Origin of the sequence: Mycolicibacterium sp. 624 (genome assembly GCF_040548615.1) — a bacterium.
Lineage (GTDB): Bacteria > Actinomycetota > Actinomycetes > Mycobacteriales > Mycobacteriaceae > Mycobacterium.
In genome coordinates this window covers 571,106-628,776 of the sequence record NZ_JBEPRZ010000003.1, presented here as the reverse complement: position 1 = coordinate 628,776, position 57,671 = coordinate 571,106, and the positions used below count along the sequence as shown (strand labels likewise).

Sequence of the window (57,671 nt, the reverse complement as noted above, 5' to 3'; positions counted from 1 at the left end):
CGCGCAACCACGCCGTGTCGAATTCCCGTTCGTCAGGGTTCAGTCCAGCGGCGTCGGTCCGCAGCTGTTCGTACTTCTCCACGGGATAACTCGCGGCGGCATACGACGTCAGTAGCTCGATGTAGAGCGTGGCGGCTTCGACCAGGTCAGGTAGCAGCGGACTGTGCCGTTGGACCGTCGCGCCGCCGTCGACAAGCGCGTCGGCGACCCGATCCACGGCGGCTCGCACAGCGGACCCGGTCGCAATGAGCGGATGCTCGTCGAGGACCAGGACACGGAAGTCGCACAGCCGTGCGTGGCGCGCTGGCGGCAGAGCCAAGTCGAACGCAACACCCAGTGTCAGCGGGTCCGGTCCAGCCATCACGTCCAACAGCAGCGCGACGTCGCGGGCAGTGCGTGCCATCGGACCGACGACCGCTAGGTCGCCGACGGCAGGCAATGCAGGTGCGGGCGGCGGGACCATACCGCGGTCGGCCACCAGCCCGAGTGTGGGCTTGTGTGCGTAGATGCCGCAGAAATGCGCGGGGGTGCGCAGTGAGCCGGCCATGTCCGAGCCGATGGACAACGCGCCGAATCCGGACGCCAGGGCAGCCGCTGATCCACCGGAGGATCCGCCCGCCGTGCGATCGTGATCCCACGGGTTGTTGGTGGTGCCGTAGATCGCATTGAAGCTCTGCAGATCTTGCAGCATGAACGGCACATTGGTCTTACCGAGCACCACCGCGCCAGCGGCCTTGAGCCGCGCCACTTGGACTGCGTCCTCGGCCGGCATGTAGTTCCTGTGCAGGGGCATGCCCCAGGTCGTGGGCAGCCCGGCGATGTTGTAGGACTCCTTGACCGTCACGGGGATACCGAGCAGCAGCCGATCCTCGCCGCGAGCGCGCGCCTGGTCGGCACCGCGTGCGGCGACCCGCGCACGATCAAAGTCCGGCACACAGACCGAGTTGATCGCGTTGTCGTCCCGCTCGATGCGGGCGATCGCCTCGTCGGTCAGTTCCACCGATGTCACCTCACCGGCACGCAACGCCGTCGCGAGATCTTCGGCCGATTGAAAACTTCGCTCCATGAATCCGACGCTATCGGCTTGCCGCAGGGGACATAAAACCGCGCTTCGCGCAACAGAATTCGGTGTCGGGCCCGTGAGGCCCCGTCACACCCCTGCGGTGACGGAGGTGGTGTCCTTGTCCGGGTCTGCGTCCCTGTCGGGATCGGGGACCTTGGGCCACCCGCGGTGAAGGCGGGTCCTGACGATCTGCGGCCACCAGAACCAGCGCCCCAGAAGCGACGCGATGGCCGGGGTCATGAACGATCGCACGATCAGCGTGTCGAACAGCAGCCCCAGCGCAATGGTGGTGCCGACCTGGGCCATGACCTTCAGATCGCTGAAGGCGAATGTCGCCATGGTGGCCGCGAAGACGAGGCCGGCCGAGGTGACGACCGAGCCGGTGCCCTCCATCGCGCGGATGATGCCGGTCTTCAGGCCACCGGGCAGCTCCTCCTTGAGCCGCGAGACAAGCAACAGGTTGTAGTCAGACCCCACCGCCAGAAGCAGGATGACGGACATCGGCAGCACCATCCAGTGCAGTTCCAGACCGATGAGGTGCTGCCAGAGGAGCACCGATAGGCCGAACGACGCGCCGAGGGACAGCAGCACCGTGCCGACGATCGTCGCCGATGCGACCACACTGCGCGTGATGACCAGCATGATGATGAAGATCAGTGTCACCGCGGCGATTCCGGCGATCAGCAGGTCGTAGTGCGCCCCGTCCCGCATGTCCTTGTAGGTGGCGGCGGTGCCGGCCAGGTAGATCGTGGAGCCCTCCAGCGGAGTGCCCTTGATGGCCTCCTTGGCTGCGGTCCTGATCTTGTCGACGTGCGATATGCCCTCCGACGTCGCCGGGTCGCCCTCGTGGCTGATGATGAACCGGACCGACTTGCCGTCGGGTGAGATGAAGTTCTTGATACCGCGTTTGAAGTCCTCGTTGTCGAAGATCTCCGGCGGCAGGTAGAACGAGTCGTCGTTGCGAGCCTGATCGAAGGCGTCGCCCATCGCGGTCGAGTTCTCCGAGGCCTCCTGCTGCCGAAGCTGCTGGCCCTGCTGCGTGGCGTACTGCCGCAGCATCATGTCCTTCATCGACCTCATGGTCTCGATCTGCTGAGGCAGCAGTGTGACCAGTTGAGGCATCAGCGAATCGAGGCGTTCCAGGTCTGGAAGCAGTGCCTGGATGTCGTCGGTCATGGTGTTGATGCCGTCAAGCGTGTCGAAGATGGATCGGATCGCCCAGCAGCCGGGGATGTTGTAGCAGTGCGGTTCCCAGTAGAAGAAGTTGCGCATCGGACGGAAGAAGTCGTCGAAATTGGCGATGTTGTCGCGCAATTCGGCGACGTCGATCGTCATGTTCCTGGTCTGAGCCACCATCTGGTGAGTGACGTCGGCCATCTGCGTCATCAGGCTCGACATCTTCTCCATGGTGTCGACGTTGCGCTGCATCTCGTCGGCCTGCACCAGCATGTCGGCGTTGCGGTCCTGGGTGTACTTGTCGTTGAGCGTCTGCGTGGTGCCCTGCATGCTGAGCATGAACGGGATCGTGGTGTGCTCGATCGGCTTACCCTCGGGCCGCGTGATGGTCTGGACCCGCGCGATGCCCGGGGTCTTGAAGATCGTCTTGGCGATCTTGTCGATGACGAGGAAGTCGGTGGAGTTCCGCAGGTCGTGATCGCTCTGGACCATCAGCAGTTCCGGATTCATCCGGGCGGTGTCGAAGTGCCGGTCCGCGACGGCGTAGCCGAGGTTGGCCGGCATGTCAGCGGGCACGTAGACGCGGTTGTCATAGTTGGTCGCGTAGCCGGGCAGCGTGAGCAGGCCGACAAGGGCCAGGGCGATGGTCGCGACCAGAATTGGGCCGGGCCACCGGACGACGACGGTGCCCACCCGGCGCCAGCCACGCGACCGGATGCTGCGCTTGGGTTCGAAGAGGCCGAAGCGTCCGCCCAGCAGGATCACCGCGGGCCCCAGGGTCAGCGCGGCGATGACGGCGACGAACGTGCCCACCGCGCATGGCACGCCCATGGTCTGGAAGTACGGCAGTCGAGTGAAGGACAGGCACAGCATGGCGCCGGCGATGGTCAGACCTGACCCCAGCACGACGTGGGCGGTGCCGCCGAACATGGTGTAGAAGGCGGACTCTCGGTCCTCACCCGCGCCGCGCGCCTCCTGGTATCGGCCGATGGCGAAGATGGCGTAGTCGGTTCCCGCCGCAATCACCATGAGCGTCAACAGGCTTGTCGCGAACGTCGACAGCCCGATGATCTCGTAGTAGCTGAGGAACGCGACGATGCCACGGGCGGCCCCGAGCTCGACGAACACCATCAGCAGCACCAGGATCATGGTGGCGAAGGATCGGTAGACGACAAGGAGCATGCCGGCGATCACGAGAAGGGTGATGACGGTGACCTTGATCATGCTCTTGTCACCGGCGTGGTGTTGATCCGCCGTCAGCGCCGCGCCACCGGTGACGTAGGCCTTGATGCCCGGCGGCGCAGGTGTCTCGTCAACGATGGAGCGGACGGCGTCGACCGATTCGTTGGACAGCGTCTCGCCCATGTTGCCGCGCAGATAGATCTGGACGTAGGCGGATTTGGAGTCATTGCTCTGCGAGCCCGAGGCCGTCAGCGGATCACTCCAGAAGTCCGCCACGTGCTCGACGTGAACCGTGTCGTCCTGGAGCTTCTTGACCAGCTCGTCGTAGAAGCGATGGGCGTCGGCCCCCAGCGGCTGTTCGCCCTCCAGGATGATCATCGCGCTGCTGTCGGAGTCGAACTCCTCGAAGTTGCTGCCGATCTGCTTCATCGACACCATCGACGGTGCGTCCTTGGCGTTCATCGACACCGTGTGCGCTTGGCCGACCTCCTCAAGCGACGGTACGGCGACATTGGTGAACACCGTCAGTGCCAGCCAGCCGAGCACGATGGGGACTGCCAGGAGGTGGATGGCCCGCGCGATCCTCGGTCGCTCGGGCTTCGAATGCGCTGCCTTCGAATGCCCTGGACTCGACTCGACGTCCACTCGCTTGCCCCCTAGATCAGGCCGTCCTCCGTGGGCCGGAGGAGGCCGACGCGTCACACGGTGCGCCGTCGCGCGTCATCTATCTAGCCTGTCAAAGTGTCTGCTGTCAATCGGGCGCGACCGTCGGGCGCGACCACCCATCCTCGCAGCTCACAGCACATTCACAGGTAATTGCCAGGCGCCGTGGACCCTCGCCCTGCGACGGGTTCCGCGCACACCGATACTGGACGCATGGCAGACGGCGCGGACATCAGTCTCGAACCCATCGGCTCGGTACGTCGCACCGAGGTCGGTCGTGAGGCCACCGAGCCGATGCGGGAGGACATTCGGCTACTTGGCACGATCCTGGGCGACACCGTCCGCGAGCAGAGTGGCGAAGCGGTATTCGACCTCGTCGAGCGTGCCCGGGTCGAGTCGTTCCGGGTTCGCCGGTCCGAGATCGACCGCAGCGAACTCGCGGGTCTGTTCGACGACATCGACATCCACCAGGCCATCCCCGTCATCCGTGCCTTCACACACTTCGCCCTGCTCGCCAACGTCGCCGAGGACATCCACCGGGAGCGTCGACGGGCCGTCCACGTCGCGGCGGGCGAACCGCCGCAGGACAGCAGCCTGGCGGCGACGTACCTGAAGCTGGAGTCGGCCGACCTGGACGCCGCCACGGTCGCCGACGCGCTCACCGGTGCGCTGGTGTCACCCGTGATCACCGCGCACCCCACCGAGACGCGCCGCCGCACCGTTTTCGACACCCAGCACCGCGTCACCGAGCTGATGCGTCTGCACGCCCAGGGTCACACCCGTACCGACGACGGTCGCAGCATTGAACTCGAGCTTCGCCGCAACATTCTGGTGCTGTGGCAGACGGCGCTGATCCGGCTGTCGCGGTTGAAGATCCAGGACGAGATCGAGACCGGTCTGCGGTACTACCCGGCAGCCTTCTTCGAGGTCATCCCTGCGGTCAACGCTGAGGTGCGCGCCGCGCTTCAGGCGCGCTGGCCCGACGCGCACATCCTGGACGAGCCGATCCTGGCGCCGGGGTCCTGGATCGGCGGTGACCGCGACGGCAATCCGAACGTCACCGCCGAGGTGGTGCGACTGGCGACCGGAAGCGCGGCCCACACGGCGCTTGCGCACTACTTCGACGAGCTCACCTCGCTGGAGGAGGAGCTGTCGATGTCGGTGCGGCTGGTGTCGATCAGCGACGAACTGGCTGCCCTGGCCGACGCGTGCGCCGAACCGGCGCGGGCCGACGAGCCCTACCGGCGAGCCCTGCGGGTGATCCACGGCCGGCTCACCGCGACGGCCGCGGAGATTCTCGACCGCCAACCGGAGCGTCTCCTGGCCCTCGACGTGCCGCGATACGAGACGCCGGGGGAGTTTCTGGCCGACCTCGACGTCGTGGACAGCTCACTGCGGTCCAACGGGAGCGTGCTGCTGGCCGACGATCGGCTGGCCCGGCTGCGGGAGGCCGTGCGGGTCTTCGGCTTTCACCTGTCCGGCCTCGACATGCGGCAGAACTCCGACGTGCATGAGGAGGTCGTCGCCGAACTGCTGGCCTGGGCGGGAGTGCACGCCGACTACCGATCGCTGCCCGAGGAGCAGCGCATCGAGGTACTGGTCGCCGAACTCGCCACCCGCAGGCCGCTCGTCGGCGCGGGCGCTGAGCTGTCCGAGCTCGCCCGCAAGGAACTCGACATCGTGGCGGCCGCGAGCCGGGCGGTGCGGGTGTTCGGGCCCAAGGCGGTGCCGAACTACATCATCTCGATGTGTCAGTCGGTGTCGGACATGCTCGAGGCGGCGATCCTGTTGAAGGAGGCAGGCCTACTCGACGCGTCCCAAGGCGAGGTCGCCGCCGGAGCGGCTCCTGTGGGAGGGGTGTACTGCCCCGTCGGCATCGTGCCGCTGTTCGAGACCATCGACGATCTGCAGCGCGGCTCGTCGATACTCGAAGCCGCCCTCGACCTCCCGCTGTATCGCGCACTGGTGCACGCCCGCGGCGAGCACCAGGAGGTGATGCTCGGCTACTCCGACTCGAACAAGGACGGCGGCTACCTCGCGGCGAACTGGGCGCTCTATCGCGCCGAGCTGGACCTGGTGGAGTCGGCCAGCAAGACCGGGATCCGGTTGCGGCTGTTCCACGGCCGCGGCGGCACCGTGGGTCGCGGAGGTGGTCCCAGTTATGACGCCATCCTCGCGCAGCCGCCCGGAGCGGTGCAGGGTTCGCTGCGGATCACCGAGCAGGGTGAGGTCATCGCGGCCAAGTACGCCGAGCCGCGCGCAGCCCACCGCAACCTCGAGACGCTTCTGGCCGCGACACTCGAATCGACACTGCTCGACGTTGAGGGCCTGGGAGACGAGGCCGAGCCCGCCTACGCGGTGCTCGACGATCTGGCCGCAAGAGCACAGCGGTCCTATTCCGAATTGGTGCACGAGACACCGGGTTTCGTGGAGTACTTCAAGGAGTCCACGCCGGTCAGTGAGATAGGTGCGCTCAACATCGGGAGCAGACCCGCCTCCCGCAAGCCCACCACGGCGATCTCCGACCTGCGCGCCATACCGTGGGTGCTGGCCTGGAGCCAGTCGCGAGTGATGCTGCCTGGCTGGTACGGCACGGGTACGGCGTTCGAGGAGTGGATCGCCGCAGGCCCCGAAACCCCGCAGGCGCGCATCGAGGTGCTCCAGAGCCTGTACGCACGCTGGCCGTTCTTCCGCACCGTGCTGTCCAACATGGCCCAGGTGATGGCCAAGGCCGATATGGGTCTGGCGGCGCGCTACTCCGAACTGGTCGACGATGAAGCGTTGCGGCACAGGGTCTTCGACAAGATCGTCGACGAGTACCGCCGCACCCTGCGCATGCACAAGCTGATCACCGGTCAGGACGATCTGCTCGCCGACAACCCGGCGCTCGCGCGGTCGGTGTTCAACCGGTTCCCGTACCTGGAACCGCTCAATCACCTGCAGGTCGAACTGTTGCGCCGCTTCCGCGCGGGCGACGCCGAGGAACTCGTGCAGCGCGGCATCCTGCTCACCATGAGCGGGCTGGCGACCGCGTTGCGCAACAGCGGATAGCGTCAGAGGTGCAGGGCGGCGAGCCGGTCGACCGCGGTTCGCAGTGCCTGAATGAATGCCGGTGAACCGGTGTGCCCGGAGTCCTCGACGATCTGCAGGTTCGCGGCCGGCCACGCCCGAGCCAGTCGCCAGGCGGTGTCGGGCGGGCAGCTCAGATCGTGGCGACCGTGGACGAGTTCGGCGGGAATGTGGGCGATCCGGTGCACGTCGTCGATCAGCTGATCGGGCCGTAGCCACGCCCGGTTGCCGAAGTAGTGCGCGCACAATCGCACGAACGCGATGCGGTCGGGCCCCATCCGTTGCCCGTAGCTCCCCGGCCGCCCATCGGATTCGTGGGCGATGAGAGAGTCCTCCCACGCACACCAGTCGTAGGCGGCGCGTTCACGCACCGCTTCCTCGGGGCTGCTCACCAAGTCGAGATAGGCGGTGATGAGGTCGTAGGTGTCGGGTTCGGCGGTCGTGATGCCTGCACCCCGGCGGAAGGCGTCCCACTCGCCGGGCCGGAACCGCGCCGCGCCACCGTAGAGCCACTCGATCTCGGCCGGGGACGACGTCGTCACCGCGACCAGAAGCATGCCGAGGACGCGCTCGGGGTGGCGCTGCGCGTAGGCGAGGGCCAGCGTGGCTCCCCAGGATCCGCCGTAGACCATCCATCGGTCGACACCGATGTGTTCGCGTAGCCGTTCCATATCCTCGACGAGGTGCCACGTGGTGTTCTCGGCCAGGCTCACCGAGGAATCGGCGGCGTTCGGCAGGCTCTCACCGCACCCGCGCTGGTCGAAGATCACCGGACGGAACACCAACGGGTCAAACAGTTTCCGGCTGCCGCGACTTCCGCCACCTCCCGGCCCGCCGTGCACACACACCACCGGTATGCCGTCCGGGTTGTCGCCGATCTCCCAGTAGACCTGCTGGCCGTCACCGACGTCGAGCATGGCCATGAACTCAGGCCCGCTCGTAGTCGACCGGGCACGCGTCGGCCGCGCGGGCCACACCGCCGATCTGTGCCGGCACGGGACGCGGGTGTGTCCGCCAGCCCGGCACGAATCGGTACCGGCCGAGCAGATGGATCATGGCGGCGCTCATCGCGGACAGCGAGAACGGCTGCGCGGGGCAGGTGTGTCGACCGTGGCCGAAGGCGGTTACCAGCATCGGCGAGGCAAGCGCGGTGGTGTCGGCCAGACGGTGACGATGCCAATGATCGGGATCCCAGGAGTCCAGCCCCGGCGCGGCCGAGGTGTTCAGCAGCGGCAGCAGTGTCGCGATCGTCCACCCCGCAGGGACCTCCACCACGCCGTTGCCGGTGTCGAACGTCACTGGGGCCACAGTGGCACGCGACATTATCGAACGCTGCGCCATCCGGGTGCTCTCCAGTGCGCAGCGCTGGGCCAGCTCACGGTCGCCCGCGATGACCTCGCGCAGGATGTCGGGGTGCTCGATGAGATCGACGATCGCCCAGCCGAGGGCGGCCATCAGGTTCGACATCGACGCGATGTGAATCAACGCGACATCCATCGCAATACCCCGGTGTCGCACGTCGTGCGACTCATCGGACCAGGCCTGCACGATCCGGTCGAACAGCGTGCCCTCGGGCTCGGAATCGCTGTGGTCCAGTGCTGTTGCGATCACATCGGCGATATCGTCGAGTGCCGCGCGCTCAGCGGACATCTGCGATGCCGCAACCTCCGCCATCGCATCCGGGTGAACGAACGCGTCTGACCCGTCGAGTGTGTCGAACGCGCGGACCAGGCGTTCAAACGCGTCGCCGTCCGCGCAGCCCGGTGCTCCCCACGACGCCAGCCCCATCCGGTGCCCGAGCCTGCGGGTGAGCGCGAACAGATCCACCGACCCGCGATCGCCCAACTCGGCATCGGTCGCGTCCAGCGCGTGTTCGAGGTTGGTCAAATAGGACGTCACGTCATCACGCCGGAAGAGCGAACCGGGCAGTGTGCGGCGGCCGGCGAAGATCTCGTCGGGCAGCTTGCGCCGCAGCATGAGGTAGTCGGCCACACCCTTGCTGGCGGTCTCCTCGAGCAGTGCGTAGAACGATTCGACGCCGGTGGGGGAGAAGGTGAACAGGATGTGATTGCCGCCGCTCACCACGACGAAGGAGTCACCGTGGCGGGCACGGGCCTCGGCGATCGCGGCGACGGCATCGTCCACGGGGACATCCCACGGGAGGCCGACGCCCACGGCGGTGGGCAGAGTGTCCTGCGGCGCAGGCACCGACTAGAGGCCGGTGCTCTTGCGCACCGCGTTCACCGCGCCACGCACCGCATTCTCGGTCGCGGCCCACGGGGCCATCACTGACTCGCCGAGCGCCACGATGCGCTCGACGCGATCGACGATGGCCTCCAGACGCTCCACCACACCGATGAGACGAGGCGCCAGTTCATCGATGCGCGTGATGGTTTCGTTGAACCGGGCCAGGGTGGCGTCGAGGGCGACCGTCGAGTTACCCAGGTCTGACAGCGCGTCGCCGAGGTCGCCGAGGACCGCGTCGACCTGTTCCACGGTGACATCGGCGTTGAGCGCGGCCTGGGTCAGTGTCTTGATGCGTTCGCGTCCCGTGCGGGGGCGCGGTGTGCGACCGGAGGTGTCAGCCATGGTGTTCAGTATGCGTGGGCGAGAGTTTGGCCGCTGCGGCTTCGTCGAGGAGCCATACCGTCAAATCTCGTCCGACACCGCCTGCGCCCGGGATGTCCACGGGTGCCGCACCATTCACCGCGGCGGCGACGGCATCGGCCTTCTCGGCGCCGGCAACCACCAGCCACACCTGTCGTGACCGCGCAACCGCGGGCAACGTCAGGGTGATCCGCCGGGGCGGCGGTTTGGGGGAGTCGGTGACGCCGACGACCAGGCGAGTGGTCTCGCGGACGGCTGCGGTGTGCGGGAACAGCGAGTTGATGTGTCCCTCACCACCCATGCCGAGCAGATGCACGTCAAAACTCGGTGTTGGTCCGCCGTCCGGTGCATTGGCGGCCAGCACCTGCTCGTAGGCCAGTGCCGCGGCGTCGATGTCATCGCCGAACTCACCGTCGCTGGCGGGCATCGCATGCACGTTGGACGCTGGAATGTCGATGTGGTCGAGCAGCGCCTCGCGCGCCTGCTTGTCGTTGCGGTCGTCATCGGCGGCGGGCACGTAGCGTTCGTCACCCCAGAACAGGTGCACCTTGGACCATTCGATGTCATCGTCGTTGTTGCCGACGTGCTTGAGCAGCTTGACGCCGGTGCCGCCTCCGGTGAGGACCACGTAGGCCGCTCCGCGTGCCTCGATCGCGGACGTGATCGCCTCCACCAGGCGGTCACCCGCGGCGGTGACCAAAGCGTCTGCGTCGGCGTACTTCTCGATGACGGTCTCAGACATACTGCACCCTCTCGATGCCCATTAGGGCCTCGTGGTAGATCTCATCGGCGTCGAGGCGGCGCATATCCTCGGCGAGGCAGTCACGAGTCTCTCTGCGCGCCAAAGGAACCAGCGCGTCGGGCCGACCCGTGCGGGTCAGAGAGGCGGTGACGCCCTCCTGCGGGCGACTCAGCGTGATGGTCTCGCTGGCCCTGACCAACTCGACCCGCAGGTCGCCGACGACGCGAGTCACGGGACCGTCGATTCGGCTTGCGAGCCAGCCGGCCAGCAGGTCCAGCGCCGGCTCGGTCTTCAGCCCCGAAACCACAGCCGACTCGACGGGTTCGAACGGTCCCTGATCCAACGTGGAGGTGAGCAGCGCGCGCCAGTACGTGATCCTGCTCCACGCCAGGTCGGTGTCACCGGAGGTGTATCCCGTGTTTCTGCCGTGAATCGACGCCATCGGATCGGCGACGTTGGTGGCGTCGGTGATGCGGCGAATCGCCAGCTGTCCCAGGGGATCCTGCGCGGGTACCGGCGGTGCAACGTCGGGCCACCACGTCACGACCGGGGTGTCGGGCAGGAGGAACGGGACGACGACGCTGTAGGCGTGATTGGCGAGGGGACCGGAGAGTCGCAGCACCACCACCTCGTTTGCGCCCGCGTCTCTGCCGACACGCAGCTGCGCGTCGAGGCGGGCATCGGTGGCGAGCCGGTCACCCGGGACGACGACGATGACGCGACATGGATGCTCGCGACTCGCGGCGTTGGCTGCCTCGATCGAGTCCTCCAGCATGGCCTCGCTGTCGGGCGCGATGACCAGCGTCAGGACCCGTCCCAGGGTTATCGCGCCACCCTCCTCGCGCAGGGCCACGATCTTCTTGCTGATGGCGCCGGTGCTGGTGCCCGGCATATCGACAATCATGGCCGCCTCCATTCCCGGCCGGTCCGATGCATCATCTCGAACGCCGACTTCGGCCCCCACGTGCCCGATTCGTACGGGTCGGGTTTGCCGTGGGAGGCCCAGTACTCCAGGGCGGGATCCAATATCTTCCAGGACAACTCGACCTCGGCGTTGACCGGGAAGAGGGATGGCTCGCCGAGCAGCACATCGAGGATCAGCCGCTCGTAGGCCTCGGGGGACTCCTCGGCGAACGCCGAACCGTAGGAGAAGTCCATGTTGACGTCGCGGACCTCCATGGCATTGCCCGGCACCTTGGAACCGAACCGGAGCGTGATGCCCTCATCGGGCTGCACCCTTATGACCAGGGCGTTCTGGCCGAGCTCCTCGGTCATAGTCGCGTCGAACGGCAGGTGCGGTGCCCGCTTGAACACCAGCGCGATCTCAGTGACCCTGCGGCCCAGTCGTTTTCCGGTGCGCAGGTAGAACGGCACCCCAGCCCACCGGCGGGTGTCGACATCCAGTGTGATCGCCGCGAACGTCTCGGTGACCGACGTCTTGGAGAAGCCCTCCTCGTCGAGCAGACCGACCACCTTCTCGCCGCCCTGCCAGCCCACCGCGTACTGCCCGCGTGACGTCGTCTCGTCGAGCGGTTCGGCGAGCCGGGTGGCGGAGAGGACCTTGATCTTCTCGGCCTGCAACTCGTGCGGCTGGAAGCTGACGGGCTCCTCCATCGCGGTGAGTGCCAGCAGCTGGATCAGATGGTTCTGGATGACGTCGCGGGCGGCGCCGATTCCGTCGTAATAGCCTCCGCGACCACCCAATCCGATGTCCTCGGCCATGGTGATCTGGACGTGGTCGACGTAGTGGGCGTTCCAGATCGGCTCGAACAGCTCGTTGGCGAAGCGCAGCGCCAGGATGTTCTGGACGGTCTCCTTGCCGAGGTAGTGGTCGATGCGGAACACCGACGACTCCGGGAACACACTGTTGACCACCCCGTTGAGTGCCTCGGCGCTCTTGAGGTCGTGGCCGAACGGCTTCTCGATGACCACCCGGCTCCAGCAGCCCTCGGGCTTGTTGGCCAGCCCGGACTTCGACAGCTGCTCGCACACCACGGGGAACGCATTGGGTGGGATCGACAGGTAGAAGGCGTGATTGCCGCCGGTACCGCGTTCGACGTCGAGCTTGGTCAACGTGTCCGACAGCCGCGCAAAGGCGGCGTCGTCATCGAACGTGCCCTGGACGAAGCGGATTCCCTCGGCCAGCCGATCCCACACCTCTTGACGGAACGGGGTGCGCGCGTGCTGCTTGACGGCGTCGTAGACCACCTTGCCGAAATCCTCGTCGGCCCAGTCCCGCCGGGCGAACCCGATCAGGGCGAACGACGGTGGCAGCAGCCCGCGGTTGGCCAGGTCATAGATCGCCGGCATGAGCTTCTTACGGGCGAGATCGCCCGTCACGCCGAAGATGACCACCGCGCACGGACCGGCGATATGCGGCATCCGCTTATCGCGTTTGTCGCGCAGCGGATTCACCCAGTCTGTCGGCTGGCTGCTGCAGTCGCTCATGTGCGTCCCCAGCTGTTCCGCGAGCCCTAGGACTTCTTCTCGTCCAACTGCGTCTGCGTCGCCTCGAGTAGCTCGTTCCATGACTTCTCGAACTTGTCCACGCCCTCGTCCTCGAGAACCTTGAATACGTCGACGAGGTCGATGCCGATGGCCTCGAGCTTGTCGAACACACCCTGCGCGGCGTCCGCGGTGCCCTTGATCGTGTCGCCCTTGACCTCGCCGTGGTCGGCGACGGCCTCGAGTGTCTTCTCCGGCATGGTGTTAACGGTGTTCGGGGCCACCAACTCGGTGACGTAGAGGGTGTCCGAGTAGTCCGGGTTCTTCACGCCCGTCGACGCCCACAGCGGGCGCTGAACGCGGGCGCCGTCGGCCTTGAGCGCCTCGAAGCGGTCACCGCCGACGAAAACCTTCTCGTAAGCGGCGTAGGCGAGTCGGGCGTTGGCCACACCGGCCTGGCCGCGAAGCGCCAGCGCGTCATCGGAGCCGATCTTCTCCAGCCGGGCGTCGATCTCGGTGTCCACGCGGGAGACGAAGAACGATGCGACGGAGTGGATCTTGGACAGATCGTGGCCCGCACTCTTGGCCTTCTCCAGGCCGGCCAGGTACGCGTCGATGACCGCCTTGTGGCGCTCGACCGAGAAGATCAGCGTGACGTTGACCGAGATGCCCTCGGCGATCACCGCGGTGATCGCAGGCAGGCCGGCCAGCGTCGCGGGAATCTTGATCAGCAGGTTGGGCCGGTCGACGATCTTCCAGAGCTCGATCGCCTGAAGGATGGTCTTGTCGGTGTCGTGGGCGAGCCGCGGATCCACCTCGATGGACACGCGGCCGTCGACGCCCTCGGACGCCTCGTAGGCCTTCGCGAGCACGTCACACGCGTTGCGCACGTCGTCGGTGGTCACCGTGCGGATGGTGGCGTCCACGTCGGCGCCACGCTCGGCGAGCTCCTTGACCTGCGCGTCGTAGGCGGTGCCCTTTGACAACGCCGCCTGGAAGATCGACGGGTTGGTGGTCACCCCGACGATGCTGCGGGTGTCGATGAGGTTCTGCAGGTTGCCGGTCTGCAGACGCTCACGCGACAGATCGTCGAGCCATACGGAAACGCCCGCGGCACTGAGCGCCGCGAGATTCGGGTTCTGAGTCATCCCATGCTCCTTAGTGCTTGATCTAGTTCGCTTGGTGGTTGTCAGTTGTCCACGCGCGGGTCGCGCTAGTTGTCCACGCGCGGGTCGCGCTAGTTGTCCATCGATCGTTCCGCGGCGGCCACCACTGCCTCCGCGGTGAAGCCGAACTCACGGAACAACGTCTTGTCGTCGGCGGATTCGCCGTAGTGCTCGATCGAGATGATCTCGCCGGTGTCGCCGACGAGCTTGTGCCAGCTCTGTGCGATGCCCGCCTCGACGGCCACGCGAGCGGAGACCTCGGGCGGCAGCACGCTGTCGCGGTACTCCTTGGGCTGGCTCTCGAACCACTCGACACACGGCATCGACACCACGTAGGCGACAACGTCCTTCTCGGCCAACTGCTTCCGGGCCTCAACGGCGAGCTGAAGTTCGGAGCCGGTGGCGATGATGATGACGTCGGCGTCATCGGCCGGATTGCCGCCGCCGAGCACATAACCGCCCTTGGCCACACCGTCGGAATCGGTGCCCTCGAGGACCGGAATGCCCTGGCGGGTCAGGATGAAGCCGACCGGACCACTGCTCGCGCCGCGCGCGATGATGTTGCGCCAGGCGTAGGCCGTCTCGTTCGGGTCACCGGGCCGCACGACGGACAGGTTCGGGATGGCGCGCAGCGCCGCGAGGTGCTCGATCGGCTGGTGCGTCGGACCGTCTTCACCGAGACCGATCGAGTCGTGCGTCCAGATGTAGATGGTGTCGATGTCCATCAGCGACGCGAGGCGCACCGCGGGCCTCATGTAGTCGGAGAACTGCAGGAACGTCCCGCCGAAGGCGCGCGTCGGCCCGTGCAGCACGATGCCGGACAGAATCGAGCCCATCGCGTGTTCGCGGATGCCGAAGTGCAGCACCCGGCCGTACCAGTCGGCGGTGAAGTCAGACGTCGAGATCGACGGCGGGCCGAACGACTTCACACCCTTGATGGTGGTGTTGTTGCTGCCGGCGAGATCGGCTGAGCCACCCCACAGTTCGGGCAACTTGGGCGCGACGTCGTTGAGCACCTGGCCGAAGGCGGCGCGGGTGGCCACCGCCTTGGAGCCCGGCTCCCAGTAGGTCAGATCGGCGTCCCAGCCCTCGGGCAGTTCCTGGGCCAGCAGCCGGTCCAGAAGCGCCTTGCGCTCGGGCTCGCGCAGCGCCCATGCATCGAAACCGGCCTGCCACTTCTCGTGGGCCTCGCGGCCCCGATCGACCAGCTTGCGGGTGTGCTCGATGACCTCGTCGCGGACCTCGAAGTTCTTCTCGGGATCGAACCCGAGGATCTTCTTGGTGGCGGCGACCTCCTCGTCGCCGAGCGCCGAGCCGTGCACGCCGCCGGTGTTCATCTTGGTGGGGGCGGGATAGCCGATGATGGTGCGGACCGCGATGAAGGACGGCTTGTCGGTGACCTTCCTGGCCTCCTCGATAGCCGCCTCGATATCGGTGACGTTCTCGCCGCCCTCGACCTCCTGCACATGCCAGCCGTACGCCCGGTAGCGCGCCACGACGTCCTCGGACAGCGCGATGTCGGTGTCGTGCTCGATCGAGATCTGGTTCTTGTCGTAGAACACGATGAGGTTGCCGAGCTGCTGCGTGCCCGCCAGTGACGACGCCTCGCTGGTGACGCCCTCCTCGATGTCGCCATCGGAGGCGATCACGTAGATGAAGTGGTCGAACGGGCTGTCGCCCGGCGCCGCGTCCGGATCGAAGAGCCCGCGCTCGTACCGCGCGGCCATCGCCATGCCCACCGCCGACGCCAGACCCTGGCCCAGGGGGCCCGTCGTGATCTCCACGCCTCTGGTGTGACGGAATTCGGGGTGGCCCGGGGTCTTGGACTTCCAGGTCCGCAATGACTCGATATCGGTCAGCTCCAGACCGAATCCGCCGAGGTACAGCTGGATGTACAGCGTCAGGCTGCTGTGCCCGCAGGACAGCACGAAGCGGTCACGTCCCAGCCAGTGCACGTCACTGGGGTCGTGCCGCATCTGACGCTGAAAAAGCGTGTAGGCCAGCGGGGCCAGGCTCATGGCCGTCCCGGGGTGGCCGTTGCCAACCTTCTGTACCGCGTCGGCGGCCAGCACGCGGACCGTGTCGACGGCGACCGAGTCGAGCTCGGTCCAGTCGTCGGGATGGTTGGGCTGGGTGAGTGCGGAAATTTCTTCCACAGTGGTCACGAACTCACTCCTCGGGTAGGCAAGCCGGTCACCAATACCCTAGTGCCGAAGGTGGCGGCGTCGCAGGCGGCGTCTGCAGCCGACCGTCTCGACCGCTCGAACCGACCCTGCGGTGCTCGGCTCACAGGGGCGCGGTCTACCATCGTCTGTAGTAGAAGCTGCGCGCTGCCGCGAAACCTTTAGGAGTCAACTGCGTGAGCATTCGCGAGCGCCGTCTCTCCGGCGGAGCGGTTGGTCGGATCCGAACGACGTTATTGGCATACCTGGCGCTGACGAAGCCACGCGTCATCGAATTGCTGCTCGTCACCACGATTCCGGCCATGTTGCTGGCCGATCGTGGGACCGTCGATCCGCTGCTGATTCTCAACACGTTGGTGGGCGGGCTGCTCGCCGCCGCGGGCGCGAACACCCTGAACTGTGTCGCCGATGCCGATATCGACAAGGTGATGAAGCGCACCGCGCTGCGACCGCTGGCGCGGGCGACCGTTCCCACCAGACACGCGCTGATCTTTGGACTGGCGCTGTCAGTCGGGTCGTTCTTCTGGCTGTGGCTGGCCACCAACCTGCTCTCAGGCGTGCTGGCCGTGGCCACCATCGCGTTCTACGTCTTCGTGTACACCCTGCTGCTCAAGCGCCGCACGTCGCAGAACGTGGTGTGGGGCGGGGCGGCGGGCTGCATGCCCGTCATGATCGGCTGGTCTGCGGTCACGGGCACGATTCAGTGGCCTGCGCTGGTGATGTTCGCCATCATCTTCTTCTGGACGCCGCCGCACACGTGGGCGTTGGCGATGCGCTACAAGGACGACTACAAGGCGGCCGGCGTGCCGATGCTGCCGGCCGTGGCCACCGAGCGTCAGGTCACCAGGCAGATCGTGATCTACACCTGGGCGACGGTCATCGCGACGCTGGCGCTCGCGCTCGCCACCGGCTGGCTGTACACCGCCGTCGCCGTGTTGGCCGGTGCGTGGTTCCTGACGATGGCTCACCAGCTGTACAGCGGGGTGAAGAGGGGCGAACCGGTCAAGCCGCTGCGCCTGTTCCTGCAGTCCAACAACTATCTGGCCGTCGTGTTCTGTGCGCTGGCCGTCGACTCGGCCCTGGCGTTGCCCACGCTGTTCGGCTAGTTCGCGTCCCAGCTTCCACGACGTCCCTGTTTGGTTGCGCCCCGTCGCTTCTTCTCGGCTATCCGGCGTTCCTTGGACCCTCTGGTGGGCTTGGTCGGCCGACGTATTGGAGCGGGTGCGGCCGCCGCGGCCCGTAGGAGAGCGGCCATGCGCTCACGGGCCGCCGCGCGGTTCTGCAGTTGCGCACGATGCTCACTGGCGGTGACGGTGAGCACGCCGTCGGTGAGGCGCCCGCGCAGCCGACACAGCATTCGGTACCGCACGTGTTCAGGGACCGATGACGAGCGGGCCACGTCGAAGGACAGCTCGACGCGGCTGTCGGTGGTGTTGACGCCCTGCCCGCCCGGGCCGGATGACCTGGAGAACCGTTCACTCAGATCGCGTGCGGGTACCACCAGGGTCCGCGTCACGACCAGGTCCTCTGCCACGCCGATAAGGGTATGCGCGGATCAGGGCACCAGCACCACGGAACCGACCGTCCTGCGGCTCTGTAGATCGTCGTGCGCCCTGGCCGCCTCGGCCAGGGGATAGCGTTCGCTCACGGTGACGGACAGAGTCCCCGTGGCGATGGCGTCGAGCAATTCGCCCGCACGCCAGGAGAACTCGTCGGCGGTGTGGGTGTAGTGCGCCAGCGTCGGCCGGGTCAGGAACAGCGAGCCCGCGCTGTTGAGCCGCTGCGGGTCGAACGGCGGAACCGGGCCGCTGGCCGCACCGAACAACGCGAGTGTGCCGCGCAGGGCGAGGCTTGCCAGGCTCGCCTCGAACGTCGACGCACCCACCCCGTCGTACACCGCGGCCACACCGACACCTCCGGTGAGATCGCGGATCTTGGCGCCGAACTCCGCGGGGTCATCGGGATACTCGAGCACCTCGATGGCACCCGCCTGCCGCGACAGCTCCGCCTTGGCGGGCGTCGACACCGTCGTGATGACCCGCACCGCCATGCTGGTGGCCCACTGGGTGAGGATCAGGCCCACCCCGCCCGCCCCGGCATGCACGAGCACGACGTCACCCTGGGCGGCCGGATAGACCGACTTGATCAGGTAGTGCGCGGTCATGCCCTTGAGCAAGGCGGACGCGGCCACCTCCGCCGACACCGCATCGGGCACGTAGGCCACGAAGTCAGCAGGGGCGACGCAGTACTCGGCGTACGCGCCGTCGGCCTGCGCGGTGACCACCCGGTCGCCGACGGCCAGTGCCGCGACGTCCTCGCCCACGGCGGCGACCGTGCCGCAGACCTCGGTGCCGACGACGAACGGCACCTCGCGGGGGTACTGCCCGGAACGGAAGTAGGTGTCGATGAAGTTCACGCCGATCGCGTCAGCCTTGATCAGTACCTGACCCGGACCGGGGGAGGGCTGTGGCTTCTCGACGTGTGCAAGGACTTCGGGCCCGCCGGTCTCGGCGACTTCGATGGCGTACATGGCACCTATCATTCCAACGTGAAGCTCGCACGGCCCAACGTTGGGCATCCCCGCATCGTCTTCGCTGGTTGTCAGGCCTTGATCGAGGGTGACGGCGATGACGCCGGGCTCGTGGCGGCGCTGCGTGCACGCGGTCTGCATGCCCGCTGGCTGGCGTGGGACGACCCGGCCACCGAGCGGGCCGATCTGGTGATCCTGCGGGCCACATGGGACTACACCGAGCGTCTCGATGAGTTCCTCGCGTGGACACGACGTGTCCCCAACCTGCTCAACGCGCCCGACGTGGTGGCCTGGAACAGCGATAAGAGCTATATGGCCGACCTCGCCGAAGCGGGTGTGCCGATCGTGCCGAGCCGTTTCTTCGCGCCGGGGCAGCCGGTCCGGATCCCGTCGGGTGAGGTAGTGGTCAAACCTGCCGTCGGCGCGGGATCGGTTGGCGCGCAACGTTTCGTCAGTGCCGCCGCCGCACGTGCCCATGCCGGTGAGTTGCAGTCCGCGGGCCGTACCGTGCTGGTGCAGCCGTATGACCCGAGGATCGAGGTGGGCGAGACGGCACTGGTGTTCCTGGCCGGTGAGCAGTCGCACGCGTTCACCAAGGGGCCGCTGCTGCCGCCGCCGGGCGCCAGCGCGGCGATGGACGAGTCGGGAACCTACGCCGAGGAGTCGCTACAACCGGCCGACCCCGACTTCGAGCTGTGGGACATCGGTTACCTGGCATTGCGTGCGGCGGCCGAGCGGCTGGGCATCTCCACGGCGGACTTCCTCTACGCGAGGGTCGACGTCATCGGCGGTCGCGACGATCCGCACGTGCTGGAACTGGAACTCGTCGAACCGTCGCTGGGCTGGCGCCAGCTCGACGACGAGGCGCGCGGCCTGGCCCAGCGAATGTTCGCGCTGGGTGTCGAGTCAGCGCTCGACAGGCGTGGGCTCGGCCCGTTGGCGCATCGAGGCCCACAGAGCTGAGGTGGCCGCGGTACACGCGGCCGCACCGGCGACGTGCACGGCGACAAGTGCTGCGGGGACGCCAGTGAAGAACTGCACCGCGCCAACGAGGCCCTGGGCGAGCACTAGCGCGAGCAGGACGCCGAGTCGGATCATCACGGCCCGGGGCGCCCGTACGGCGAGCAAGGCGAAGCCGAGCGCCACCACCAGCGACAGGTAGGCCACCAGTAGCGACGAGTGCGTGTGCACAAGCGTCGTGATCTCGATCATGAGACGCGGGACCGGCCGGTCGATGCTCTTGTCGCCGGCGTGCGGTCCGGCGGCGGTCACCAGCGTGCCGGTGACGAGTACCGCGGCCAGCGCGATCCCGGTGAGTGCTGTCAACCAGCGCAGCGGCGGCGGCACGACGAGCCTGGGAACGCCCGTGTCGGGTTCGCCGATCTTGACAAACAGCAGCACCGACAACCACACCATCGTCATCGACGCCAGCAGGTGAATCGCCACGGTCCACCACAGCAGGCCGGTGAGCACGGTGATACCGCCCATCACCGCCTGCGCCACGGTGGACGCCGGCATCAGCCAGGCGTATATCAGCACCTCGCGGCGGCGGCGGGCCCGCGTCACGGCCAGCACCGCCAGCGCCGCCGTCAGCACGACCAGGAACGTGATCAGCCGGTTGCCGAACTCGACCGCCTGATGGATGCCCGCCACCTCGGGGTGCGGAATCGGGGTGAAACTACCGGGGAAGCACTGCGGCCAGGTGGGGCAGCCGAGGCCCGATGCTGTGACCCGCACGATCGCGCCGGTGACGGCAATGCCGCCCTGGGTCAGGATCACCGCGATGGCGATGAGTCGCTGCGTCCGGGTGCTGGGGAGAGGCAGCACATCGACGCACCTCAGAAACAAGCGTCCGGCGGGCACGGACCGATCGTAGAGCAGGGTTAACTACAGCTCGTAGTAGGGCCTCAGGTGAAGCGGAACCAGCGCAGCGCGCACAGCGCAGCCAGCACGCCCCACACCGCGAGCACCGCGAGACCGAACCAGTCCACCGACAGTGACATCGCCTGGGTGAGGGCTTCGGCCAGAGCACCCGACGGCGTCAGCCGAGCGATGGTCCGCAGGGCGCCGGAGGCCAACCCGCCCTCGAGCGTCAACGCCACGAGCGCGGCGAAGACGAACCACAGCAGGTTCGCCACCGCCAGCACGATCTCGGCGCGAAGCGTGCCGCCCAGCAGAAGTCCGAGCGCGGCGAAACCTGCCGTGCCGAGAGCAATGACCACCGCGCCCAGCGCCAGACCCGCGATCGCCGGCCGCCAGCCGAGGGCGAACCCTATGGCGCCCAACAGGATCGACTGCATGAATACCACGGTCACCACCGCGAGGGACTTGCCCGCGATGATGCCCCACACCGGTAGAGCGGTGGCGCCAAGACGTTTGAGCGCGCCGTAGCGACGGTCGAAGGCGACCGCGATGGCCTGGCCGGTGAAGGCCGTGGAGATGATGGCCAGCGCCATGATCGCCGGCACGAATGTGGCCGCGCGATTGGATCCGAATGACCCAAGCGGCAGCAACGTCAGTCCGACCAGCAGGGTGATCGGGATGAACATCGTCAGCAGGAGCTGCTCACCGTTGCGGAGCAGCAGGCGCAGTTCGAGCCCGAACTGTGCGGCCAACATCTTCGGCACGGTCGCGGGGCGAGGGTCGGGCGTGAACGTGCCCGGCGCAAAACGATTCGTCACGACCTGAGCTCCCGTCCGGTTAGATCGAGGAAGACATCCTCGAGGCTGCGCTGCTCGACCCGCATGCCGGTGGCCAGGACGTTGAGCCGTGCGCACCAGGCGGTGACGGTGGCGAGCACCTGTGGATCGATAGGCCCCTCGACGAGGTATTCACCGGGACCGACCTCAGTGGCCCGATACATCTCGGGCAGTGCGGACACCAGCAGCGACAGATCGAGTTTCGGCGGGGCCGTGAAGCGCAGCTGATTCTCCGCGCCCCGCTGCATGAGTTCGGCGGGAGTGCCGGTGGCGACCGAAGCGCCATGGTCGATGATCACGATCCGGTCGGCGAGTTGCTCGGCCTCGGTGAGCTGGTGGGTCGTCAGCACCACGGTGACGCCGTCGCGGCGCAGCCCGTCAATCAAGTCCCACACCACGATTCGGGCGTGCGCGTCCATGCCCGCTGTCGGCTCGTCGAGGAACACCAACTCTGGGCGGCCGACGACGGCGCACGCGAGAGCCAGGCGCTGCTGTTGTCCACCGGACAGCCGCCGGTAGGTGGTCCTGGCCGAATCGGTGAGGCCGAGCACGTCCATCAGCCACGCGGGATCCAGGGGGTTCGCCGAGTAGGCCGCCACCAGGTTGAGCATCTCGCCGGCGCGGGCGGCCGGGTAGCCGCCGCCGCCCTGCAGCATGACTCCGACCCGCTCGCGCAGCCGGTCGTTGTCGGTCAGGGGATCGAGACCCAGGATCCTGATGGTGCCCGCATCCGGACGCAGGAAGCCCTCACACATCTCGACCGTCGTGGTCTTGCCTGCGCCGTTGGGCCCGAGCAGCGCTAGCACCTCGGCGCGCTGCACCTCGAGATCGAGACCGTCGACGGCAGTCGTCGATCCATAGTGCTTGGTGACCCCTCGCAACGACACGGGGGCATCATCAGAACCGGAGGTCACGGGGATTCAGCGTAGGCGTCCGGTTTGGACGTCGGTGGCACTGGTGGCCCAGAGCCGGGTTCGGTCGGCGGTTCGGCGCTCGGCGAGGCACCGTTCGAGTCGGGCAGCGCGCGCCACGGAAGGCGCCGGTAGGTGATCGCGATGAGCAGCAGCACGATCAGAGCGCTCGCCAGCGTGGCGTCCACGATCTGGAACAAGGCGAACCGGTCCCCGTTGGCCGTCGGTCCGAATATGCCCACGACCAGCGACAACGCTATCGCGGTACCGCGGAATCCCGGTCGCGTGGCCCACGCCGCCAGCGGGATGATGGCCCACAACAGGTACCAGGGCTGAACGACGGGGAACAACAGAACCGTCGCGCCGAGCGCGACACCGAGACCACCCACCGGGTTCAGCCGGCCCCGCAACACCGCGAGCAGAAGCCACGTCACCAGAATTGCGATGATCATCACACCGATCGCGCGGGTGAGGCCCAGGATCGCGGTCGTGTGGTCGCCGAGGCCGAGCAGAATGCCCACCTGACCGGTGCCCAGCGCAATCAGCGTCGGCGGCGACATCCAGGACCGCACGACATTGGCGGTGCCGAGGGTGAACAGCCAGCCGAAGCCCAGGCCGCTGGCCCAGCCGACCACAGCCATCACCGCCACCGACACCGCGGCCAGCGAGCCGCCCGCGATGAAGAAGGCCTTGACGGTTCCGCCCCACCGGCATGCGAGTGCCATGGCGACGAATCCGATCGCGAGCAACGACGGCAGCTTCACCTGGGAGGACAGGGCGATCAGGACGGTGCCGGTAAGCAGCATCGCCAGCGGAGTCCACCTCTGCCACTCCTCCCGGCTCTGGGGCAGCCGCAGTGGGCGCGGCAGCAGTGGCCCCGCCGCGTCGACGCCCCGCAGTGCGAACTCGGTGCCGGCCAGCATCAGGCCGAGCATCAGGGCCTCGTTGTGGATGCCCGCGACGAGGTGCATGAACAACAACGGGTTGCATGGCCCCAGCCACAACGCGCTGACCTCGGCGACACCGCAGCGCCGCGCCAGACGCGGTGTGGCCCAGACGATGAGGCCGACCCCGAGCAGCACCACCAAGCGGTGCATCAGCACCGCGGCCACGATGTTGTCGCCGGTGACCTCCGATATACCGCGGCCGATCCACAGGAACAGCGGACCGTACGGTGCGGGCGTATCGCGCCACAGGCTCGGGACCGACAGCGTGAACACGTGGTCGAGACCCAGGCCGGGGGCGGGTCCCACGGTGTAGGGGTCCAGTCCGAGGCGGGCGATCTGACTCTGCGCCAGATAGGAGTAGACGTCCTTGCTGTACATCGGGGGAGCGATGAGCAGGGGCAGCGCCCACAGCAGCAATGTGCGATCCAGGTCGCTGCGGGACATGCGGCGGGGCCCAAGCGCGAACCGGCCGAGCATGAGCCATGCCAGCGCCATGATCACCGCGCCGGTGGTGGTCATGGTCAGTGACACCGTCGCGATGCGCGACGGAAGGTTCAGTAGGCGGACGCCGAACGTCGGATCCTGTATCACCGGCCGCGCGCCCGCGCCGAGCGCGCCGATCGCCATGAGGACCGTGCCGGTCGCGCCGAAAACTCGGGTACGCCGAAGTGAGGCCACCTCGGCGCCGGTGAGTGGCGAGGCAACGGTGACCTCGTCGGCGTGCCATCGGGCGACCGCCGAACTGAGGGACTGCAGGCGGGCTGCCATCAGAGCAGAGTAACGGCCCACATATGGGGGATCGTCCACCTAAGGGTCACCTTGCTAGACCGCTCTGTCGAATTCCGTCACAATGGTGTTGTGAAAATCCGATCGGAGGCTCCTGTGACGGTTTCGGCCGTCGCGGTGCCTGGCGGCGTGCTGCCGTCCTCTGACGGACACACTAGGAGCGCCATCGTCCAGCTGCTGCTCGAGGGCCCGACGACGGCTGGTCAGATCGGTGACCGGCTGGGCATCTCCGCGGCGGGAGTCCGGCGCCACCTTGACGCGTTGATCGACGCCGGAGACGCCGAGGCCAACGCCGCGGCCACCTGGCAGCACAACGGTCGGGGCCGGCCCGCCAAGCGGTACCAACTGACGGCCGCCGGCCGCGGCAAGCTCGGCCACACCTACGACGATCTGGCCGCCGCCGCGATGCGACAGCTGCGCGAGATCGGTGGCGATGAGGCCATCCGGACGTTCGCCCGCCGCCGGATCGACACGATCCTGGCCGGTGTGGAGAGCGTCGCAGACGGTGACGTGCAGAGCGCCGCCGAGGACGTGTCGGCCGCACTGACCGACGCCGGATACGCCACCACCACGACACGTGTGGCCGGTCCGATCGACGGCGTGCAGATCTGTCAGCATCACTGTCCGGTATCCCATGTCGCCTCGGAGTTTCCGGAGCTGTGTGAGGCCGAACAGCAGGCCTTCGCCGAGATCCTGGGAACTCACGTCCAGAGGTTGGCGACCATCGTCAACGGCGACTGTGCCTGCACCACGCACGTACCACTTGTTCCTGATCCGATTCATGAAGTGCGTCAACCCGTTCGGCTCACTGCCCGCGCCGAATCCACTACCAGTCAAGGAGCGTCGACATGACGACCACACCCGAGCAGCTCACCCAGGAGGAGACAATTGCCTCCCTGGGTACCTACGGCTACGGATGGTCTGATTCCGACGTCGCGGGCGCGAGCGCGCAGCGCGGTCTCTCGGAGGCCGTTGTGCGCGACATCTCGGCCAAGAAGAGCGAGCCCGAGTGGATGCTCGAGACGCGTCTGAAGGCGCTGCGCACGTTCGAGAAGAAGCCGATGCCGAACTGGGGATCCGACCTCGAGGGCATCTTCTTCGACAACATCAAGTACTTCGTGCGTTCGAGCGAGAAGCAGGCCGCCACGTGGGATGACCTGCCCGCAGACATCAAGAACACCTACGACAAGCTCGGCATCCCCGAGGCGGAGAAGCAGCGCCTGGTCTCGGGTGTCGCCGCACAGTACGAGTCCGAGGTGGTCTACCACTCGATCCGTGAGGATCTCGAGGCCCAGGGCGTCATCTTCCTGGACACCGACACCGCGCTGAAGGAACACCCGGAGCTGTTCAAGCAGTACTTCGGCACCGTGATCCCGGCGGGTGACAACAAGTTCTCCGCGCTGAACACCGCGGTGTGGTCGGGCGGGTCGTTCATCTACGTGCCGAAGGGTGTGCACGTCGACATCCCGCTGCAGGCCTACTTCCGGATCAACACCGAGAACATGGGTCAGTTCGAGCGGACGCTGATCATCGTCGACGAGGACGCCTACGTGCACTACGTCGAGGGCTGCACCGCGCCGATCTACAAGAGCGACTCGCTGCACTCTGCGGTCGTCGAGATCATCGTGAAGCCCGGCGGTCGTTGCCGCTACACGACCATCCAGAACTGGTCGAACAACGTCTACAACCTGGTCACCAAGCGCGCGCGTGCCGAGGCGGGCGCCACGATGGAGTGGGTCGACGGCAACATCGGCTCCAAGGTCACCATGAAGTACCCGGCAGTCTGGATGACTGGCGAGCACGCCAAGGGTGAGGTGCTCTCGGTGGCGTTCGCCGGCGCGGGCCAGCACCAGGACACCGGTGCCAAGATGCTGCACCTGGCGCCCAACACGTCGTCCAACATCGTGTCCAAGTCCGTGGCGCGCGGCGGTGGCCGTGCGTCCTACCGCGGCCTCGTCCAGATCAACAAGGGCGCGCACGGTTCGCGTTCCAGCGTGAAATGCGATGCGCTGCTGGTCGACACGATCAGTCGCAGCGACACGTACCCCTACGTCGACATCCGTGAGGATGACGTCACGATGGGTCACGAGGCCACGGTGTCGAAGGTCAGCGAGGATCAGCTGTTCTACCTGATGAGCCGCGGCATGACCGAGGACGAGGCAATGGCGATGGTCGTGCGCGGGTTCGTCGAGCCCATCGCCAAGGAACTCCCGATGGAGTACGCCCTGGAACTCAACCGGCTCATCGAGCTGCAAATGGAAGGTGCGGTCGGCTAGTGGGAGCGAGCGAAGCAACGGGTTCTCACGTGGGGGCGAATCTGACCGAAGCGGCCGAGGGGATCATCAAGAACAAGGGCGAGCTGTTCGCCTCGTTCGATGTCGATGCCTTCGAGGTGCCAGGCGGTCGCGACGAGCTGTGGCGTTTCACGCCGCTCAAGCGACTGCGCGGGCTGCACGACGGTTCTGCGGTCGCCACGGGAAGCGCGCGCATCGAGGTGACCGAACGGCCCGGTGTCACGGTCGAAACGGTCCGGCGTGGTGACGAGCGACTCGGCCAGGGTGGTGTGCCCACCGACCGTGTTGCCGCTCAGGCATTCTCATCGTTCAACTCCGCGACGGTGGTGACCGTCGCTCGCGACACCGAGGTGGCCGAACCCATCGAGATCGTCGTCACCGGTCCCGGTGAGGGCGCGGTGGCGTATGGGCATCTACAGATCCGGGTCGAGGAGCTGTCCCGCGCCATCGTCGTCGTCGATCTGCGCGGCAGCGGAACCTATGCCGACAACATCGAGATCATCGTCGGTGACTCGGCGGGCCTCGGCGTGATCTGGATCGCGGACTGGGCCGATGACATGGTGCACGTCAGCGCCCACCACGCTCGCCTCGGCAAGGACGCTGTGCTCGGGCACGTCAACGTCACGCTCGGCGGAGAGGTCGTCCGAACCTCGGCGACCGTGCGCTTCGACGGCCCCGGTGGCGATGCCAAGCTGCTCGGCACCTACTTCGCCGACGACGGCCAGTTCTTCGAGTCGCGTCTGCTGGTCGATCACGCACAGCCCAACTGCAAGTCCGATGTGCTGTACAAGGGTGCGCTGCAGGGCGATCCGGACTCCAGGAAGCCTGACGCACACACCGTGTGGATCGGCGATGTGTTGATCCGCGCGGAGGCCACCGGCACCGACACCTACGAGGCGAACCGCAACCTGGTGCTCACCGACGGCGCGCGCGCCGACTCGGTGCCCAACCTCGAGATCGAGACCGGCGAGATCGTCGGCGCCGGACACGCAAGTGCCACCGGGCGTTTCGACGACGAGCAGCTGTTCTACCTCCGCGCCCGCGGCATCCCAGAAGCCCAGGCCCGCCGCCTCGTGGTGCGCGGCTTCTTCGGCGAGATCATCGCCAAGATCGCCGTCCCCGAGGTGCGTGAGCGCCTCACCGAAGCCATCGAACGAGAACTGGCCATCACCGAATCGAGAAACGCCTAAACATGACCACTCTGGAAATCAAAGACCTGCACGTCTCCGTCATCTCCGCTGAGGACGGGACCGACATCCCGATCCTCAAAGGCGTCAACCTGACCGTGAAGTCGGGCGAGACCCACGCGGTGATGGGACCCAACGGATCCGGCAAGTCGACCCTGTCCTACGCCATTGCCGGACATCCCAAGTACACCGTGACGTCCGGGTCGATCACGCTGGACGGCCAGGACGTGTTGGCGATGAGCATCGACGAACGCGCCCGCGCGGGTCTGTTTCTCGCCATGCAGTACCCGATCGAGGTGCCCGGCGTCTCGATGTCGAACTTCCTGCGGACTGCGGCCACCGCGGTGCGCGGTGAGGCGCCGAAGTTGCGGCACTGGGTCAAGGAGGTCAAGTCAGCGATGACCGATCTCGACATCGACCCCGCCTTCAGTGAGCGCAGCGTGAACGAGGGCTTCTCCGGCGGCGAGAAGAAGCGTCATGAGATCCTGCAGCTCTCGCTGCTCAAGCCGAAGATCGCGATCCTCGACGAAACCGACTCCGGTCTGGACGTCGACGCACTGCGCGTGGTCAGCGAGGGCGTCAACCGCTACGCCGAGGCCGAGCACGGCGGCCTGCTGCTGATCACCCACTACACCCGCATCCTGCGCTACATCCAGCCGCAGTTCGTGCACGTCTTCTTCGGCGGCCGGATCATCCAGTCCGGTGGTCCGGAGCTGGCCGACGAGCTCGAGGAAAACGGTTACGAGCGCTTCACGCAGGCGGTTGAGGCCTGACATGACAGCGGCGTCGAGGACGCTTGATCTGGCCAGAATCAGGTCTGACTTCCCGATCCTGGACCGGGAGATGCGCGGTGGAAACCGCTTGGCCTACCTCGATTCCGGTGCGACGTCGCAGAAGCCGCTGCAGGTGCTCGACGCCGAGCGCAACTTCCTGGTGACGTCCAACGGGGCGGTGCACCGCGGTGCACACCAGCTGATGGAGGAGTCGACCGACGCCTACGAGCATGGGCGTGAGGACATCGCCGCATTCGTGGGAGCCGACTCCGACGAGTTGGTGTTCACCAAGAACGCGACCGAGGCCATCAACCTGGTGTCCTATGCGCTGGGCGACAACCGATTCGATCGCGCGGTCGGTCCTGGTGACGTCATCGTCACCACCGAACTGGAGCACCACGCGAACCTGATCCCATGGCAGGAGTTGGCGCGACGAACCGGTGCCACGCTGCGCTGGTACTCGGTCACGACCGACGGACCCGATGCCGGCCGCATCGATCTGGACTCGCTCGAACTCGACGAGCGCGTGAAGATCGTTGCGTTCAGTCACCACTCGAACGTCACGGGCGCCGTTGCGCCGGTCGCCGAACTCGTGTCCCGGGCCAAGGCTGTCGGCGCGCTGACGGTGCTCGACGCCTGCCAGTCGGTACCGCATCAGCCGGTCGACTTCCACGCGCTCGACGTCGACTTCGGCGCGTTCTCCGGCCACAAGATGCTCGGCCCCACGGGAATCGGCGTGCTCTACGGACGTCGCGAACTGCTGAACGCCATGCCGCCCTTCATCACCGGCGGGTCGATGATCGAGACCGTCACCATGGAGGCGACCACCTACGCGCCCGCGCCGCAGCGGTTCGAGGCGGGGACGCCGATGACGTCGCAGGTGGTCGGGTTGGCCGCGGCCGCACGCTATCTCGGTGCGATCGGGATGACCGAGGTGGAGGAGCACGAGAACGAGTTGGTGGCCGCCGCGCTGGCCGGCCTCTCGGCGGTCGAGGGCGTCCGGATCGTTGGGCCCACCTCGATGGAGCACCGTGGTTCCCCGGTCTCATTCGTCGTCGACGGGGTGCACGCACACGATGTCGGCCAGGTACTCGACGACGACGGTGTCGCGGTGCGCGTCGGACATCACTGCGCATGGCCACTGCATCGCCGGTTCGGCATCGCCGCCACGGCCCGCGCGTCGTTCGCTGTGTACAACACGCTCGATGAGGTCGACCGTCTGGTCACAGGCGTGCGGCGGGCCATCGACTTCTTCGGGCGGGACTGAGGTCTGCCGTGCGAATGGAGCAGATGTATCAGGAAGTGATCCTCGATCACTACAAGCACCCGCATCACCGCGGGCTGCGCGAGCCGTTCGCCGCCGAGGTGCAGCACGTCAACCCGACCTGTGGTGACGAGGTGACGCTGCGGGTCACCCTGTCCGAGGACGGCGAGACGGTCACCGATGTGTCCTACGACGGGCAGGGATGCTCGATCAGCCAGGCAGCGACGTCGGTGCTGACCGATCAGGTAATCGGTGAGAGCGTCGGCGATGCACTCAAGACGGTGGCCGCGTTCACCGAGATGATCTCGTCGCGCGGCAATATCGAGGGCGATGAAGACGTGATTGGCGACGGTGTGGCATTCGCCGGCGTCGCCAAGTACCCGGCACGCGTCAAGTGCGCGCTGTTGGGTTGGATGGCATTCAAGGCCGCCTTGGCGGAGGCCAAGCCATTGAATACCGCTTTGGCGGAGGCCAAGCCATTGGACCAAGAGCTGGCTCCGGCCAGCCAGGACGTGGAGGAACGACGATGAGCGACGCAGCACCGACCGAACCCGACGAGGAGTTCATCGCAGACCTGGAGGAGGCGATGCGCGATGTCGTCGACCCCGAGCTCGGGATCAACGTCGTGGACCTCGGCCTCGTCTACGGCCTGTCCACCGAGGAGGGTGACACCGGCAAGGTTGCACTCATCGACATGACGCTGACCTCGGCGGCCTGCCCGCTGACCGATGTGATCGAAGACCAGTCGCGTACCGCCCTCGTCGGCGCGGGTCTGGTCAAGGAGATCAAGATCAACTGGGTGTGGAACCCGCCGTGGGGGCCTGACAAGATCACCGACGACGGCCGCGAGCAGCTGCGGGCACTCGGCTTCACCGTCTAGGCCGACCGCGGTCGGCCTAGGGCTGGTGGCTCAGGTAGCCACCGCGGGCGAACACCTCGCTGCCGGGACGCTCGGTTCCGTCGGCTCCCCGCACTTGCGTGATCACGAGCGCACGGTTGGTGCCCCGATGTGCGTTCGGGCCGCACACGACGGCTCCGCCGCCCTCCTGCACGATGACACGTCCAACAGTGCCGCCGTAGCGCACCTCGGACACATGCGCAGCCAGCACCTCGATCCGCTCTCCGCGGTAGAAGCTGAACGCCGACGGGTACGGGTCGGACAGCGCGCGGACGAACCTCTCCAGTTCCTCCGCAGGCAGCGTCCAGTCGAGGAGGCTGTCGTGCTCGGAGCGCTTGTGGAAGTACGTTCGCTCGGCCTTGTTCTGCGGCCGCCACACGGCGTTGCCGGTCTCGAGTGCCTCGAGTGCCTCCCGTAGTACGTCGGGGATCAAGTCCATGGTTCGGAGCACCAGGTCGGTGCCGGTGTCCTTCGGGCCGATCGGCATGGATCGTTGAACGAGGATGTCTCCGGTGTCGAGGCTCTCGTCCATGCGGTGGACGGTCAGTCCGGTGTGGCTCTCGCCGCTGATCAGTGACCACAGGACGGGGGAGAACCCGGTGAGCTTGGGCAGCATCGAGTCGTGGAAGTTCAACGTGCCGTGCGGCGGCAGGTCGTACAACTCGACTGGCCACTTGGTGTACCAGCTGTTCACGACGTTGACCTCGGGCTCGGATCGCTTGACGAGATCGATGGTCTCGGCGTCGATCCGGTCGGTGAGGTGGACCGGGATGCCGCGCTCACGCGCGAGTTCCTCGACGGAGTCCGAGAAGATGGCCTTGTAGGACTGCGTGCTCGCGGGATGTGTGACCACGAGCGGCACATCGTGGCCCAAGTCGAGCAAGGCCTGCAGGGTCCTACGCCCCCAAGTCTGGAAGCCGAAGAAGACGATGCGCATTGCCAAATCCCTTCAAGAAGTCGAAGCCGGGCGGCGGCGTTCCTGACACTCGAGAAACGTTGCTGCCACGACGGGTAGTTATGTTAGCCTCTGCTAAGTTCGTTGGCTATTTGGGTCGCCGCAATCACACCGGCCTTCGGTCGAACCACGCCCGGCCAGGTGCGCCCGGTAGGTAGCGCCCACAGAACTGTCGGCGTTTGGTACTACCTACGGCATGAAGGTGACGGCGGAACCGTGGTGAACCAGTTGCTCAAATCGCAGACCTTGGTCGCGCTCATTGATCGCGGACGCGGAGAAGGGGGCCTCGTGCAGTCGGTCAAAGCGTCCTTGCGTGCGGTGGAACGGGCGGTGCACTGGGTGACAGTGCGCGTAATACCGCTACGGCTGATGCGCCACCTCCTCTACCTGTGGATGATCCGCAAGCCCGGTAACTTCCGTCGGCCGAGCACCTTCAACGAGAAGGCCAACTGGCGGATCTTTCACGACCGGCGGGACCGGATCGCCGCCGCCTGCGACAAGATGCGCATGAAGGAGATGGCGCGGGCGGCGTACCCGGGTCCACAGCTGCGCATCCCCGAGACCTACTGGTTCGGCACCGATCTGCGCGACGCCCCGGACCTGGCGCTTCTGCCGCCATGGGTGCTGAAGCCGAACCACAGCAGTGGCCACGTCCTCTTCGGGCCCGATCCGCAGACCGATATGGCGGCGCTACTGAAGCAGACGCAGGGCTGGGGCAACAAGGGCCCGTTGGCGCTGGGCGAGTGGGGCTACAGCGAGGCACAGCCGGGTCTGCTGCTCGAGGAGCGCATCCCGACCCCCGACGGCGCGGCGCCGACCGACTACAAGTTCTTCGTCTTCGACGGTCGGGTGGAACTCATTCAGGTGAACCGGGATCGGTTCTCATCCCAGACCGCCACATTCCTAGACACCGACTGGAACCGACTGGACGTGTGCTGGCGAATCATGCCTGTGGCCGACGAACCGCGGCCACCGGAGCTGGAGACGATGCTGGAGATCGCCAGCACTCTCGGGTCAGGCTGGGACTTCATCAGGATCGACCTGTACGCGGTCGACGGCGACGTCTGGTTCGGGGAGTACACCCCGTACCCCGGCAGTGGATTGCTCCGGTACCGGCCGATGACGTTCGACGTCGAGCAGGGCAAGCACTGGCAGCTGCCCACGCCGGAGCAGGTGCGGCTCGGCCAACCGTGACGGGCGAACAGCCTCGTTAGACTCGCTGAGGAAGTCCGGCAGCGTCCCAGCTGGGAATACTGCCCGGGACAGCGACGTTAGGAGAGGCGTGAGCACGCAAGACATCACTGCTGCAGAGTTCAGCGCAACCATCGCCGACAACGAGATCGTGTTGGTCGACTTCTGGGCGGACTGGTGCGGCCCGTGTAAGGCGTTCGCGCCCACCTTCAAGGCGTCGTCCGAGAAGCATCCCGACGTCGTGCACGCCAAGGTGGACACCGACGCCGAGCAGGCTCTGGCACGGGAAGCCGAGATCCAGGGCATCCCCACCATCATGGGGTTCAAGAAGGGTGTGTTGGTGTACCGGCAGTCCGGTGCGCTTCCACCCAAGGCCCTCGAGGACATCATCGTTCAGCTCAAGGAACTCGACGTGGAGGCCGCGTTGGCCGCGCAGAAGGCCGCCGACGGGCAGTAGGCCCTGGCGGCCGCGGTGCGCGCGATAGCGTGCACCGTGTGAGCGAGCAGAACAACGAGGCCACGGCGTCACCCCTGGTGCTTGTCGACCGTCCGAAGCCGTACGTGGCAGTACTGACGTTGAACCGGCCCGAGCGGATGAACTCCATGGCATTCGATGTCATGGTCCCGCTGAAGAAGGCGCTCGACGAGATCACCCACGACAACGCGGTGCGCGCGGTCGTACTGACGGGTGCCGGTCGCGGCTTCTCCTCGGGAGCCGACCAGAAGTCCGCGGGTTCGGTACCGCATGTCGACGGGTTGACCCGGCCCACGTTCGCGTTGCGGTCCATGGAGCTGCTCGATGATGTGATTCTGGCCATACGCAAGCTGCATCAGCCGGTCATCGCCGCGGTCAACGGGGCGGCGATCGGAGGCGGATTGTGCCTGGCGTTGGCGTGCGATATCCGTGTCGCCGCACAGGGCGCGTACTTCCGGGCGGCTGGCATCAACAACGGTCTGACGGCGAGCGAACTGGGCCTGTCCTACCTGCTCCCGCGGGCAATTGGCACGTCACGGGCGTTCGAGCTGATGCTGACTGGCCGCGACGTCGACGCACAGGAGGCCGAGCGCATCGGACTGGTGTCGCGCACCGTGTCCGATGAGGAGCTCCTCGACACGTGTCTCCAGATGGCGGACCGCATCGCGGGGTTCTCGCGGCCGGGAATCGAGTTGACCAAGCGCACGCTCTGGAGTGGACTGGACGCCGGTAGCCTGGAGGGCCATATGCAGGCCGAGGGCCTGGGTCAGCTGTTCGTGCGTCTACTCACCGCCAACTTTGAGGAAGCGGTCGCTGCGCGCGCCGAAAACCGACCCGCGACCTTCACCGACGACAAGTAACACCCACACACTGAGGAGAACAGCGTGATCACCGCAACGGACCTCGAGGTCCGCGCCGGCGCGCGCACGCTGCTGTCCATTGAGGGCGCCGCCCTGCGGATCCAGCCCGGCGACCGCATCGGCCTCGTCGGGCGCAACGGCGCGGGCAAGACCACCACCATGCGGATCCTCGCGGGCGAGGGGGAGCCCTACGCGGGCTCCATCGAGCGGACCGGCGAGATCGGCTACCTGCCACAGGATCCCCGCGAGGGTGACCTGGACATGCTGGCGCGAGACCGGGTGCTCTCGGCGCGTGGGCTCGACACACTGCTCGCCGACCTGGAGAAGCAGCAGGCGATCATGGCCGAGGTGGTCGACGACGCCGCCCAGGAGAAGGCCATACGCCGCTACGGTGAGCTCGAGGAGCGCTTCGCGGCACTCGGGGGGTATGCCGCCGAGAGCGAGGCAGGCCGGATCTGCGCGAGCCTCGGTCTACCGGAACGGATTCTGACGCAGCCCCTGCGCACCCTGTCGGGCGGTCAGCGCCGCCGCGTCGAGCTGAGCCGCATCCTTTTCGCAGCGTCGGACACCGGCTCGGGATCGGACACCACGCTGCTGCTGGACGAGCCAACCAACCACCTCGACGCCGACTCCATCGGCTGGCTGCGGACGTTCCTGCAGGGGCACACCGGGGGCCTCGTGGTGATCAGCCACGATGTGGATCTGCTCGCCGACGTCGTAAACCGGGTGTGGTTCCTCGATGCGGTGCGCGGCGAGGCCGACGTCTACAACATGGGCTGGCAGAAGTACCTCGACGCCCGCTCGACCGACGAACAGCGTCGCCGCCGGGAACGCGCTAACGCCGAGAAGAAGGCCTCCGCCCTGCGTACCCAGGCAGCGAAGATGGGTGCCAAGGCCACCAAGGCCGTTGCGGCACAGAACATGCTGCGGCGTGCCGAGCGCATGATCGCCGAACTCGACGACGAGCGGGTGGCCGACAAGGTGGCCAAGATCAGGTTCCCCACGCCCGCCGTCTGCGGTCGGACACCGTTGGTGGGCAAGGGGCTGACCAAGACCTACGGTTCGCTGGAGATCTTCACCGGCGTCGACCTGGCGATCGACAAGGGCTCGCGCGTCGTGATCCTCGGCCTCAACGGCGCGGGTAAGACCACGCTGCTGCGCATCCTCGCGGGAGCCGAGGCTGCGGACGCGGGTGCGATCGAGCCGGGACACGGTCTCAAGCTCGGATACTTCGCGCAGGAGCACGACACCATCGACGGGCTCGCGTCGGTGTGGGAGAACATCCGGTTCGCCGCACCCGACACCGGCGAACAGGATCTGCGCAGCCTGCTCGGTGCCTTCATGTTCACCGGTCCACAGCTCGATCAGCCCGCGGGCACGTTGTCCGGCGGCGAGAAGACCCGTCTCGCGCTGGCGGGACTCGTCGCGTCCACCGCGAACGTGCTCCTGCTCGATGAACCCACCAACAACCTCGACCCCGCATCACGTGAGCAGGTGCTCGACGCGCTGCGTAGCTACCAGGGCGCGGTCGTGCTGGTCACCCACGATCCGGGCGCCGCCGAGGCGTTGGATCCGCAGCGCGTCGTATTGCTACCCGACGGAACTGAGGACTACTGGTCCGACGAGTACCGGGACCTCATCGAATTGGCTTGAGTGCGACCGTAAAACGCTGCACACGGCATCTAACGCGGCATCGGGGGCGGTTCAGGTTGAACCCGCAGCAATGCGGGTAACCGTCCACGATGGACGCTGGGAGGTGCCGATGAACTACGCAGACAAGTCGCGCGATCAGTTACTCGATGAGCTGCGCCGTGCCTACGAGCAGGGAGCCAGCATTCGCACGCTGGCGGCGGACACGGGCCGGTCATACGGGTCTATTCACGCCATGCTGAGGGAGTCCGGAACGCCCATGCGCAGTCGTGGCGGACCCAATCACCGCACCCGCAGCTAGCACCGCACGCGCAAGCCGGCCTCACCTCTGTCGAACCGACTCCTCGACGAGGTCGAGTACCGCGCTGAGACTCTCCGGATCGTCGCCTGCGGCCAGGCGGGCGATTAGGCCGTCGAGAACGAGATCCAGATAGATCTGGAGCACGCCGGCCGGCACGTCGTCACGAAGCCGTCCCGCGAGCTTCTGGCGACGGAGCCGTTCGGTGGTCGCCGTCGACAGTTCGGCTGAGCGTTCCGCCCAGCCGGCGTGGAACGCGGGGTCATTGCGCAGCTTGCGGGATATCTCCAGCCGCGTCGCCAACCAGTCGAACTGGTCTGGGGCGGCCAACATGTCACGCATGACCTGGATCAGTCCCTCGCGTGCCGCGACGTCGGCCATCCGCTCGGCGTCCTCACGCGCGAGTTCGAAGAACAGTGTGTCCTTGTCCCGAAAGTGATGAAAGATTGCGCCGCGCGACAGCCCGACTGTCTGTTCGAGCCGTCGCACGGTCGCACTCTCATAGCCGTACTGAGCAAAGCACCTGCGGGCGCCGTCAAGGATCTGGCGACGGCGCGCCGCAAGGTGGTCGTCGGTTACCCGGGGCAACGAGATGCCCTTCTCTTCTGCGGTTCCGGCTCTTATCGATTCCGGTTAGGACTTGAGCATGTTACGCAGCACGTACTGCAGGATGCCGCCGTTGCGGTAGTAATCCGCCTCGCCGGGCGTGTCAATACGCACGATCGCGTCGAACTCGACCTTTGTGCCGTCCTCCTTGGTGGCGGTGACGTGCACGGTCTTGGGCGTCTTGCCCTCGTTGAGAGCCTCGATTCCCTTGATGTCGAACACCTCGGTGCCGTCGAGCTTCAGCGATGCCGCCGACTCGCCTGCGGGGAACTGCAGCGGGATGACGCCCATGCCGATCAGGTTCGACCGGTGAATGCGCTCGAATGACTCGGTGATGACCGCGCGCACGCCAAGCAGGCTGGTGCCCTTGGCCGCCCAGTCCCGCGACGAACCGGAGCCGTACTCCTTGCCGCCCAGCACGACCAGCGGGATACCGGCCTTCTGGTAGTTCTCCGAGGCGTCGTAGATGAACGCCTGCGGGCCGCCATCCTGGGTGAAGTCGCGGGTGTAGCCGCCGGACACATCATCGAGCAGCTGGTTCTTCAGCCGGATATTGGCGAAGGTGCCGCGGATCATCACCTCGTGGTTGCCACGGCGTGAGCCCAGCGAGTTGTAGTCCTTGCGCTCCACGCCGTGGGCGTCCAGATACTGCGCCGCCGGGGTGCCCGGCTTGATGGCACCGGCCGGGCTGATGTGGTCGGTGGTCACCGAGTCACCCAGTAGAGCAAGAACTCTCGCGCCGGTGATGTCCTTGACCGGCTCCGGTTCGGCGGGCATGCCGTCGAAGTACGGGGGCTTGCGGACGTAGGTGGAGTTGTCGTCCCACTCGAAGGTGTTGCCCTCCGGTGTCGGCAGCGAACGCCAGCGCTCGTCACCCTTGAACACATCGGCGTAGGAATCGGTGAACATCTCGCGGTTGATCGACGAGGTGATGGTCTCCTCGATCTCGGCCCCGGTCGGCCAGATGTCCTTGAGGAACACGTCATTGCCGTCGTGATCGGTGCCGAGCGGGTCCGACTCGAAGTCGAAGTCCATCGTGCCCGCGATGCCGTAGGCGATCACCAGCGGCGGTGACGCCAGGTAGTTCATCTTGACGTCGGGGGAGATGCGGCCCTCGAAGTTGCGGTTGCCTGACAGCACCGCGGTCACCGAGAGGTCGTTGTCGTTGATGGCCGCCGAGATCTCATCCGCCAGGGGCCCGGTGTTACCGATACAGGTGGTGCAGCCGTAGCCGCCCAGGTAGTACCCGAGCTTCTCCAGGTACGGCCACAGCCCGGCCTTGTTGTAGTAGTCGGTGACCACCTGTGAGCCAGGTGCCATGTTGGTCTTCACCCACGGCTTTGAGGTCAAGCCCTTCTCGACGGCCTTCTTGGCCAGCAGCGCCGCACCGATCATCACCGTCGGGTTCGACGTGTTGGTGCAGGATGTGATGCCCGCGACGACGACGGCGCCGTGGTCGAGCACGAAGTCGCCGCGATCCGCGGAGCGCACCTTCACCGGCTTGGACGGACGTCCCTCGCTGCCATTGGCGGCGGACGGATGCGCGTCGACAGCACCGTCATCGGCGAACGAGAGCGAGACGGAATCGCTGGCCGGGAAGGACTCGTCCACGGCCTCGTCCAGCTTGGTCTCCGGCGCGGGGTGGTTCTCCTCGACGTAGTTGTGGATGTCCTTGCGGAACGCGTTCTTGGCATCGGTGAGTTCGATGCGGTCCTGCGGGCGCTTGGGGCCCGAGATCGAGGGCACCACGGTGGACAGGTCCAGCTCGATGTACTCGGAGAAGACGGGCTCCTTCTCCGGGTTGTGCCACATGCCCTGTTCCTTCGCGTAGGCCTCCACCAGGGCCAGTTGCTCGTCGGACCGGCCGGTCAGCCGCAGGTACTTGATCGTCTCTTCGTCGATCGGGAAAATCGCTGCCGTGGAACCGAATTCGGGGCTCATGTTGCCCAGGGTTGCGCGGTTGGCGAGCGGGACCTCGGCCACGCCCTTGCCGTAGAACTCGACGAACTTGCCGACCACACCGTGCTTGCGCAGCATGTCGGTGGCTGTCAGCACCACATCGGTGGCGGTCACGCCGGGCTTGATCTCGCCGGTCAGCTTGAAGCCGACGACGCGGGGAATGAGCATCGAGACGGGCTGGCCCAGCATGGCGGCCTCGGCCTCGATACCGCCGACGCCCCAGCCCAGCACGCCCAGGCCGTTGACCATGGTGGTGTGGCTGTCTGTGCCCACGCAGGTGTCCGGGTAGGCCCTACCGTTGCGGACCATCACGGTGGGAGCCAGGTACTCGATGTTGACCTGGTGCACGATGCCTGTGCCGGGCGGGACGACCTTGAAGTCGTCGAAGGCGCCCTGGCCCCAGCGCAGGAACTGGTAGCGCTCGCCATTGCGCTCGTACTCGAGTTCGACGTTGCGCTCGAAGGCGCCGGCATTACCGAAGACGTCGAGGATCACCGAGTGGTCGATGACCAGCTCGGCGGGGGAGAGCGGGTTGACCTTGTCCGGGTCGCCACCGAGTGCGGCGACGGCCTCGCGCATCGTGGCGAGGTCGACGACGCACGGCACGCCGGTGAAGTCCTGCATGATCACCCGGGCCGGGGTGAACTGGATCTCGATGCTCGGATCGGCGGCGGGGTCCCAACCGGCGATCGCCTCGATGTGCTCCTTGGTGATGTTCGCGCCGTCCTCGGTGCGAAGCAGATTCTCGGCGAGGACCTTCAGGCTGTAGGGCAACTTCTCGGTGCCGGGCACCGCGTCCAGGCGGTAGATCTCGTAGCTCTGGTCCCCGACCTTCAGTGTGTCGCGGGCTCCGAACGAATTAACGGAATCCTTACTGCTCACATCAACTCCCGTTTAGTCATCGCCGCGACGGGCTGTGTCGGCGGCGCCCTCAATCCTAGCAGTACGCTTGTCCTGTAAACCCTTGCGGGTATGGGTCCCAGTCTTGTCCTGATCAGCGCGTGCTGCCAATCGTTTCCGCACCTATCGCGTAGCCTGCCCGTGTGACAGGTCCGCACGTCATCCCGTCGCTGCCGGCGTACATCCCGGCCGACGTCGACATCAACGCCGTGATCGCCGCCGTTGCCGCAGACGGGGTCAGCGCGCCCGCCGAGGACGTGCCAGGGCTCAAGCAGGTGGTCGCCGACGCCCGTGCGGACGGCGTCGACCTCAAGATCGTCGTCATACCCACGAACCCGCCGATCGACACACCGCTACGCGATATCGCCACCGAGGTCGGTGAGGCCAACCCGGGTTCGACGGTGCTGGCGATCAGCCCCTCGTTCGCAGGTACCTACAGCGAACAATTCGACCGTGTGACCCTCGAGGCCGGCCAGGATCTGGCAAAGGTTCCGGGTGATCCCGTGCAGTCGGCGAAGAATTTTGCGGGCGAGTTGACTGAGACGCACTTTCCGTGGACGGCTTTGTCGATAGTGCTCATCATCGGGGTGCTGGCCGCCGCGGTGGCCACGCGAATGCTGCAGGTCCGGGCCCGACGGTCCGTCGCCGCGCCCGCGCCGGAAGCGCCTGCGCCTCCGGCGAACTGACGCGAATTCGGCGTTCTTCGAATTCGAAGATCACCATTCGATAACGCCCGTTTCAATTACAAGTTTGTAATTCGTCACGAACGTTTCTTTGGCGCTTCATGTGACGTACGGTGCAGATGGTGCTTGATGTTGCAGGAGTGTCTTTTGTGGCCTCTGTGACCAAGAACTCGACGGACGTGCCGGGGCGTTCGCGTTGGATCCGAGGAGACAGTGAGTCCGATGAGACGCAACATTCGCGCCTCTGCCTACCGTCTGTGCTGCAGGGTCGGCGCGGCTTCGCTCGCGGTCGGCATCGTCGTCACGTCGGTGGTCAGCCACGGCACGGGGATCGCCGTGGCTGACCCCGGCAGTCCCTCCGGAATCGCCGGCCTCGTCGCCGACGTCGCCAACGCCAATCAGCGTCTGCAGGAACTCGGCGCGAACATCCAGAGCGAGCAGGAGGGCGTCAACCAGGCGATCCTCGGCGTGCAGACCGCACGCGACAATGCCGCTGCGGCGCAACGCGACGTCGAGGCCAGCCAGGTCGGCCTCAAGGACGCCAATGCGGCCATCACCGCCGCACAGAAGCGGTTCGACGCGTTCGCGGCATCGACCTACATGAACGGGCCCGCGGCGTCGTACGTCACAGCCACCGACCCCGCGGACATCATCGACACCGCCACGGCCGGACAGACTCTGATGATCTCGTCGCAGCAGGTGATGGCCGATCTCCAGCAGGCCAGAACCGAGCAGGTCAATCACGAGTCCGCCGCCCGGCTGGCCAAGCAGAAGGCCGATCAGGCAGTTGCCGACGCCCAGAGCAGTCAGGACTCCGCCGTTGACGCGCTCACGCAGGCGCAGAAGACGTTTGGCGACCAGCAGGTGCAGCTGGACAGGCTGACCGCTGAAAGATCCGCTGCGCAAGCCAAACTGGCCGCCGCGCGTCAGCAGGCGGCACCCGCCGCCGCAGCGCAGCCGCAAGCCGCTGCGGTTCCCGGGGCCAGCCCGGCTCCCGCGGCGGCGAATCCGGCTCCCGGGGCCAACGCGTCGCCGGACTGGGACCGCACCCCGGGCGCGCAGCCGCAGGCCGGCCAGGCCTCCGAGTGGGACACGACGCTGCCCGCCATCCCGAGCGCGTTCGTCAGCGGTGACCCGATTGCGATCATCAACACGATCCTCGGGATCGCGCAGTCCTCCTTCCAGGTCACCCAGGACCTGGGTCGCGGATTCCTGCAGAAGCTCGGGATCCTGCCCACGCCAACGGGAATCACCAACGGCGCGATACCCCGCGTCTACGGTCGTCAGGCCTCGGAGTACGTCATCCAGCGGATGCAGTCGCAGATGGGCGTGCCCTACTCATGGGGTGGCGGTAACGCTGCCGGTGCCAGTAGGGGTATCGACTCCGGTGCGGGCACAGTCGGTTTCGACTGCTCCGGGCTGATGCTGTACGGGTTCGCCGGTGTCGGCATCAAGCTCGACCACTACACGGGCTCGCAGTACAACGCAGGCCGCAAGATCCCGTCGTCGCAGATGCGCCGCGGCGACATGATCTTCTACGGACCCAACGCCAGTCAGCACGTCGCGATGTACCTGGGCAATGGCCAGATGCTCGAGGCGCCGTACACCGGGTCACACGTCAAGGTCTCGCCGGTGCGGACCAGCGGTATGACGCCCTATGTGACTCGAATGATCGAATACTGATGGGATTGCCTTGCGTTTGACTTCTGTTCGTCCTCTCCAGGCGCTGGCCACGGTGTTCTGTGCGCTGGCACTCGCCATCGGCCTCGCCATGCCCGCCGCGGCCGAGCCCGATGGCGGTCAGTGGGATCCGACGCTGCCCAAGATCGTCAGCTCCGGGGGTCCCGGTGATCCCGTCGCCGCCGCGAATGCGGCGTTCTCGGTCAGTCAGCTCGCGCTGGAGACCACCCAGAACCTCGGCAGCAAGTTCCTGCAGAGCATCGGGCTGGCTCCCACGCCGTCGGCTGGCCTGCCCGCGGGCGCGCGGGTGCGCGGTCCGCAGGCGATCGAGTACGTCATCCGGCGCGGCGGTTCGCAGCTGGGCGTGCCGTACTCCTGGGGTGGTGGCGCGCTGAATGGGCCTAGCGCTGGTGTGGACTATGACGCAGGCAAGATCGGCTATGACTGCTCAGGCTTCACTCGCTATGCCTTCGCGGGTGTTGGCGTGCAGATCCCCAAGTACTCGGGCGACCAGTACAACGCGGGCCGCAAGGTGCCGCAGTCGCAGGCCAAGCGCGGTGATCTGTTGTTCTGGGGCCCCGGCGGCAGCCAGCACGTCGCCATTTTCCTGGGCGGCGGAAAGATGCTCGAGGCAGCGGGCAGCGCGGAGAAGGTCACGGTAAGCCCGGTGCGGACGGCAGGCCTGCAGCCCTATCTGGTGCGCATCATCGAGTCCTGATCGGACCGACCGTCGGGACTCGCCGGTGACCGGCGACGTCGACGGATTCCGAACAGCCTGGAATAGTTGACGGCGAGCGCCTGCAGATCAAGTGCGGGCGGTGTAAAGCGCGGCGAGTTCGGCGCGAACGAATGTGGGAGGAACCTGAATGACGTCACCGAGTGGGCCGCCGCAGGGCGCCGGAGGTTTCCCCGGCCAGAGCCCGGGCCAGGGCTACTCCGGAGGACCGCAGCAGGGGGCTTCCACCAACGGCGGTCTGCAGGGCGAGGTGCACACCCTCGAGCGCGCGATCTTCGAGGTCAAGCGCATCATCGTCGGCCAGGACAGGCTCATCGAGCGGATGCTGGTCGGCCTGCTCGCGAAGGGCCACGTGCTCCTTGAGGGTGTCCCCGGTGTCGCGAAGACACTGGCGGTCGAGACCTTCGCCAAGGTGGTTGGTGGCACGTTCGCGCGCATCCAGTTCACCCCCGACCTGGTGCCCACCGACATCGTCGGTACCCGCATCTACCGGGTCGGCAAGGAGGAGTTCGACACCGAGATCGGTCCCGTGATGGTGAACTTCCTGCTCGCCGACGAGATCAACCGCGCGCCCGCCAAGGTGCAGTCCGCCCTGCTCGAGGTCATGGCCGAGCGCAAGGTGTCGATCGGCGGCAAGACCTTCCCCCTGCCCAGCCCCTTCCTGGTCATGGCGACACAGAACCCCATCGAGCAGGAGGGCGTCTACGCCCTGCCGGAGGCGCAGCGCGACCGCTTCCTGTTCAAGCTGAACATCGACTACCCGACGCCCGAGGAAGAGCGCGAGATCATCTACCGGATGGGTGTCACCCCGCCCACGCCGAAGCAGATCCTCGACACCAGCGATCTCCTGCGTCTCCAGGAGGTGGCCGCAGGCGTGTTCGTGCACCACGCACTGGTCGACTACGTGGTGCGCATCGTCACCGCGACGCGTGAGCCCGAGAAGTTCGGTATGTCCGACGCCAAGGCGTGGATCGCCTACGGCGCCTCACCGCGTGCGTCGCTCGGCATCATCGCGGCGTCTCGCGCGCTGGCGTTGATCCGCGGACGCGACTACGTCATCCCGCAGGACGTCGTCGAGGTGATCCCGGACGTGCTCCGGCACCGCCTGGTGTTGACGTACGACGCGCTTGCCGACGAAGTCTCGGCCGAGACGGTCGTCAACCGCATTCTGCAGACCGTCGGACTGCCTCAGGTCAATGCGATTCCGCAGCAAGGCCATTCGGTGGCGCCTGCAATGCCCGCCGCGGCGGCGGCCAGCGGTCGGTGACCCCGACCCAGGGCCGCACGGTCGACCTACCGTCACTGCAACGGGGGCAGATCCGCGACCCCGAGCTCTCGGCGGCACTGCGCAAGCTCGAGCTGACGGTGCGCCGCAAGCTCGACGGTGTCTTGCACGGTGACCATCAGGGTCTGATCCCCGGCCCGGGGTCCGAGCCGGGGGAGTCCCGGATCTATCAGCCCGGCGACGATGTGCGCCGCATGGACTGGTCGGTCACCGCGCGGACCACCACTCCGCACGTGCGGCAGATGATCGCCGACCGTGAGTTGGAGACGTGGCTGGTTATCGACGTGTCCGCCAGCCTGGACTTCGGCACGGCCGGATGCGAGAAGCGTGATCTCGCGGTCGCCGCCGCAGCCGCCGTCGCCTTCCTCAACAGCGGAGGTGGCAATCGCCTTGGCGCGGTGATCACCAACGGTGAGAGCACCAGACGCGTGCCAGCGCTGTCCGGCCGGATGCACGAGCAGGAACTGCTGCGCGCTGTCGCCACCATGCCCAAGGCGCCAGTCGGCGTCCGCGGCGACCTGGCCTCGGCCATCGACGCGCTGCGCAGGCCTGAGCGTCGGCGCGGCATGGCCGTGATCATCAGCGACTTCCTCGGGCCGATCACCTGGATGAAGCCGCTGCGTGCCATCGCCGGACGTCACGAGGTGCTCGGCATCGAGATCGTCGACCCACGGGACGTCGAGCTTCCCGATGTCGGCGAGGTGATCCTGCAGGACACCGAGTCCGGTGTGACCCGTGAGTTCACCATCGACGCCCAGCTGCGCGAGGACTTCGCCAAGGCGGCCGAAGCCCACCGCGCCGAGGTGGCGCGCACGCTGCGACGGTGCAACGCGCCGCTGATGACGCTGCGCACCGATCGGGACTGGATCGCCGACGTGGTGCGGTTCGTGGCGCACCGCCGCCTGTCCGGCCGGTAACGGGTAACGACCAGAGTGCACCCACAACACTGAAATGATAAGTCGTACATGACATTACCGCTGCTCGGACCGATGACGCTGTCGGGCTTCGAACACGTCTGGTACCTGCTGTTCCTACTCGTGGTGCTCGTGGTGATCGGGCTCTACATCGTGATGCAGATGGCGCGTCAGAAGCGGATGCTGCGCTTCGCCAACATGGAACTGCTGGAGAGCATCGCGCCCAAGCGCTCGTCGCGCTGGCGGCATCTGCCTGCGATCCTGCTGGTGCTGTCAATGCTGCTGTTCACCGTCGCGATGGCCGGGCCCACCAACGACGTCCGGATCCCGCGCAACCGCGCCGTGGTCATGTTGGTGATCGACGTGTCGCAGTCGATGCGCGCCACCGACGTGGCGCCGAGTCGCCTGGTCGCCGCGCAGGAGGCGGCCAAGCAGTTCGCCGATGAACTCACCCCCGGCATCAACCTCGGCCTGATCGCCTACGCGGGCACGGCCACGGTGCTGGTGGCACCGACCACGAATCGGGATTCCACGAAGGCCGCGATCGACAAGCTGCAACTGGCCGACCGCACCGCCACGGGTGAGGGCATCTTCACCGCGCTGCAGGCCATCGCCACCGTCGGCGCGGTGATCGGCGGCGGTGACGAACCGCCGCCGGCACGCATCGTGCTGATGTCCGACGGCAAGGAGACGGTGCCGTCGAACCCCGACAACCCCAAGGGCGCGTACACGGCGGCACGCACCGCCAAGGACCAGGGGGTGCCCATCTCGACGGTGTCATTCGGCACTGCCTACGGCTACGTCGAGATCAATGACCAGCGTCAGCCGGTTCCCGTCGATGACGAGATGCTCGGACGGATCGCGGAGTTGTCCGGGGGTGAGGCGTTCACCGCGTCCAGCCTGGAACAGCTCAAACAGGTGTTCTCATCGTTGCAGCAGCAGATCGGCTACGAGACGATCAAGGGCGACGCCAGCGTCGGATGGCTCCGACTGGGTGCGCTTGTGCTCGCGTTGGCCGCGCTGGCGGCACTGCTGCTCAACCGCCGCCTGCCTGGGTAGTGCGCGTGATCGCGGTCGCAGTGGCCGATTTCGAGCAGGCCGGACCGAGACGATAGGTTGACGCACATGCCGGAATTCGTCTCGCGCTCCGTTCTCGTCACTGGTGGCAACCGTGGCATTGGCCTAGCGATCGCCCAGAGGCTTGCCGCCGACGGCCACAAGGTCGCCGTCACGCACCGAGGTTCGGGCGCCCCTGAGGGCCTTTTCGGCGTGCAGTGCGACGTCACCGACTCCGAGGCCGTCGATAGGGCATTCACTGAGGTCGAGGAGCATCAGGGCCCCGTCGAGGTGCTGGTGTCCAACGCCGGCATCTCCCAGGACGCATTCCTCATCCGAATGACCGAGGAACGGTTCGAGAACGTCATCAACGCCAACCTCACCGGCGCGTTTCGGGTGGCCCAGCGGGCTTCGCGCAGCATGCAGCGCAAGCGTTTCGGCCGGATCATCTTCATCGGCTCGGTCTCGGGTATGTGGGGTATCGGCAACCAGGCCAACTACGCGGCCGCCAAGGCCGGTCTCATCGGCATGGCCCGCTCGATCTCTCGTGAGCTGTCCAAGGCCGGCGTCACCGCGAACGTGGTTGCCCCCGGCTACATCGACACCGAGATGACCCGTGCGCTCGATGAGCGGATCCAGGCGGGCGCCCTTGAGTTCATCCCGGCTAAGCGGGTCGGCACCGCCGAGGACGTCGCAGGGGCCGTCAGCTTCCTGGCGTCGGAGGACGCCGGCTACATCGCCGGTGCGGTGATCCCGGTTGATGGCGGCATGGGCATGGGGCACTAACCAGAACTTCTCGCTCACCAGAACTCTTCCCCTGAAAAAGGAGTCAGCACCATGGCAGGAATTCTCGAGGGCAAGCGGATCCTCGTCACAGGCATCATCACCGACTCGTCGATCGCGTTCCACATCGCCAAGGTCGCCCAGGAGGCGGGTGCGGAGTTGGTGTTGACCGGTTTCAACCGGATGAAGCTGATTCAGCGGATCGCCGACCGGCTGCCGAACCCGGCGCCACTTCTCGAACTCGACGTGCAGAACGAGGAGCACCTCGCCACGCTCGCCGACCGTGTCACCGAGGTGATCGGTCAGGGCAACAAGCTCGACGGTGTCGTGCACTCGATCGGCTTCATGCCGCAGACCGGCATGGGCATCAACCCGTTCTTCGACGCACCCTACGAGGACGTCGCCAAGGGCATCCACATCTCTGCGTACTCGTACGCCTCGCTGGCCAAGGCGACGCTGCCGGTGATCAATGCGGGCGGCAGTATCGTCGGCATGGACTTCGACCCGACCCGGGCGATGCCTGCCTACAACTGGATGACGGTCGCCAAGAGTGCGCTGGAGTCGGTCAACCGGTTCGTCGCCCGCGAGGCGGGCCCGCATGGCGTTCGCTCGAATCTCGTTGCCGCAGGACCGATCCGCACGCTGGCCATGAGTGCCATCGTCGGTGGTGCGCTGGGTGCCGAGGCGGGCGACCAGATGCGGCTGCTCGAGGAGGGCTGGGACCAGCGTGCACCCGTGGGCTGGAACATGAAGGACCCCACGCCGGTCGCGAAGACCGTCTGCGCCCTGCTGTCCGACTGGTTGCCCGCCACCACCGGAACGATCGTCTACGCCGACGGCGGCGCCCACACACAGCTGCTCTGAGCCGCGTCGCGCCGTGGACTTCGATGCCGTTCTGCTGCTCTCCTTCGGAGGACCGGAGGGACCCGAGCAGGTGCGGCCGTTCCTGGAGAATGTGACGCGCGGACGCAACATCCCACCCGAGCGTCTCGACGGGGTCGCCGAGCACTACCTGCACTTCGGCGGTGTCTCGCCGATCAACGGCATCAACCGGGAGCTCATCGCGCTGCTGCGCAGTGAGCTGGAGCGCCGCGGCACACCGCTGCCCGTCTATTTCGGCAACCGCAACTGGGAGCCCTTCGTCGAGGACACCGTGGCGGCCATGCGCGATGACGGCGTTCGCCGTGCAGCCGTGTTCGCGACGTCGGCCTGGGGCGGTTACTCGAGTTGCACGCAATACGTCGAGGACATCGCCAGGGGACTGGCATCCGCGGGTGAGGGTGCGCCGCAGTTGGTCAAGCTGCGGCACTACTTCGACCATCCGCTGTTCGTCGAGATGTTCGCCGACGGTATCGCGGCCGCCGCGGCGACGCTGCCAGACGGTATGGCCGCCGACGCCCGGCTGGTGTTCACCGCCCACTCGATACCCATTGCGGCCGACGAGCGATACGGCCCGCACCTGTACAGCCGGCAGGTGGCCTATGCGACGCGTTTGGTGGCAGCGGCGGCGGGTTACGCCGAGTACGACCAGGTGTGGCAGTCACGTTCTGGTCCACCACAGGTGCCGTGGTTGGAACCCGATGTGGGCGACCATCTCTCGGCGCTCGCCGCGACCGGCACCAGGGCCGTGATCGTGTGTCCGATCGGCTTCGTCGCCGACCACATCGAGGTCGTGTGGGACCTCGACAACGAACTGGCGGAGCAGGCGGAGCGGTTGGGGATCGCCTTCGCCCGCGCGGGCACGCCCAACGTCGACCCTCGGTTCGCCCGTCTGGCGGCAGACCTTATCGACGAACTCCGTGCCGATCGTCCAGCCGCGCGCCTCGATGGGCCCGACCCCGCGCCCGGCTGCGGTTACGACCTCGACGGGCAACCCTGCGCGGAGTCGCCGCGGTGCGTCCGCGAGACCGCGAAGGAGAACGGCCCGGCGGTCAGGCCTGCCACGCCGAGTGCAGGATCTCGATAACCGCGGCCATCCGTGCCGTCCGAACCACACCCGTCAGCGGCTGCAGCGCATCGTTGGCTATCTGCATCTCCGATGAGGTCTGCAAGCCGATGGGCATAAGCCCGGAACTCACCGTGATGATCGCGTCGACGTGCGCGGCGTTCTCCAGCACCCGCAGCGCGCGGGTCGGCGCGTGGTCGGGCGCGTGGTGCAACCGGCCGGACTCCAGGATCTGCTCGACGAGTCCGCGCGGGTCGGCCACGTCGGGGTCTGTCGCTCCGGCCCGCAGCATGCCGAGCGCATCGGCGGCCGACCGCACCGCCGAACGCAGGTCATACTCGGCCTGACCGAGGTCGCCGTACGCCGGTACGGGCACCGTGGGCAGCGAGTAGACGGTCCACGACAGTGAGCTTGGCTCGCCGTACTCCGCCTCGTCGTCGAACTCCGGATCGACGTCGGGGTAGGCGAACTCCGGCACCAGGCCCACCGCGTCGACCCCCGCACGGGAGACGACAATGGCCTCCCCGGCGGCGATCGCGTCGAGTTGGAACTGGGTGCCCGCGGCCAGCCCGCGCACGTCGCCGGGTACCGGCAGGGCGATCGACATGGCGGGTTCGCCGGTCGTGGGGCCGGCTGCGGTGCGCAGCGTCTGCAGCATCGACACCGCGCCTGCATCGGTCAGGTCAGGCCACGGCAGACCCGTTCGTGTGGCGGCGGCGGAGTCGTAGGCGGTGACTAAATGTCTTGGCGCCCAGAGTGATAGGGCGTCCAGGACGTCGTCGGGCGCAGCCTTGCCCGCGAGCCAGGCGTTGGCCCACACCGCCAGCGAAACACTTGGACACCACATGATCACCGGAGTGTAGTTGTTGCCGACCGAGTGAGCCGAGACACGTTAGGCTGGTCACATGCCCGTTTGGTTGCTCTGGCTGGTCGCCGCCGTTGCGTTGGCCGGCGCGGAGGCGCTGACGGGTGATCTGTTCCTGCTGATGCTCAGCGGCGGTGCGCTGGCCGCGGTCGGGTCCAGCCTTCTCATCGACAACTTCGTGATCGACGGCGTGGTCTTCGCTGTTGTGTCGATCCTGCTGCTAGTCCTCGTCCGTCCCGCGCTGCGGCGTCGGTTCGCGGCGGGCACGGGTCTGCCGGAACCGATGAAGGCACTCGAGGGCAGGAACGCGCTGGTGCTCGACCGGGTGACGCGCCACGAGGGCCAGGTGAAACTCGACGGTGAGGTCTGGACCGCGCGGCCACTGAGCGATGGCGATGTCTATGAGCCCGGCGACCACGTCACCGTCATGCGAATCGACGGCGCGACCGCCGTCGTCTTCAAAAGCGTCTGAGATTGGGAAGGATCTGCAATGGAGGGTGCTGTCGCCGGATTAGTTCTGGTTGCCGTGCTGGTGATCTTCGCGGTCATCGTTGTGGCCAAGTCGGTCAAGGTGATTCCGCAGGCTGAGGCCGCGGTCATCGAGCGGCTCGGTCGCTACAGCAAGACCGTCTCAGGTCAGCTCACGCTGCTGCTGCCGTTCATCGACAAGATCCGCGCCCGCGTCGATCTTCGCGAGCGCGTGGTGAGCTTCCCGCCTCAGCCCGTGATCACCGAGGACAACCTGACGGTCAACATCGACACCGTCGTCTATTTCCAGGTGACCAACCCACAGGCCGCGGTCTACCAGATCAGCAACTACATCGTCGGCGTCGAGCAGCTGACCACCACGACGCTGCGCAACGTCGTCGGCGGTATGACCCTGGAACAGACCCTGACGTCCCGCGACCAGATCAACGGCCAGCTCCGTGGCGTGCTGGACGAGGCCACCGGCCGGTGGGGCCTGCGTGTCGCACGTGTCGAGCTGCGCAGCATCGACCCGCCACCGTCGATCCAGGACTCGATGGAGAAGCAGATGCGCGCCGATCGCGAGAAGCGCGCCATGATCCTGACCGCCGAGGGCAACCGGGAGGCGTCGATCAAGCAGGCCGAGGGGCAGAAGCAGGCCCAGATCCTGTCGGCCGAGGGCGCCAAGCAGGCGGCCATCCTGGCCGCCGAGGCCGATCGGCAGTCCCGGATGCTGCGCGCGCAGGGTGAACGCGCCGCGTCCTACCTGCAGGCTCAGGGTCAGGCCAAGGCGATCGAGAAGACGTTCGCGGCTATCAAGGCCGGCCGGCCGACGCCCGAGATGCTGGCCTACCAGTACCTGCAGACACTGCCCCTGATGGCCAAGGGTGAGGCGAACAAGGTCTGGCTGGTGCCCAGCGATTTCGGCACGGCGCTCCAGGGCTTCACCAAGATGCTGGGCGCGCCCGGCCAGGACGGCGTCTTCCGGTATGAGCCGTCGCCGGTGGAGGAGGACCTGCCCAAGCCTGAGGACGATTCCGCCGAGGTGGCGGAGTGGTTCAACACGAAGACAGATCCGGAGATCGCGCAGGCCGTTGCTCAGGCGGTGGCCGAGGCCCGTACCCCGGTGTCCTCCATCGACCCGCCGACGCAGTACCCGCCGCTGTCTCAGCAGGTGCAGCCGCCGGTGACTGACTACGGGCAGCAGGCGCCGGCACCGGCCCCGCGGCACGGCTCGCCCGAATAATGAGCGTCCTGACCGACAATCGGACTTACGCGCTGCTGGCCGCGGGTCAGGCCGGCGACGCCGTCATCTGCGCCATTCCCGTCCGGACGGTCACCGAATGCCTCGACGACGTTGGATTCCCCAAGCAGAATCGATGGATCTTCTCGGTGATCAAGGCTGCGTCCGCGGTCGGGCTGCTGTCGGTGCGGCGGTATCCGGCGCTTGCCCGGCTGACCACCCTCATGCTGACCGTGTACTTCGTGCTGGCGGTGGGCGCCCACGTCCGGGCTCGGGATTTCGGCCGAAATGCCGCGGCCGCGACCACTTTGCTTGCCATCTACGGAGCGTTGACGGTGAAGGGGCCCGCGGACGTGAGGAGCAGTCGGTAGACGTCAGGGAGCGACGACCGGTTCACTGACCGGCTCAGGGTCCGACTCGGGCTCGCGATTGTGGTTTCTGCGATGCGTGCGGAACTCGTAGAACAGTCCGGCGATGCCGAGGCAGGCCGTGCACACCGACACGAGAAACAGCAGCGGGCTGACATTGCCGGTCAGTGCGTCTCCCAGAATGACGACCGCCGCGGTGCCTGGGAGCAGCCCGGCGAATGTCGCCAGCGTGTAGGGCACCACCCGCACCGCAGACGAGCCCGCGGCGTAGTTGAGCACTGAGAACGGCACTGCCGGGATCATCCGCATCGACAGCACTGTCGGCCAGCCACGTTCGGCGAGTCGAGTGTTGAGGGTGTCCACCCTCGGATGCTTGACAAGCCGGTCGAGATGCCAACCGGCCGCGCGCACCAGCAGCAGGGCGATGACCGCACTGACCGCACTGGCGACCACGGCGATGGTCACGCCCACGATCGGACCGAACAGCAGACCGGCCGCCAGCGTGAACGCCGTTCGCGGGAAGGGGAGCACGGTGATGACGATGTGCGCGGCCAGGAATGCCAGGGGGAACCACGGGCCGACCGAGGTGGCCCAGTCGCGAAGCTGCACCGCGGTGGGCAACGGGACCAGGAGCGCGACTGCGACAAGAATCACAATGGCGACCGCGATGGTGATTGCTCGGCGGCGCGGGACCTGAGCCGCCGTCGCGACGATCGCGCCGCGTACCGCGCGCAACGTTCTGACGACGGGCTTCACGTCTGCCAAGGGTACGTGGCGTAGCGCTAGTGCTCGCGTCGACGCGTCCACCGCCGGACTGAGACTCACCCGCCCGGCGGTCATGACCGTGATGGTCATCATTTAGCCTGATGGCCGGGTGACGAGTCACAAGCTGCGACGACAGGGAGGTGCCGGTGTCCGTACAGGGATCTGGTCCCAGCTCCAGCACCATCGAGTCCGATCTCGCGGCCTGGCGCGCGGGTGTGGCGGGTGTGCTGGCGAAGAGCAGCCGAAAGGACCCGGCCGACCTCGGCGAAGAGCCAGAGCGACTCCTTGACTCGCCCACCTATGACGGCTTCGGGGTCCGCCCCCTCTACACCGCGCTTGATTCGCTGCCTGAGCAGCCGCTGCCCGGTCAGTGGCCCTTCGTTCGAGGCGGCGACGCGTTGCGCGACGTGAAGTCCGGATGGAAGGTCGCCGAGGCGTTCCCGGCCGCCGGGCAGGTCTCGGTCACCGACGGCAACGGGGCCGTGCTGGCCGCCCTGACCGAGGGTGTCAGCGCGCTGGTGCTGAAGGTCGGTGCCGACGGTGTCGGCGTCGATGAGTTGGACCGGATGCTCGAGGGCGTCTTCCTCGAACTGGTCCCCGTGATGCTCGACGTCGGTGACGGCGGAAGTGAGTACACCGCGGCGGCCGAGTCGCTGCTCGCGCTGGTGGCTGCTCTGCCTGCGGAGCGCCGCGCGCTGCTGTCGGTGGATCTCGGCGCGGATCCCCTGACCGCTCCGCTGACCGGCCGATCGACCCCGACCGTCGCGGAGGTCGCCGAAGTCGCCGCCAAGGCAGCGGAGTTCGAAGGCGGCGTGCGGGCCATCACCGTCGACGGCCCGTCGTTCCACAATCTCGGGGCGAGTGCGTCGTGGGAACTCGCCGGTGCCGTCGCTGCAGGCGTGAGCTACCTACGACTGTTGGGTGAGCACGGCCTGGCGACCGGCGATGCGTTGCGACAGATCGCATTCCGATTCGCCGCTGACGATGACCAGTTCATGACAATCGCCAAGTTGCGGGCGGCACGCCAGCTGTGGGCGCGTGTCGCCGAGGTGGTTGGCGCTCCCGACGCGGGCGCCCCGAAGGTCCACGCCGTCACGTCGATGCCGATGATGGCCCAGCGTGACCCGTGGGTGAACATGTTGCGCACCACGCTGGCCGCGTTCGCCGCAGGCGTCGGGGGAGCGGACACGGTGTGGGTGCGCACGTTCGACAGCGCGATCGATGACGGATTGCCCGGCGTCGCTCCGAGTTTCGCGCGCCGTATGGCCCGCAACACCCAGCTGCTGCTGCTCGAGGAGTCGCACATCGGTCGCGTGCTCGACCCGGCCGGCGGGTCCTGGTTCGTCGAGGACCTCACCTCCGAACTCGCCGAGGCGGCGTGGAAGCACTTCCAGGACATCGAGGCGCGGGGCGGTTTCGCCGATGCCCGCGACTTCGTCGTCGACCAGATCGAGCAGGTGCGGGACCGTCGGGCCGATGACATCGCGCACCGCCGCACCGCGCTCACGGGTGTCAACGAATACCCCAACCTGGCCGAGGCCCCACTGCCCCAACAGGATTCAGAGTCGGTGGTGTCGCGTTACGGGGCGGGCTTCGAAGCCTTGCGGGACCGCTCGGACGCGTACCTGGCGGCCAACGGTGTCCGACCTCAGGCACTTCTGCTGCCGGTCGGCCCGCTTGCCGAGCACAACATCCGGACCACGTTCGCCGCGAACCTGCTGGCCTCCGGGGGTATCGAGACGGTTAATCCCGGCACTGTCGAGGCATCCGGTGTGGCACAGGCTCTGGCGGATGCGGGTAGCCCGGCTGCCGTGGTCATCTGCGGTACCGATGCGCGGTATGGCACCGACGCGGCCGCTATCGTCGACGCCGCTCGGGCCGCGGGCGTCTCGCACGTCTATCTGGCCGGCCCGCAGAAGGCGACCGCCGATGCCGCCGAGGGATCGAGACCCGACGAACACCTGACCGCCAGGATCGATGCGATCGCGGTGTTGTCCACCCTGCTCACCAGATTGGGGGCCTGATATGACTGCGGTGACACCCGACAACGGGATCGCGAGCTTCGCCGACGTTCCGTTGCGAGGCGATAAGAAGGGCGCGCCCGCCACCGAGGCCACCGTCGGTGAGCACGTCGCCGCCGCCGCGGCCGCGCACGGTTACACCCCGGACCAACTCAGCTGGGCCACGCCGGAGGGGATCGACGTCAAGCCGGTCTACATCGCCGCCGATCGTGACGCCGTGGTCGACGCCGGTTATCCCTTGGACAGCTTTCCCGGCGCACCGCCGTTCGTGCGCGGGCCGTACCCGACGATGTACGTCAACCAGCCGTGGACCATCCGGCAGTACGCCGGCTTCTCCACCGCGGCCGAGTCCAACGCGTTCTACCGACGCAACCTGGCGGCCGGGCAGAAGGGCCTGTCGGTGGCCTTCGATCTGGCCACCCACCGCGGTTATGACTCCGATCATCCGCGCGTGCAGGGTGACGTCGGAATGGCCGGTGTGGCGATCGACTCCATCCTCGACATGCGGCAGCTCTTCGACGGTATCGACCTGTCGGCGGTGTCGGTGTCCATGACCATGAACGGTGCCGTGCTGCCGATTCTGGCGCTCTACGTCGCCGCGGCCGAGGAGCAGGGGGTGCCGCCGGAGAAGCTGGCGGGCACAATCCAGAACGACATCCTCAAAGAGTTCATGGTCCGCAACACCTACATCTATCCGCCCGAGCCGTCGATGCGCGTGATCTCCGACATCTTCGGCTACACGAGCGTCAAGATGCCCAAGTACAACTCGATATCGATCTCCGGCTATCACATCCAGGAAGCCGGTGCGACAGCCGATCTCGAGCTGGGCTACACCCTGGCCGACGGTGTCGAGTACATCAAGGCGGGGCTGGCTGCCGGCCTGGACATCGACAAGTTCGCGCCGCGGCTGTCGTTCTTCTGGGGTATCGGCATGAACTTCTTCATGGAGGTCGCCAAGCTTCGCGCGGGCCGGCTGCTGTGGAGCGAACTCGTTGCCCAGTTCGATCCCAAGAGTGACAAGTCGCTGTCGTTGCGTACCCACTCGCAGACCTCGGGTTGGTCGCTGACCGCGCAGGACCCGTTCAACAACGTCGCCCGTACCTGCATCGAGGCGATGGCTGCCACCCAGGGCCACACGCAGTCGTTGCACACCAACGCACTCGACGAGGCGCTGGCGCTGCCCACCGACTTCTCCGCGCGCATCGCGCGCAACACCCAGCTGCTGCTGCAGCAGGAGTCCGGCACCACCCGGCCGATCGACCCGTGGGGCGGTTCGTACTACGTCGAGTGGCTGACCCACCAGCTCGCCGAGAAGGCGCGCGCCCACATCGCCGAGGTGGCCGAGCACGGCGGCATGGCGCAGGCGATCCGTGAGGGCATCCCGAAGCTGCGCATCGAGGAAGCCGCCGCACGCACTCAGGCGCGCATCGACTCGGGCGCCCAGACGGTGATCGGCATCAACAAGTACCAGGTCGACGAGGACCAGGAGGTCGAGGTCCTCAAGGTCGAGAACAGCCGGGTGCGCGCCGAGCAGATCGCCAAACTCCAGCAGCTGCGGGCCGAGCGTGACGAGGCAGCGACCCAGGCTGCGCTGGCCGAATTGACCCGTGCCGCAGGCGCATCCGGACCGGCGGGGGAGGACGGGCTCGGCAACAACCTGCTCGCCCTCGCTATCGACGCTGCGCGCGCCAAGGCCACGGTCGGTGAGATCTCTGACGCGCTGGAGAAGGTCTACGGTCGGCATCAGGCCGAGATCCGCACCATCGCGGGCGTCTACCGAGATGAGGTGGGCAAGGTTAGCAACGTCAGTGCTGCAACGGAGCTGGTGGAGAAATTCGCCGAGGCTGACGGCCGCAGGCCCCGCATCCTGGTCGCCAAGATGGGACAGGACGGCCACGACCGCGGCCAGAAGGTGATCGCGACGGCCTTCGCCGATATCGGCTTCGACGTCGACGTGGGCTCCCTGTTCTCCACACCGGATGAGGTCGCCCGGCAGGCCGCCGACAACGACGTGCACGTCGTCGGGGTGTCGTCGCTGGCCGCGGGGCACCTGACCCTGGTGCCCGCCCTGCGCGACGCTCTCGCGGGCGTCGGCAGGCCCGACATCATGGTCGTCGTGGGCGGTGTCATTCCGCCCGGCGACTTCGACGAGTTGTACGCGGCGGGAGCCGCCGCCATCTTCCCGCCGGGCACGGTGATCGCCGACGCTGCGATCGGCCTGCTGCAGAAGCTGGCCGGGCGGCTGGGCTACGACATCGGCTGACGGCGCAATGCCCCAATCGTCAGTCGATGAACTCGCGGCGGCCGTCCGTGGCGGCGACCGCGCCGCTCTGGCCCGCGCCATCACGTTGGTGGAGTCAACCCGCGCCGACCACCGCGACCAGGCTCAGCAGCTGCTACTCGAGCTGATGCCCGAGGCGGGTAGCGCCCAACACATCGGCATCACCGGCGTGCCCGGGGTCGGGAAGTCGACGACCATCGAGGCGCTGGGCATGCATCTCATCGAGCGGGGCCATCGGGTGGCCGTGCTCGCCGTGGATCCCTCGTCGACGAGGACCGGCGGCTCCATCCTGGGCGATAAGACCCGGATGGCTCGGTTGGCGGTTCACCCCGATGCCTACATCCGACCGTCTCCGACGTCGGGCACACTCGGCGGAGTGGCCCGAGCCACCCGCGAGACGATTGTTTTGCTGGAGGCGGCCGGATACGACGTCATCCTGGTCGAGACGGTGGGCGTCGGGCAGTCCGAGGTGACGGTTGCCAACATGGTCGACACCTTCGTCTTCCTGACGCTTGCCCGTACCGGTGATCAGCTCCAGGGGATCAAGAAGGGTGTGCTTGAGCTGGCCGATGTGGTGGTGGTCAACAAGGCTGATGGCGCCCACGAGGTGGAGGCGAAGGCCGCCGCCCGCGAACTGGCGGGTGCGATTCGCCTCATATATCCCCGCGAAACACTCTGGCGTCCACCGGTTCTCACGATGAGTGCGCTGCACGGGGCTGGCCTGGATGAGTTGTGGCAAACCGTGTGCAAGCATCGACAGGTTCTGAGCGACGCCGGCGAGTTCGAGGCGAGGCGACGGACCCAGCAGGTCGATTGGACCTGGTCGATGGTGCGTGACACGGTGCTGGACCGGATTCTGCACCACCCGGGGGTCAAGGCGATCCGGGCTGATGTCGAGCGCGGTGTCCGCGATGGCGAGCTGACACCGGCGCTTGCTGCGCAACGGATACTCGACGCCGCGGAAGCCGACTGACTAACGGATCGATAACCTTTTTTCTAGTTAGCCGGGGCTGCGAGTACATTTCGAAATTGTGGCCCCTGTAACAGGTGGGATGCGCAGCGCGGCGCTTCCGCACGGTGTCGATGATGGCGTGTTCCCGCG

Annotated in this window: 52 protein-coding genes (2 of these 52 running past the window's edge); 31 read left to right on the top strand and 21 right to left on the bottom strand. The window is 66.9% G+C overall.

The window, feature by feature from the left end; translation table 11 throughout:
- Window positions 1-1,066, bottom strand: partial view of an amidase gene (locus tag ABIA65_RS15830; RefSeq protein WP_354524133.1) — the 5' portion only. The gene continues 386 nt to the left of window position 1, outside the view; 1,066 of the gene's 1,452 nt are visible here — the first part of the coding sequence; it begins with the start codon at window positions 1,064-1,066; its stop codon lies off the left edge, out of view.
- Window positions 1,067-1,150: 84 nt separating this feature from the next.
- Entirely contained in the window at window positions 1,151-4,066 is a 2,916-nt protein-coding gene (locus ABIA65_RS15825; RefSeq protein WP_371746793.1) for an MMPL/RND family transporter, read from the bottom strand.
- A 231-nt stretch (window positions 4,067-4,297) separates the two neighbouring features.
- On the opposite strand from ABIA65_RS15825, the gene ppc reads away from it, so the two are divergent.
- Window positions 4,298-7,135: a phosphoenolpyruvate carboxylase gene (gene ppc, locus ABIA65_RS15820; RefSeq protein WP_354524132.1), complete on the top strand. Its 2,838-nt coding sequence runs from the start codon at window positions 4,298-4,300 to the stop codon at window positions 7,133-7,135.
- A gap of 2 nt (window positions 7,136-7,137) precedes the next feature.
- On the opposite strand, the gene pip is transcribed toward ppc, so the two are convergent.
- The 8 genes from pip to tkt form a co-directional block, all read right to left on the bottom strand.
- On the bottom strand, window positions 7,138-8,076 hold the full coding sequence (gene pip, locus ABIA65_RS15815) for a prolyl aminopeptidase (protein WP_354524131.1): 939 nt from the start codon (window positions 8,074-8,076) through the stop codon (window positions 7,138-7,140).
- Between the two features lie 4 nt (window positions 8,077-8,080).
- On the bottom strand, window positions 8,081-9,361 hold the full coding sequence (locus ABIA65_RS15810; RefSeq protein WP_241399162.1) for a cytochrome P450: 1,281 nt from the start codon (window positions 9,359-9,361) through the stop codon (window positions 8,081-8,083).
- Between the two features lie 3 nt (window positions 9,362-9,364).
- Window positions 9,365-9,742 carry an ATPase gene (locus ABIA65_RS15805; protein WP_354524130.1) on the bottom strand — a complete coding sequence of 126 codons (378 nt, stop codon included), beginning with the start codon at window positions 9,740-9,742 and terminating at the stop codon, window positions 9,365-9,367.
- Window positions 9,735-10,502 (bottom strand): 6-phosphogluconolactonase, encoded by a 768-nt coding sequence (gene pgl / locus ABIA65_RS15800; RefSeq protein ID WP_354524129.1) that lies wholly within the window; start codon window positions 10,500-10,502, stop codon window positions 9,735-9,737. The genes ABIA65_RS15805 and pgl overlap by 8 nt, the downstream gene beginning before the upstream one ends.
- Window positions 10,495-11,406 (bottom strand): glucose-6-phosphate dehydrogenase assembly protein OpcA, encoded by a 912-nt coding sequence (gene opcA, locus ABIA65_RS15795; protein ID WP_241399159.1) that lies wholly within the window; start codon window positions 11,404-11,406, stop codon window positions 10,495-10,497. The genes pgl and opcA overlap by 8 nt, the downstream gene beginning before the upstream one ends.
- Window positions 11,403-12,950: a glucose-6-phosphate dehydrogenase gene (gene zwf / locus ABIA65_RS15790; protein WP_241399158.1), complete on the bottom strand. Its 1,548-nt coding sequence runs from the start codon at window positions 12,948-12,950 to the stop codon at window positions 11,403-11,405. The genes opcA and zwf overlap by 4 nt, the downstream gene beginning before the upstream one ends.
- 26 nt (window positions 12,951-12,976) lie before the next feature.
- Window positions 12,977-14,095 carry a transaldolase gene (gene tal, locus ABIA65_RS15785; protein ID WP_241399157.1) on the bottom strand — a complete coding sequence of 373 codons (1,119 nt, stop codon included), beginning with the start codon at window positions 14,093-14,095 and terminating at the stop codon, window positions 12,977-12,979.
- 89 nt (window positions 14,096-14,184) lie between these two features.
- Window positions 14,185-16,278: a transketolase gene (gene tkt / locus ABIA65_RS15780; protein ID WP_241399156.1), complete on the bottom strand. Its 2,094-nt coding sequence runs from the start codon at window positions 16,276-16,278 to the stop codon at window positions 14,185-14,187.
- Window positions 16,279-16,472: 194 nt separating this feature from the next.
- Here tkt and ABIA65_RS15775 point away from each other — a divergent pair, with 194 nt between their 5' ends.
- Entirely contained in the window at window positions 16,473-17,402 is a 930-nt protein-coding gene (locus ABIA65_RS15775; RefSeq protein ID WP_241399155.1) for a heme o synthase, read from the top strand.
- Here the strand turns inward: ABIA65_RS15775 and arfB are convergent.
- Both arfB and ABIA65_RS15765 read right to left on the bottom strand, forming a co-directional pair.
- On the bottom strand, window positions 17,399-17,830 hold the full coding sequence (gene arfB, locus ABIA65_RS15770; protein ID WP_354524128.1) for an alternative ribosome rescue aminoacyl-tRNA hydrolase ArfB: 432 nt from the start codon (window positions 17,828-17,830) through the stop codon (window positions 17,399-17,401). The genes ABIA65_RS15775 and arfB overlap by 4 nt on opposite strands.
- Before the next feature lie 21 nt (window positions 17,831-17,851).
- Window positions 17,852-18,826 carry a quinone oxidoreductase family protein gene (locus tag ABIA65_RS15765; RefSeq protein WP_241399153.1) on the bottom strand — a complete coding sequence of 325 codons (975 nt, stop codon included), beginning with the start codon at window positions 18,824-18,826 and terminating at the stop codon, window positions 17,852-17,854.
- Between the two features lie 18 nt (window positions 18,827-18,844).
- On the opposite strand from ABIA65_RS15765, the gene ABIA65_RS15760 reads away from it, so the two are divergent.
- Window positions 18,845-19,789 carry an ATP-grasp domain-containing protein gene (locus tag ABIA65_RS15760; RefSeq protein ID WP_354524127.1) on the top strand — a complete coding sequence of 315 codons (945 nt, stop codon included), beginning with the start codon at window positions 18,845-18,847 and terminating at the stop codon, window positions 19,787-19,789.
- On the opposite strand, the gene ABIA65_RS15755 is transcribed toward ABIA65_RS15760, so the two are convergent.
- Genes ABIA65_RS15755 through mptB form a run of 4 tightly spaced genes read right to left on the bottom strand, consistent with a single transcriptional unit; the run spans window position 19,733 to window position 24,151 of the window.
- Window positions 19,733-20,689, bottom strand: a complete 957-nt coding sequence (locus ABIA65_RS15755; protein WP_354524126.1) for a COX15/CtaA family protein — start codon at window positions 20,687-20,689, stop codon at window positions 19,733-19,735. The two genes, ABIA65_RS15760 and ABIA65_RS15755, sit on opposite strands and share 57 nt — an antisense overlap.
- A 44-nt stretch (window positions 20,690-20,733) precedes the next feature.
- Window positions 20,734-21,507 (bottom strand): ABC transporter permease, encoded by a 774-nt coding sequence (locus tag ABIA65_RS15750; protein ID WP_241399150.1) that lies wholly within the window; start codon window positions 21,505-21,507, stop codon window positions 20,734-20,736.
- Window positions 21,504-22,439, bottom strand: coding sequence for an ABC transporter ATP-binding protein (locus ABIA65_RS15745; RefSeq protein ID WP_354524125.1), 936 nt, complete (start codon window positions 22,437-22,439; stop codon window positions 21,504-21,506). The genes ABIA65_RS15750 and ABIA65_RS15745 overlap by 4 nt, the downstream gene beginning before the upstream one ends.
- The gene (gene mptB, locus ABIA65_RS15740) at window positions 22,436-24,151 is read right to left on the bottom strand and encodes a polyprenol phosphomannose-dependent alpha 1,6 mannosyltransferase MptB (RefSeq protein ID WP_354524124.1); all 1,716 of its coding nucleotides are present in this window, start codon (window positions 24,149-24,151) and stop codon (window positions 22,436-22,438) included. The genes ABIA65_RS15745 and mptB overlap by 4 nt, the downstream gene beginning before the upstream one ends.
- A gap of 114 nt (window positions 24,152-24,265) precedes the next feature.
- On the opposite strand from mptB, the gene ABIA65_RS15735 reads away from it, so the two are divergent.
- Genes ABIA65_RS15735 through ABIA65_RS15705 form a run of 7 tightly spaced genes read left to right on the top strand, consistent with a single transcriptional unit; the run spans window position 24,266 to window position 30,567 of the window.
- Complete coding sequence (locus ABIA65_RS15735; protein WP_354524123.1) at window positions 24,266-25,021, top strand: helix-turn-helix transcriptional regulator; 756 nt, start codon at window positions 24,266-24,268, stop codon at window positions 25,019-25,021.
- A complete protein-coding gene (gene sufB / locus ABIA65_RS15730) occupies window positions 25,018-26,445 on the top strand; it encodes a Fe-S cluster assembly protein SufB (protein WP_241399147.1) in 1,428 nt (475 codons plus the stop codon). The genes ABIA65_RS15735 and sufB overlap by 4 nt, the downstream gene beginning before the upstream one ends.
- Window positions 26,446-26,474: 29 nt before the next feature.
- Window positions 26,475-27,653, top strand: a complete 1,179-nt coding sequence (gene sufD / locus ABIA65_RS15725) for a Fe-S cluster assembly protein SufD (RefSeq protein ID WP_241399146.1) — start codon at window positions 26,475-26,477, stop codon at window positions 27,651-27,653.
- A gap of 2 nt (window positions 27,654-27,655) precedes the next feature.
- Complete coding sequence (gene sufC, locus ABIA65_RS15720) at window positions 27,656-28,423, top strand: Fe-S cluster assembly ATPase SufC (RefSeq protein WP_241399145.1); 768 nt, start codon at window positions 27,656-27,658, stop codon at window positions 28,421-28,423.
- 1 nt (window position 28,424) lies between these two features.
- Window positions 28,425-29,690, top strand: a complete 1,266-nt coding sequence (locus ABIA65_RS15715) for a cysteine desulfurase (RefSeq protein ID WP_354524122.1) — start codon at window positions 28,425-28,427, stop codon at window positions 29,688-29,690.
- Window positions 29,691-29,698: 8 nt separating this feature from the next.
- The gene (sufU, locus tag ABIA65_RS15710) at window positions 29,699-30,217 is read left to right on the top strand and encodes a Fe-S cluster assembly sulfur transfer protein SufU (protein WP_354524121.1); all 519 of its coding nucleotides are present in this window, start codon (window positions 29,699-29,701) and stop codon (window positions 30,215-30,217) included.
- The gene (locus ABIA65_RS15705) at window positions 30,214-30,567 is read left to right on the top strand and encodes a metal-sulfur cluster assembly factor (RefSeq protein ID WP_241399142.1); all 354 of its coding nucleotides are present in this window, start codon (window positions 30,214-30,216) and stop codon (window positions 30,565-30,567) included. The genes sufU and ABIA65_RS15705 overlap by 4 nt, the downstream gene beginning before the upstream one ends.
- Before the next feature lie 16 nt (window positions 30,568-30,583).
- Here the strand turns inward: ABIA65_RS15705 and ABIA65_RS15700 are convergent, their stop codons facing one another.
- Window positions 30,584-31,522, bottom strand: coding sequence for a methionyl-tRNA formyltransferase (locus ABIA65_RS15700; protein WP_354524120.1), 939 nt, complete (start codon window positions 31,520-31,522; stop codon window positions 30,584-30,586).
- 306 nt (window positions 31,523-31,828) lie between these two features.
- On the opposite strand from ABIA65_RS15700, the gene ABIA65_RS15695 reads away from it, so the two are divergent.
- From ABIA65_RS15695 to ABIA65_RS15675, 5 genes are all read left to right on the top strand, one after another.
- Window positions 31,829-32,734, top strand: coding sequence for an ATP-grasp fold amidoligase family protein (locus tag ABIA65_RS15695; protein WP_354524119.1), 906 nt, complete (start codon window positions 31,829-31,831; stop codon window positions 32,732-32,734).
- 88 nt (window positions 32,735-32,822) lie between these two features.
- Window positions 32,823-33,188 carry a thioredoxin gene (gene trxA / locus ABIA65_RS15690; protein WP_241399139.1) on the top strand — a complete coding sequence of 122 codons (366 nt, stop codon included), beginning with the start codon at window positions 32,823-32,825 and terminating at the stop codon, window positions 33,186-33,188.
- Between the two features lie 29 nt (window positions 33,189-33,217).
- Window positions 33,218-34,066, top strand: a complete 849-nt coding sequence (locus ABIA65_RS15685; RefSeq protein WP_502919568.1) for an enoyl-CoA hydratase — start codon at window positions 33,218-33,220, stop codon at window positions 34,064-34,066.
- Window positions 34,067-34,090: 24 nt separating this feature from the next.
- Window positions 34,091-35,719: an ABC-F family ATP-binding cassette domain-containing protein gene (locus tag ABIA65_RS15680; protein WP_354524117.1), complete on the top strand. Its 1,629-nt coding sequence runs from the start codon at window positions 34,091-34,093 to the stop codon at window positions 35,717-35,719.
- 109 nt (window positions 35,720-35,828) lie between these two features.
- Window positions 35,829-36,017 carry a helix-turn-helix domain-containing protein gene (locus ABIA65_RS15675; protein ID WP_241399136.1) on the top strand — a complete coding sequence of 63 codons (189 nt, stop codon included), beginning with the start codon at window positions 35,829-35,831 and terminating at the stop codon, window positions 36,015-36,017.
- 21 nt (window positions 36,018-36,038) lie between these two features.
- Here the strand turns inward: ABIA65_RS15675 and ABIA65_RS15670 are convergent, their stop codons facing one another.
- Together ABIA65_RS15670 and acnA are read right to left on the bottom strand one after the other, a co-directional pair.
- Window positions 36,039-36,602: a TetR/AcrR family transcriptional regulator gene (locus ABIA65_RS15670; protein ID WP_241399135.1), complete on the bottom strand. Its 564-nt coding sequence runs from the start codon at window positions 36,600-36,602 to the stop codon at window positions 36,039-36,041.
- Window positions 36,603-36,647: 45 nt separating this feature from the next.
- A complete protein-coding gene (acnA, locus tag ABIA65_RS15665; RefSeq protein WP_354524116.1) occupies window positions 36,648-39,461 on the bottom strand; it encodes an aconitate hydratase AcnA in 2,814 nt (937 codons plus the stop codon).
- 161 nt (window positions 39,462-39,622) lie between these two features.
- Here acnA and ABIA65_RS15660 point away from each other — a divergent pair, with 161 nt between their 5' ends.
- The 9 genes from ABIA65_RS15660 to ABIA65_RS15620 all read left to right on the top strand — a co-directional run bounded on the left by ABIA65_RS15660 (window position 39,623) and on the right by ABIA65_RS15620 (window position 48,582).
- Window positions 39,623-40,165, top strand: a complete 543-nt coding sequence (locus tag ABIA65_RS15660) for an Rv1476 family membrane protein (RefSeq protein WP_241399133.1) — start codon at window positions 39,623-39,625, stop codon at window positions 40,163-40,165.
- Between the two features lie 219 nt (window positions 40,166-40,384).
- Window positions 40,385-41,845 (top strand): NlpC/P60 family peptidoglycan endopeptidase RipA, encoded by a 1,461-nt coding sequence (ripA, locus tag ABIA65_RS15655; RefSeq protein WP_241399132.1) that lies wholly within the window; start codon window positions 40,385-40,387, stop codon window positions 41,843-41,845.
- A gap of 10 nt (window positions 41,846-41,855) precedes the next feature.
- The gene (gene ripB, locus ABIA65_RS15650; protein ID WP_371746791.1) at window positions 41,856-42,560 is read left to right on the top strand and encodes an NlpC/P60 family peptidoglycan endopeptidase RipB; all 705 of its coding nucleotides are present in this window, start codon (window positions 41,856-41,858) and stop codon (window positions 42,558-42,560) included.
- A 148-nt stretch (window positions 42,561-42,708) separates the two neighbouring features.
- A complete protein-coding gene (gene moxR1 / locus ABIA65_RS15645; protein WP_354524115.1) occupies window positions 42,709-43,845 on the top strand; it encodes a chaperone MoxR1 in 1,137 nt (378 codons plus the stop codon).
- On the top strand, window positions 43,842-44,780 hold the full coding sequence (locus ABIA65_RS15640) for a DUF58 domain-containing protein (RefSeq protein WP_241399130.1): 939 nt from the start codon (window positions 43,842-43,844) through the stop codon (window positions 44,778-44,780). Before moxR1 ends, ABIA65_RS15640 begins: the two co-directional genes overlap by 4 nt.
- Window positions 44,781-44,828: 48 nt before the next feature.
- A complete protein-coding gene (locus ABIA65_RS15635; RefSeq protein ID WP_241399129.1) occupies window positions 44,829-45,836 on the top strand; it encodes a VWA domain-containing protein in 1,008 nt (335 codons plus the stop codon).
- 66 nt (window positions 45,837-45,902) lie between these two features.
- Window positions 45,903-46,619 carry a 3-oxoacyl-ACP reductase FabG1 gene (fabG1, locus tag ABIA65_RS15630; protein WP_241399128.1) on the top strand — a complete coding sequence of 239 codons (717 nt, stop codon included), beginning with the start codon at window positions 45,903-45,905 and terminating at the stop codon, window positions 46,617-46,619.
- A gap of 51 nt (window positions 46,620-46,670) precedes the next feature.
- Entirely contained in the window at window positions 46,671-47,480 is an 810-nt protein-coding gene (gene inhA / locus ABIA65_RS15625) for an NADH-dependent enoyl-ACP reductase InhA (protein ID WP_354524114.1), read from the top strand.
- 13 nt (window positions 47,481-47,493) lie between these two features.
- Window positions 47,494-48,582 carry a ferrochelatase gene (locus ABIA65_RS15620; RefSeq protein WP_241399126.1) on the top strand — a complete coding sequence of 363 codons (1,089 nt, stop codon included), beginning with the start codon at window positions 47,494-47,496 and terminating at the stop codon, window positions 48,580-48,582.
- On the opposite strand, the gene ABIA65_RS15615 is transcribed toward ABIA65_RS15620, so the two are convergent.
- Window positions 48,548-49,408 (bottom strand): Rv1486c family protein, encoded by an 861-nt coding sequence (locus ABIA65_RS15615; RefSeq protein ID WP_241399125.1) that lies wholly within the window; start codon window positions 49,406-49,408, stop codon window positions 48,548-48,550. The two genes, ABIA65_RS15620 and ABIA65_RS15615, sit on opposite strands and share 35 nt — an antisense overlap.
- A gap of 58 nt (window positions 49,409-49,466) precedes the next feature.
- Between ABIA65_RS15615 and ABIA65_RS15610 the strand changes: the two genes are divergently transcribed.
- From ABIA65_RS15610 to ABIA65_RS15600, 3 genes are read left to right on the top strand one after another with little or no spacing between them, the layout of a single operon-like run.
- Window positions 49,467-49,898: an NfeD family protein gene (locus ABIA65_RS15610; RefSeq protein ID WP_241399124.1), complete on the top strand. Its 432-nt coding sequence runs from the start codon at window positions 49,467-49,469 to the stop codon at window positions 49,896-49,898.
- Window positions 49,899-49,916: 18 nt separating this feature from the next.
- On the top strand, window positions 49,917-51,137 hold the full coding sequence (locus tag ABIA65_RS15605; RefSeq protein WP_354524113.1) for an SPFH domain-containing protein: 1,221 nt from the start codon (window positions 49,917-49,919) through the stop codon (window positions 51,135-51,137).
- Complete coding sequence (locus ABIA65_RS15600; protein ID WP_354524112.1) at window positions 51,137-51,505, top strand: DoxX family protein; 369 nt, start codon at window positions 51,137-51,139, stop codon at window positions 51,503-51,505. The genes ABIA65_RS15605 and ABIA65_RS15600 overlap by 1 nt, the downstream gene beginning before the upstream one ends.
- A gap of 3 nt (window positions 51,506-51,508) precedes the next feature.
- Here ABIA65_RS15600 and ABIA65_RS15595 read toward each other — a convergent pair whose 3' ends face one another.
- On the bottom strand, window positions 51,509-52,258 hold the full coding sequence (locus tag ABIA65_RS15595; protein ID WP_354524111.1) for a TVP38/TMEM64 family protein: 750 nt from the start codon (window positions 52,256-52,258) through the stop codon (window positions 51,509-51,511).
- Window positions 52,259-52,413: 155 nt separating this feature from the next.
- On the opposite strand from ABIA65_RS15595, the gene mutA reads away from it, so the two are divergent.
- From mutA to lipL, 4 genes are all read left to right on the top strand, one after another.
- Window positions 52,414-54,291 (top strand): methylmalonyl-CoA mutase small subunit, encoded by a 1,878-nt coding sequence (gene mutA / locus ABIA65_RS15590; RefSeq protein ID WP_354524110.1) that lies wholly within the window; start codon window positions 52,414-52,416, stop codon window positions 54,289-54,291.
- Between the two features lies 1 nt (window position 54,292).
- Entirely contained in the window at window positions 54,293-56,551 is a 2,259-nt protein-coding gene (gene scpA, locus ABIA65_RS15585; protein ID WP_241399119.1) for a methylmalonyl-CoA mutase, read from the top strand.
- A 7-nt stretch (window positions 56,552-56,558) separates the two neighbouring features.
- Window positions 56,559-57,542 carry a methylmalonyl Co-A mutase-associated GTPase MeaB gene (gene meaB, locus ABIA65_RS15580; protein WP_241399118.1) on the top strand — a complete coding sequence of 328 codons (984 nt, stop codon included), beginning with the start codon at window positions 56,559-56,561 and terminating at the stop codon, window positions 57,540-57,542.
- 79 nt (window positions 57,543-57,621) lie between these two features.
- Window positions 57,622-57,671, top strand: partial view of an esterase/beta-lactamase LipL gene (gene lipL / locus ABIA65_RS15575; protein WP_502919576.1) — the 5' portion only. Its footprint extends 1,273 nt past the window's final position; 50 of the gene's 1,323 nt are visible here — the first part of the coding sequence; it begins with the start codon at window positions 57,622-57,624; the stop codon falls past the right edge of the window.

Excerpts from the sequence above, each read along its gene's own strand:
- ppc (WP_354524132.1), top strand. The coding sequence starts at position 4,298 with ATGGCAGACGGCGCGGACATCAGTCTCGAACCCATCGGCTCGGTACGT.
- pip (WP_354524131.1), bottom strand. The coding sequence starts at position 8,076 with ATGGCCATGCTCGACGTCGGTGACGGCCAGCAGGTCTACTGGGAGATC.
- ABIA65_RS15805 (WP_354524130.1), bottom strand. The coding sequence starts at position 9,742 with ATGGCTGACACCTCCGGTCGCACACCGCGCCCCCGCACGGGACGCGAA.
- pgl (WP_354524129.1), bottom strand. The coding sequence starts at position 10,502 with ATGTCTGAGACCGTCATCGAGAAGTACGCCGACGCAGACGCTTTGGTC.
- opcA (WP_241399159.1), bottom strand. The coding sequence starts at position 11,406 with ATGATTGTCGATATGCCGGGCACCAGCACCGGCGCCATCAGCAAGAAG.
- zwf (WP_241399158.1), bottom strand. The coding sequence starts at position 12,950 with ATGAGCGACTGCAGCAGCCAGCCGACAGACTGGGTGAATCCGCTGCGC.
- tal (WP_241399157.1), bottom strand. The coding sequence starts at position 14,095 with ATGACTCAGAACCCGAATCTCGCGGCGCTCAGTGCCGCGGGCGTTTCC.
- ABIA65_RS15765 (WP_241399153.1), bottom strand. The coding sequence starts at position 18,826 with ATGTACGCCATCGAAGTCGCCGAGACCGGCGGGCCCGAAGTCCTTGCA.
- mptB (WP_354524124.1), bottom strand. The coding sequence starts at position 24,151 with ATGGCAGCCCGCCTGCAGTCCCTCAGTTCGGCGGTCGCCCGATGGCAC.
- sufB (WP_241399147.1), top strand. The coding sequence starts at position 25,018 with ATGACGACCACACCCGAGCAGCTCACCCAGGAGGAGACAATTGCCTCC.
- sufC (WP_241399145.1), top strand. The coding sequence starts at position 27,656 with ATGACCACTCTGGAAATCAAAGACCTGCACGTCTCCGTCATCTCCGCT.
- ABIA65_RS15715 (WP_354524122.1), top strand. The coding sequence starts at position 28,425 with ATGACAGCGGCGTCGAGGACGCTTGATCTGGCCAGAATCAGGTCTGAC.
- ABIA65_RS15705 (WP_241399142.1), top strand. The coding sequence starts at position 30,214 with ATGAGCGACGCAGCACCGACCGAACCCGACGAGGAGTTCATCGCAGAC.
- ABIA65_RS15700 (WP_354524120.1), bottom strand. The coding sequence starts at position 31,522 with ATGCGCATCGTCTTCTTCGGCTTCCAGACTTGGGGGCGTAGGACCCTG.
- ABIA65_RS15675 (WP_241399136.1), top strand. The coding sequence starts at position 35,829 with ATGAACTACGCAGACAAGTCGCGCGATCAGTTACTCGATGAGCTGCGC.
- ripA (WP_241399132.1), top strand. The coding sequence starts at position 40,385 with ATGAGACGCAACATTCGCGCCTCTGCCTACCGTCTGTGCTGCAGGGTC.
- moxR1 (WP_354524115.1), top strand. The coding sequence starts at position 42,709 with ATGACGTCACCGAGTGGGCCGCCGCAGGGCGCCGGAGGTTTCCCCGGC.
- ABIA65_RS15635 (WP_241399129.1), top strand. The coding sequence starts at position 44,829 with ATGACATTACCGCTGCTCGGACCGATGACGCTGTCGGGCTTCGAACAC.
- fabG1 (WP_241399128.1), top strand. The coding sequence starts at position 45,903 with ATGCCGGAATTCGTCTCGCGCTCCGTTCTCGTCACTGGTGGCAACCGT.
- inhA (WP_354524114.1), top strand. The coding sequence starts at position 46,671 with ATGGCAGGAATTCTCGAGGGCAAGCGGATCCTCGTCACAGGCATCATC.
- ABIA65_RS15615 (WP_241399125.1), bottom strand. The coding sequence starts at position 49,408 with ATGTGGTGTCCAAGTGTTTCGCTGGCGGTGTGGGCCAACGCCTGGCTC.
- ABIA65_RS15610 (WP_241399124.1), top strand. The coding sequence starts at position 49,467 with ATGCCCGTTTGGTTGCTCTGGCTGGTCGCCGCCGTTGCGTTGGCCGGC.
- ABIA65_RS15605 (WP_354524113.1), top strand. The coding sequence starts at position 49,917 with ATGGAGGGTGCTGTCGCCGGATTAGTTCTGGTTGCCGTGCTGGTGATC.
- ABIA65_RS15600 (WP_354524112.1), top strand. The coding sequence starts at position 51,137 with ATGAGCGTCCTGACCGACAATCGGACTTACGCGCTGCTGGCCGCGGGT.
- scpA (WP_241399119.1), top strand. The coding sequence starts at position 54,293 with ATGACTGCGGTGACACCCGACAACGGGATCGCGAGCTTCGCCGACGTT.
- meaB (WP_241399118.1), top strand. The coding sequence starts at position 56,559 with ATGCCCCAATCGTCAGTCGATGAACTCGCGGCGGCCGTCCGTGGCGGC.